Below are 55,780 nucleotides of genomic sequence, written 5' to 3'. Positions count from 1 at the left end.
GATCGTCCTGATCTTCAAGCCCGGGACCGATCTGATGGCGGCCCGCCTGCTGATCCAGGAGCGCCTCACCGCCATCACTCCCAGACTGCCGCGCTGGGCCAACTCCCCATTCATGATCCAACCGCTGTCGTCGACCAGCCGGGTCATGAAGATCGGGATATCCCAGGCGGACAAGTCCGACGCCGCACACGTCGACATGGCGCTGCAGGCGTACTGGACGGTCCGGCCGCGCCTGATGCGGGTACCCGGGGTGGCGAATGTGGCCATCTGGGGCGATCGGTGGCACGTCAAGCAGGCCCTCGTCGATCCCGAGCTCATGAGGAAGCACAACGTCACGCTGGCCCAGGTCATGGAGGCCGCCGGAGACGCGGTGGACGTGGGTCAGCTGAAGTTCAGCGGTGGGTTCGAGATTGGCACCGGCGGATGGGTCGACACCCCCAACCAACGTCTCCAGGTGCAGCACCAGTTGCCCGCCCTGACCGGGCAGCAACTGGCCGAGATCCCCATCGAGGTGCCGAAGGGCGCCAAGCCGGTCTATCTGAAGGACGTCGCCTACATCACGGACGACATCATGCCGCCGTCCCTGCTCACGGGCGACGCGGTCATCAACGACGGCCCCGGCCTCATGCTCATCGTCGAGAAGCTGCCGTGGGGCAACACCCTCGAGGTGACCCGTGGGGTTGAGGCCGCGCTGAAGGAGATGGCGCCCGGCATGCAGGGCCTCGACGTCGATACCGAGATCTTCCGGCCGGCGACCTTCATCGAGACCTCGGTAGAGAACCTCGGTCGGGCGATGGTCATCGGATTCATCCTGGTGGTCCTGATCCTGGTGCTCTTCCTCTTCGAGTGGCGGGTCGCGCTGATCAGCGCCATTTCGATCCCGCTCTCCCTCGTCGCGGCGGGACTCGTCCTGCACTGGACCGGGGCCACCATAAATACCATGATCCTGGCCGGGCTCGTGATCGCGCTCGGCGTGCTCGTCGACGACGCCATCATCGACGTCGAGAACATCGTCCGCCGCATCCGACAGCACCGGCGAGCGGGCAGCGCGAAGTCGTCCGCCGCCATCATCCTCGACGCGTCGGTGGAGGTGCGGGGACCGATCGTCCAGGCCACGATGATCATCCTGGTCAGCACGGTCCCGATCTTCCTGCTCACCGGACTCACCGGCTCGTTCTTCCGGCCCATGGCGTTCGCCTACGGGCTGGCCATCCTGGCCTCGCTGCTGGTGGCCCTGACGGTGATTCCGGCGCTAGCCCTGCTGCTGCTGGCCCGGTCACCGATCGAGCGGCGGGAATCGCCGCTGGTGCGCTGGCTCCAGCGCGGCTACACCGCGTTGCTGGCACGCATCATCCCGCGTCCCGCCGTCGCCTACGCGACCGTCGTACTCGTCCTGGCGTGCGGCGTCATGGTGGTACCGATGCTGGGGCAGAACCTGTTCCCCGCATTCAAGGAGCGGGACTTCCTGATGCACTGGGTCACCCAGCCTGGCACCTCGCGCGAGGAGAGCGTCCGCATCACGGAACAGGTGAGCCGGGAGTTGAGAGCGATCCCGGGAGTCCGGAACTTCGGTGCCCACATCGGGCAGGGCACGTTGGCCGACGAGGTCGTCGGCATGAACTTCACCGAGAACTGGATCAGCATCGACCCGAAGGTCGACTACGACAAGACCCATGACGCCGTGCAGAAGGTGGTCGACGGCTATCCCGGCCTGCAGCGCGATGTGCAGACCTATCTGAAGGAGCGCACGAAGGAGGTCCTCACCGGCTCCAGCGACGCCATCATCGTCCGCATCGTCGGCGACGACCTCGATGTGCTTCGTAACAAGGCCAACGAGGTCAAGGACCTCATCGCCGGGATCGACGGCATCATCGACGAACACGTGACGCTGCAGACCGCCGTTCCCCAGGTGGATGTCCAGGTCGACCTGGCCAAGGCGGCACGGTACGGGATCAAGCCCGGTGACGTACGCCGAACGGCCGCCACGTTCATCGCCAGCGAGGAGGCGGGCGACATCTGGCGAAACGGCAAGAACACCGAGGTGCACGTGTGGAGTGTGCCGAGTGCCCGCTACAGCATCGAGAGCGTCCGTAACCTCCTGATGGACACGGCGGACGGGCGCAAGATCCCGGTGGGTGAGCTGGCCGAGGTCAAGATGGTGCCCACGCCGAACCAGATCCTGCGGGAGAACGGCTCGCGGTACATCAACGTGGGCGCCAACGTGGCGGCGGGGAGGGCCCTGGGTGACGTCGCGGCCGAGGTTCAACGGCGCCTGGCGACGGTCGACTTCCCGCCCGGTTACCACCCGCAACTGCTCGGGGAGTACCAGGAGGCGCGGAGCGCCCAGGGCCGGCTGCGGCTCTTCGCCGGCGTCGCGGTGATCGGGATCCTCTTCCTGCTGACCACCGCCTTCAACAGCTGGCGGCTGTCGTTCCTCGTCCTCCTCACGCTGCCCATGGCGCTGGTGGGCGGGATTCTCGCCGCATACGTCGGTGGCGGCATCCTCTCGCTCGGCTCGCTCGTGGGATTCTTCACCGTGCTGGGCATCGCCGCCCGCAACGGCATTCTGATGATCAACCACTTCCAGTATCTCGAGCGGGAGGAAGGGGAAGGCTTCGGCCGAAATCTCGTCCTCCGTGGCGCCAAGGAGCGTCTCTCGCCGATCCTCATGACCTCGTTGGCGACCGGGCTCGCCCTCGTTCCCCTGGCCATCGAGGGCAGCCTGCCCGGTCACGAGATAGAGCACCCGATGGCGGTGGTGATTCTGGGTGGCCTGGTCACCTCGACGCTGCTGAACCTGTTCGTCCTGCCCTCCCTCTACCTGCGCTTCGGCCGGCGCACGGATCCGTCCTCCCGCCAGGGACCTGCGCGTGCCGTGCGCCGGCGGCTCGCTGCCTGGCGGCTCGGTAGGTCCCCCGCCTGATGGACGGAATCTCCTCCCTGCCCTGACAAAATCGCCCTTCACGCCGGAGGCGACCTCACGTCGCGGGCCGCTCCGGCGGACGGTCGAGCGCAGGATCGCCGCGAAGTATCGCTCGTTCCAGCCGCTGCAACTCCGGTCCTGGCTCGAGTCCGAATTCGCCGACGAGCCGGCGCCGCGCCAGCCGGTAAGCCGCCAGCGCTTCGGGGGCGCGGCCGGCACGGTACAGGGCGAGCATGAGGTGTACGAGCAGTCGTTGTCGGTGCGGATGCTGCCCGACGAGATCGGCGAGGTCATCGATGACTTCCTCGTGCCGCCCGAGCCGCAGTTCCACGCTCAGCCACTCCTCCAGTGCCGTCAACCGCGCTTCCTTCAGTCCCCGGCACAGCTCTTCCACCCGTGGCGTCGTCACGTCGGCCAATGGGGGTCCTTGCCACAGGTCGAGAGCGCGCCGCAACAGTGAAGCCTGGAGCTCCGGATCGTGCGCCTCGGCACGAGCGGCGGTGAGGAGAGCGCGGAAGCGGTGGGCGTCCACGGACATCGGGTCGGCCCGCAGGGCGTACGCGCGCCCTCGGGTGGCGATCTTCACGCCGTCATGATGTGCCCCGGCCATCGCCAATATGTTGCGGAGTTGTGAGACGCGGACATGGATCGCATGGCGAGCCGTTTGCGGCGGCGACTCGGGCCACGTCAGGTCAACCAGGAGGTCCACCGAGACGAGCCGGTTCACCTGCAACGCGAGCATCGCGAGCACAAGTCGCTGTTGGCGTGGTCCGAGATCGAGCTGCCGATCCCCCGCCCATGCCTCCACTTCGCCCAAGAGCCGGAACTCCACAGCTCCCCCTCAGCTGCGCCAGGCTGTCCGCACCTTCTCCGCCGCGCCGCGCAGGTTCTCAGACCACCCCGTCTATTCCTGCGCCGAATCGGTTAATGGACTATTCTTCATGTTCTCCGCATTTCCCTGCCTCTGTCGGAAATTTGGCAAGCGGCGTCAATACGACTTAAACCACCTTAACGATCCTTAACAGACCCGAAGCTCAACTGTCAATGCCGAGCCCATCCGTGAACGCTGGAAGTCTGATTGGCAGGTCAATCAACGCCATTCCCCAGGGATCGGACATTTGCGAGGGTCGTTTCAGCGTGCGGGCAGGCCGATGACGACCCGCGCCCCACGGGGCGCGTCCTCGACGACTATCGACCCCTGGTGCGCCTCGATGATCTCCCTTGCGATGGCCAGGCCAAGACCGGTGCCGCCGCTCTGCCGACTCCGGTCGTCGTCGAGTCGCGTGAATCGCGCGAAGATGCGCTCCCGGTCTTCGCGCGGTATCCCCGGCCCGTCGTCGTGGACCACCAGGGTGACGCGGCGGTCGTCGCTGGTGAGCTCAACGCTGACCCGGGACGAGGCGTACCGCTCGGCGTTGTCGAACACGTTGCGTACTGCCCGCGTCAGGTCGTCGGGGCGGCCGTCGACGGCAGCCGCCGAGACCGCGCCGGTGTCGACGCGCAGCTTGCCGCCGCCACGGATCCGGGCCGCCTCGGACAGCACGACGTCGTCAAGGTCGACCGGACGGGCTGCGGGGCGGGGGGCGCCGGCGTCCACCCTGGCGAGGAACAGCAGGTCCCGGACCAGTCGTTCCATGCGACGGTTCGCGGCGAGCAGGTCGGCCGCGATGTCGTTCCAGTTCGTGCTGTCGGGGTGCGCGAGCGCAACCTCCAGGTCGGTGCGGGCCGCCGCGAGTGGGGTCTGCAGCTCGTGCGAGGCGTCCGCGACGAAGCGACGTTGCCGCTCGGCGGCCGCGTCCAACCGGTCGAGCATCATGTTCATGGTGTCCGCGAGCCGACTGATCTCGTCGCCCGTCGGGGGTACGGAAACGCGCCTGCCGAGTGACCGTTCGGAGATGTCGGCGACCTCGGCCCGGATGGCGTCCACCGGTCGCAGGGTGCGACCCGCGACCGTCCAGGTGGTGATCGCAACGAGTGCCAGCAGTAGTGGAGCGCCGGTGGCGAGGGCGCCCTGGATGACGTCCACGGCGTCATCGACCGGGGAGAGGCTCGCCGCCACGTAGACGGTCACCGGCCCTTCCGGCGTGCCGCTCCGCACCGCGATCAATCGGTAGCTGCCGCCCTCGCCGAAGGGGAGGGCGGCGACCGTGCGGGCTTCCGACTCCGGCCCGGACGGATGGAACCGGGCGAGAGACTGGTCGCGGCGCAGCCCGGCAGTGGCGGCCAGGACCCGGCCGGCATCGTCCACGACCTGGGTGATGCTGCCGTCGTCGTTGCCGTCGACGGCCAACTCCGCGGGAAGCGTGCCCTGCCGGGCCAGGGCCGCGACGTCGTTGGCCCGCACCGTCGCGATGTCGTCGACGCGCTCGACGAGCGAACGGCGCAGGAACACGACCAGGCTGACGGCGGTGACCAGGAGAGCGACACCCACGACGAGGGTGGCGGCCGCGGTGGTCCGGGCCCGCACTGAGGTGAGGCGTACCCGGGACCGGTCGTGATCAGCCGCCATCGGGGTCCAACCGGTAGCCGACGAGTCGGATTGTCTGGATCGCAGTACGACCGAAGGGCTCGTCGATCTTCTTGCGCAGATGCCGGACGTAGACCTCGACGATGTTGGGGTCGCCGTCGAACGCGAAGTCCCACACGTGGCCGAGGATGGTGCTCTTGGACAGCACCTCGCCGGCACGCCGCATGAAGAACTCGAGGAGGGCGAACTGGCGAGGAGTGAGTGACAGCTCGGCGTCCCCGCGCCAGGCACGGTGGGCGGCCGGGTCGAGCCGCAGGTCGCCGGCGTTCAGCGTGGCCGGGCGCTCTCGCGAGCCCCGGCGCAGCAGCGCCCGTATCCGGGCGACCAGCACCAGGTAGGAGAACGGCTTGGACAGGTAGTCGTCAGCGCCGGTGTCAAGCGCTTCCGCCTCGTCGAGTTCGCCATCCTTCGCCGTGAGCATGATTATCGGCGTCCAGTTCCCGGCGTCACGCAGTTCGGCGCAGACCTGGTAGCCGCTCTTGCCCGGAAGCATGATGTCGAGGACGACGACGTCGTAGTCGCCCTCCCTGGCCCGCCAGAGACCGTCGACGCCGTCGAAGGCGACGTCAACCGCGAACCCCTCGGCCGCCAACCCCCGCTTGATCGACCGGGCGAGGTGCTTGTCGTCCTCGACCACGAGGATGCGCATTTTCCGAGTGTGCCACCTGTCGGCTGACTGCCCGCTGAAGGCCGGCCGGCGCGGATCCCGGGCTGCGTTCACATTCAGCCGGCCTTCAGCCGGCCCGCCGTACATTCGCCGTGACGTCCTGAGGGGACGGACCGCGCGGTGGCACGTCGCCACCGCGCGTCGCGGGAACAGGGGGACGCCGATGGCCGGTGTGCAACTCGAGGCTGCGCGGCTCACCAAGCGGTTCGGGGACCGCACCGCCGTCGAGGAGCTGAGCTTCGCGGCACGGCAAGGCGAAGTCGTCGGACTGCTCGGCCCGAACGGGGCCGGCAAGACGACAACAATCCGACTGCTCACCACGGTGCTCGCCCCGACGAGCGGGAGGTTCTCGGTGGCTGGTGTGCCCTGCACCCGACCGAGCGAGATTCGGCGACGGGTGGGGGTGCTGCCCGAGAGCAGCGGTTATCCCGGGCACCAGACCGGGAGGGAGTATCTGCGTTATCACGCGCGGCTGTACGGTCGGTCCCGCCCGGACGCCGCCCGGGTCGCCGGGCGACTGTTGGCGGATGTGGGCCTGGCCGAGCGGGCCTCGTCGCGGATCTCGACGTACAGCCGAGGCATGCGGCAGCGGCTGGGTATCGCACGGGCGCTGGTCAACGATCCCGCTGTCGTGTTCCTCGACGAACCGACACTCGGGCTCGACCCCGCCGGGCAGCGCCAGGTGCTGGCGCTCGTCCGGGACATCGCGGCGGGCAGGGGAACAACTGTCATCCTCAGCACCCATGCCCTGCACGAGGTCGAGGAGGTCTGCACGAGCGTGCTGATCCTCCACAAGGGAAGGACGCTCACCTCCGGCACCGTCGGCGACGTCACGCGCGCTGTCGCCGCCCAGCGGTACGCGCAGTTGCGGGTGCCGGTCGAGCTGGTCGGCCGGGCCCGAGAAGCGCTCGCGGGCGTCGCCGGTCTGACGATGGAGCCTGCCGACGAACGTCCTGACGTCCTCAGGATTTCCCTGAACCAAGGGCCGGTCGCTCGACCCGGCAGCACGGACGCGGGGATGAACGGGCCCCTCCGGGCGGTGCTGAGCGCCGACGTGCCGGTCCTTTCCTTCGAGGTCGAGGGCGCGCGGCTCAGCGACGCGTTCCTCGCCATGACCGGGGAGGGTGTCCGATGACCACAGGTCTCATCGGGCGAGTACGGAACGCCGGAGCCGACGCGGACACCGTCCGCCGCGACAGCCCGGGGTGGTGGGTCGTCGCCGAACAGGAATGCCGCGACCTGTGGTTGAGTGGGCGCGCTCCGGGACTGGTCTTCGCGTTCAGCCTGGTCCTGAGCGTCATGACCTACCTTGCCGGAACCAGCCAGGTGCTCAACTTCCTCGAGCAGCGGGAGGCCGTGAACCTCACCCTGCAGGTTGCGATGGCGGTCGGTGTCCTCGTCACGCTCGTCGTCAGCGCCGACGCGGTCAGCGGGGAGCGGGAGCGGGGAACGCTGGAGAGCCTGCTGCTCACCCCCGTGTCGCGCCGCGCCATCATCATCGGGAAGATGGCGGCCGCGCTGTCGCTCTGGCTCGCCACCTTCGTCGTGAGCGTGCCCTATCTGTGGGTGCTCGGTCGCGGGGTGTCCGTCGTGGGGTTGGCGCTGCTGCTGGGCCTGCTCGTCGGCACACTGCTGGCGGTCGCGCTCGCCGCGCTGGGTCTGCTGATCAGCGCCGTGGCGAGCTCCAACAAGGTCAGTCTCGCGGTGAGCCTGTTCGTGCTGCTGGCGCTCTTCGCGCCGACCCAGTTGCCCGGCGGCGCGCCGAAGGGCTGGTTCGGGGATCTTCTCGTCCGGCTCAACCCGGTCGACGCGGCGCTGCACTACCTGACGGCGGTGCTCGTCACCGGGCATACCTGGACGCGGGACCTGTCCTACCTGCGGTCCCCGCTCTTCACTGCGGTCCTGGCCGGGGGCGTTCTGCTTGCCGCCAGCACCCGGATCGTCCGCCTGCGTGGAGAGGTGAGCGGAGAATGAAGACAGGGTTCGCGCTCGCCGGGTTGCTGCTGGCCCTCACAGCTCCCCTTGGCCTGACCGCTTCGGCGGCGGCTGCTCCGCCGCCACCGCCGCACGGCGTCGAGGTCGTGCTGAACCACGATCAGCTCAGCACCGTCGTGGGCGACCGGTTGACGATTGAGTCCCGGGTGGTCAACTCGAGCGGCGCACCGACCGACCGGCTCGTGGCGCACCTCAACGTCGCCAGTCTGGCCGGCGTCTACGTCGACCTCGAGGACTGGTCGGCCGACGTGACCCAGGAGGTGGCACCGGTGGCGGCGGGCGGCAGCACCTCGCTGTCCTGGCAGTTCCAGGCCGTCAACACCGGCAGTTTCGACATCTACGTGGTGCTCATGCCCAACGGAGCGTCGACAGCCGGCTCCGGCCCGTTGGTGGTGAGCCAGCCGGTGCACGTGACGGTGGCCGGAAAGCGGACCCTGACCGCCGCGGGCTCGCTGCCGGTCGCCATCGTCGTGCCGGTCGTGCTCGGCCTGGTGGCCGCAGCCGCCCGGTACCGCCTCCGGCGTACGGGCTGACGGGATCCCCGGTGGTCAGTTCACCCCGGCGTACGAGTGCAGGCCGGTGAAGAAGAAGTTGACCCCGAACAGGTTCATCAGCATGGTCAGGAAGCCCAGGATGGCGATCCAGGTGGCCACGTTCCGCTTGACGCTCGGGGTGGCCCGGGCGTGCAGGTAGCCGGCGTACACCACCCAGGAGATGAACGCCCAGGTCTCCTTCGGGTCCCAGCCCCAGGCCCGACCCCAGGCCGCCTCGGCCCAGATCGCCCCGGCGATCACCGCGAAGGTGAAGATCGGGAAGGCGAAGGCGTGCAGCGTGAAGGTCAGCCGTTCCAGGCCGGCGGCCGCCGGCAGCCGGCGGGCCAGGGTGTACGGGAAGCTCCGGCGGCCCTGCTCCCAACCGGCCCGCATCAGGTACGACGCGGCGGGCACCACGCCCAGCAGGAAGATGCCGGAGGAGAAGACGATCGTCGAGACGTGGATGATGAACCAGTACGACTGCAGCGCCGGCATCAGCGGCGTGACCTGCACGTACAGCTTCAGCTCGGCGAAGGCCAGCAGCAGCACCATGACCAGGGTCAGGAAGAGCCCGAGCCGACGCAGCGACGGGCGCTTCCAGCGCACCGCCAGCCAGGCCGCGGCCCCGATCCAGGTGACCGTCAGCACGAACTCGTACATGTTGCCCCAGGGCATCCGCTCGGCGGCTACGCCCCGGCTGACCAGCGCGCCCAGGTGCAGCGCGACGGCGAGCGCAGTGACCCAGGTGGCGATCTTCCCGGCCATCACGGCCCGGCCGGCCGAGCGGCTGGGCCGGGTCTCGGCCGGGACGGCGGGCGCCTCGACGGTCCCGCCCGCGCCGCCGACGCCCGCGCCGACCAGCTCGCGGGCCGGCGTGGCGGCCTTCGCGGGAACCGCCCGGGCGGTGCCGAGCGCGTACTCGACGGCGTGGCTGATCATCGCGACCAGGTACGCCAGGATCGCGTACGTGACCAGCTGGTCGGAGAGTGCGGACATCACTCGTCTCCTTCTCGCGCCCGCCGGTCGTCCCGCCCGTCGTCGCTGACTGCGGCGACGAGCTGTGCGAACTCGTCGGCGAACCCCGGATGCTCGGTGCGCGGCAGCCCACCGGCCTCCACCAAGCTACTACCGCTCGTCGGAGATCCGCCCTCGGGGGCCGAAACCCGGAACCAGACCCGCCGCCGCCGGGCGAAGAGCGAGCCCATCAGGCCGGCGAGCAGCGTCACGCAGGCGCCGAGCATCAGCGTCTGGCCGGGGGCGTACCGGACCGAGATGGTGATGTACGGCTTGGTGCCCACGAACTCCAGCGTGCTGCCGTCGTCCAGGGTCCACTTCTCGCCGAGGCGCAGCTTCTTGTCGCCGATCTGCTTGAGCTTGCCGTTGCTGATCTGCCGCTGGTCCAGCTTGTAGACCGACCCGGGGATGCCGGCGTCCAGCCCGAGATTGCCCCGGTAGGCGACCAGCACCACCGCCGGGTTCCGCTCCTCGGGGAACTGCGACGAGACGAACGGCGCACTGTCCGGCGCGGTGGGCAGGTAGAGCCCGTCGAAGGCGACCTGCTGGTCGGCGGCGCGCTGGCCGGTCTTCGGGTCGACGTTCGCGTCCGGGAAGGCGGCCACGCCCTCCTCGGTCGCGTTCGGGTCACCGGTGCGCAGGAAGGGCGCCGTGCTGGTCTGGGTGCGGCCGTACTTGTCGGTGTACTTCAGGATCGGGGCGTACCCGTTGCCGAGCAGGTAGACGTTGGCCGAGCCGAGCCGCAGCGGCGAGTTGACCGAGAAGCCGGCGGTCCGCTGCGCGGACCCGTCCAGGTGGTCCACGGTCACCGTGGCCCAGTAGTGCGCGGCCTGCCCGGACGGCAGGTACTGCGCCTCGAACTTGTCCAGATTGAGGCAGAACGGCGGCAGGTCGGCGCTGTCCACCCGGGGGCCGAGGGTCGCCTCGGCGTACTGCTGGCGGGTGTTGCAGAAGCCGTTCTCCTCGCCCGACACGAGGATGCGGTTGCCGTGCCAGCCGTACCAGGAACCGGCCGCGACCCCGAGCAGGACGGCGACCAGCGAGACGTGAAAGAGCAGGTTGCCGGTCTCCTTGAGGTAGCCCTTCTCGGCGGAGACCTCGCTGCCGCGGACCACGACCCGCCAGCGACGGCGGCGCAGCACCGCGGCGATCGCCTCGGGGTCGGCGGCGGCCGGGGCCTCGAGCACGGCGTGCTGGGGCAGCCGCTCCAGCCGCTTCGGCGCGGCCGGCGGCTTCATCCGCAGCGCGCGGACGTGGTCGCGGGCCCGGGGCAGGATGCAGCCGACCAGCGAGGTGAAGAGCAGCAGGTAGATCGCGGAGAACCAGACCGACCCGAAGACCTCGAACATGCCGAGCTGGTCCAGCCGGGGGGCCAGGTCGGGGTGGTCGACGAAGTACTGGTTGACCTTCTCCGGGTTGACCCCGCGCTGTGGCAGCACCGAACCGGGGATGGCGGCGACGGCGAGCAGGAAGAGCAGGATCAGCGCGGTACGCATGCTGGTGAGCTGCCGCCACGAGTTGCGCAGCAGGGCCAGCACCGGATTGGCCCGTCGCCGGGGCGCTCCGGCGGGCGGCGCCGCCGGCCGGTCGTCCACGGTCGTCATCAGATGCTCACCTCGCCCACGCCCACGTGCGTCTGCAGCCAGATCACGAAGCTCTGCCACCCGCCGGTGACCAGCGCCAGGCCGATCAGGATCAGCAGGGCGCCACCGATCCGGGTGACCCAGCGGCTGTTGCGCCGGACGGCGCGGAACACCCCGAGCAGGCGGTGGAAGCCCAGCCCGAAGACGACGAACGGTACCCCCAGCCCGAGGCAGTACGCCACGGCGAGCAGCACTGCCCGGTCGGTCCGGCCGTCGACCGTGGCCATGCCGAGCACCGCGCCGAGCGTCGGGCCGGTGCACGGCAACCAGCTCAGCGCGAAGACCGCGCCGAGGACCGGGGCGCCGAGCAGCCCGGCGGCGGGCAACCGGCGGATGCGGAACTCGCGCTGCATCCCGGGGACCACCCCGAGATAGCCGAGCCCGAGCACCACGACCAGCGCACCGATGACGATCTCCAGCGTGCGTTCGTGCTGGAAGAAGAGCTTGCCGACGCCGGAGAAGAGGATCGCGGTGGCGGTGAACACGGCGGTGAAGCCGGCGATGAAGAGCATCGTGCCGGCCAGCACCCGCCCCTTCACCGCGGCCGCCGGCCGGGCCGCCGGAGGGGCCGCGACCGCCACGCCGCCGCCGGCCGGGCCGTCGTCCCTGGCGGGCGGCGGGGTCTCGGTACGGGACCGGCCCTCCAGGTCGGCGCCGGCCAGGCCCGTCACGTACGACAGGTAGCCGGGCATCAGCGGCAGGACGCACGGGGAGAGGAAGCTGACCAGCCCGGCGAGCGCCGCCGCGCCGACGGCCAGCAGCAGCGGGCCGGACTCGGCGAGCTGGCGGAACGTCTCGCCCATCAGCGGGATCCGGACGCGGGCTGCTCGGCGGCGATCCGCTCGACGATGGGCCGCAGCCCCTCCTGGGTGACCGCGGCCCGGATCACGGTGGCGATCCGCCCCTCCCGGTCCAGCACGACGGTGGCCGGGATGGTGTTCGGCGGGATCTCCAGGGCCAGCGCCAGCCGGCTTGCCGGGTCGAAGAGGCTCGGGTAGGTGACCCGGCCCTCCTCGAAGGCGATCGCCTTGTCCTTGCTGTCCTGCACGTTGATGCCGAGGAAGGTCACCCCGGACGCCTTGGTGGCCTGGTAGGTCGCCTCGAGGTCGTCGGCCTCGGCCCGGCAGGGCGCACACCAGGAGCCCCAGAAGTTGACCACGACCACCTGGCCGCGCGCCTCGGAGACGTCGTACCGGCCGCCGGTGAGCAGGTCACCGGCGAGCGTGGGGGCCTTCGACCGCTGGTCGGGCGCGCACTCGATGATGCCGTTCTTGTCCGAGCAGCGGCTCTCCTGGCTGCCGGAGGTGCAGCCGACCAGCACCGTCCCGGCGGTGACGGCGGTGAGCAGGGCGGCGGCGAGCCTCCGGGTGAGCATCAGGCCCCCTTGGCCGTCCGGGCGGTCGGCGAGATCGCGATCAGGTGGGCCGCCGGCTCGGAGTACCCGATGCCGACGACCTTCGCGCCGTCGAAGTGGAACGAGGTGAGGCTGGCCAGGCCGCACTGCCGCCGGCGCGGGTCGTGCCAGAGCCGCTTGCGCTCGACGTACCGCCGCAGGGTCCAGATGGGGAGCTGGTGGGAGACGAGCACGGCCTCCCGCCCCTCGGCGGCCACCCGGGCGGCGTGCAGCGCGGCGAACATCCGCTCGGCGATAACCTGGTACGCCTCGCCCCAGGACGGGGTGACCGGGTCGCGCAGCACCCACCAGTTGCGCGGGTCGCGGAACGAGCCGTCGCCCGGCGACACCTTCTTGCCCTCGAACCAGTTGGCGCTCTCGATCAGCCGCTCGTCCACCCCGACCGGGAGGCCGAACTGCGCGGCGATCGGCTCCGCCGTCTGCTGGGCGCGTTCCAGCGGGCTGGCCACCACGTGCACCACGGTCCGGTCGGCGAGCGCCTGGGCGGCGGCCTTGGCCATCTGGACGCCCAGCTCGGAGAGGCGGAAACCGGGCAGCCGGCCGTAGAGGATGCCGTCCGGGTTGTGCACCTCGCCGTGCCGCAGCACGTGGACCACCGTCTCGCTCACGCCTGCGCCCCCTTCGTTCGCGACTGCGGGGCTCGCAAAACCGGCTCACTCCTCGCGCTCACCCGTTACCCCCCGTGTCCCGCCGCTGCCGCCGCCCTCGCCGCGCCCGGAAGGGCGGCGGCGATCTGCTCACCCGCGGCGTCGTCGATCGCCGCCGACACGAACCACGACTCGAACGCGCTCGGCGGCAGGTAGACGCCGGCGGCGAGCATCGCGTGGAAGAACGCCTTGAACGCGGGCACCTGCTGGGTCCGGGCGCTGTCGTAGTCGGCCACGTCGGCGTCGGTGAAGAAGATCGAGAACATGTTGCCCGCGTACGACAGGCGGTGCGGGACCCCGGCGGCGGCCAGCGCGTCGGTGGCGAGCTTGCCCACCATGGCGGCGGTCTCGTCGAGCTTCCGGTAGAGCGCGTCGTCGGCGAGCCGCAGCGTGGCCAGGCCGGCGGCGCAGGCCAGCGGGTTACCGGAGAGGGTGCCGGCCTGGTAGACCGGACCGGCCGGGGCGAGCTTCTCCATGATCTCCGCGCGACCGCCGAACGCCGCGGCGGGCAGGCCGCCACCCATGACCTTCCCGTACGTCCACAGGTCGGCGTCGGACGGGTCGAGGCCGTGCCAGCCGGCGCGGGAGACCCGGAACCCGGTCATCACCTCGTCGACGATGAGCAGCGCGCCGTACGCGTGGGCGATCCGGGCGAGCTGCTGGTTGAAGTCGTCGCGCGGGGCGATCACGCCCATGTTGCCGGCGGCAGCCTCGGTGATGACCGCGGCGATGTGCTGCCCTTCGGCGGCGAACGCCTCCTCCACCGCGCGGACGTCGTTGTACGGCAGCACGATGGTGTCGCCGGCGGCCGCCCCGGTCACGCCGGGCGAGTCGGGCAGGCCGAACGTGGCCACGCCGGAGCCGGCGGCGGCGAGCAGCGCGTCGGAGTGGCCGTGGTAGCAGCCGGAGAACTTGACGATCTTGGCCCGGCCGGTGAAGCCGCGGGCCAGCCGGATCGCCGACATGGTCGCCTCGGTCCCCGAGTTGACCAGCCGGACCTGTTCGACCGGGGTCCGCGCGATGATCTCCTCGGCCAGGTCGACCTCGCCCGGCGTCGGGGTGCCGAAGCTGGTGCCGAGCGCGGCGGCCTCGCGCAGCGCCTCGACCACCTCCGGGTGGGCGTGCCCGAGGATCAGCGGACCCCAGGAGCAGACCAGGTCGACGTAGCGGCGACCGTCGGCGTCGAAGAGCCAGGGACCCTCCCCCCGGACCATGAAGCGCGGGGTGCCGCCAACGGCACGGAAGGCGCGCACGGGGGAGTTCACCCCGCCGGGCACGATGGCCTTGGCGCGGTCGAACAGGGCCTCGGAGGCCGGCGCGTCGGCCGGGTAGCGGCCGGATCCGGCGGAAAAGGTATCGGTCACGATGCCGCCATTGTGTCAGCGCCGGACGGCCGACCGGCAACGACCCCGCATCGGGGGTTACCCGGCTCACGCCCCGCCCGGCCGGCGCGGGCCAGCGACCGGCGGCCCGCTCGACAGGCCCGGTGGTCGAGATCGCGATACGCTGACCGGGTGGATCGTGCCGAACTGTCCATCACGGTACACCGGACCGGGGATGAAGCAGTGCTTCGCCTCGCCGGTGAGATCGACATGCTCACGGCCGCCCAGCTGTCGACAGTCGTCAATGAGGTGCTGAATGATCCCCCGCCGCGGATCGTGCTCGACCTGGGCGGGGTGACCTTCTGCGACTCGCAGGGGCTCGGCACGCTGGTGGTGCTCAGCCGTAAGGCCAGCCGCGCCCAGAGCCTGCTGGTGCTCAGCAACGTCGGCGACTTCCTGCTGCGCGTCCTGGACATCACCGGCCTCCGCTCGGCCCTGATGATCCGCAACGAAACCGCCCCCTGACCCCGCCGTCGTTGATCATGACGTTGGCGGCGCCGTGGATCTCCACGGACGCCGCCAACCTCATTGATCGACAGGTCGGGGCGGCTCAGGTGACCGGGACGTCGCGGCGACGGAATCCGGCCAGGCCGAACGTCGCCAGGGCGAGGGCCACGGCGGTGAGCAGCCAGAGCGGGGTGGCGCTCCAGGTCGGCCGGAGCACCTGCGGAGTGTGCGTGAACGGGGAGAGGTCCAGCAGCCACTGGTCGAGTTCGAGCACCGCACCGAGCTGACCGAGCAGCACGCACACCGCCAGCAGGGCCCAGGCCGCCGGCGCGAGGCGCGGGGCCAGCCCGTACAACAGCACCGCCACGCCGGCGAGGACCCAGGCCGCCGGCACCTGGGCCAGCCCGGCCCCGGCCATCCGGGGCAGCTGACCCGGCACGTCGTGCACGCTGACGCCGTACGTGACGCCGATGGCGAGGCCGGTCACGACGAGCACCACCGCCGGGCCGAGCAGCGCGAACACCACGTGCGAGAACAGCCAGGTCGAGCGGTGCGTGCCGGTCGCCAGCAGCGGCTCGGCCCGTCCGGCGGTCTCCTCCGAGCGCATCCGCAGTGCGGCCTGGACACCGTACCCGGCCGCGGCCAATCCGGCCAGGCTGAGCGTGGCCCCGAGGTAGGCGTCGGCCAGGCTGGAGGCGCCGCCGAGCCGGGCCATGATCTGCTCCAGCTGCGGGTTCCCCTCGACCGAGCGGCCGGCGGCCTCGGCCGCCCCACCCAGAATCAGCCCGAGCAGGCCGAAGCCGACCGACCACCAGAGGATCTGCCCCCGGTGCAGCCGCCAGGCCAGCCCGAACGGCCCGGAGAGGGCCGAGCCGGCGGTGGCCGGACCGAGCCGCGGCGGCAGCAGCCCGGCGCCCAGGTCGCGGCGCACCGACAGCGGGTACGCGGCCGCCGCGATCAGCACCGACACCACCAGCGGCAGCGCCAGCACCCACCAGCGGTCCCCCTCGTACGCTCGCACCCGGGCCGTCCAGCCCAGCGGGGAGAGCCAGCTCGGCCAGTCGTTCGTCGCGGTGTCGCCGACGAGCCGGAGCCCGAACGCCGCCCCGAGCACCGCGATGCCGATCCCCCGTGCTCCGCCCGCCGTCTCGGTTAGCTGGGCGTTCAGCCCGCCCAGCGTGGCGAAGACGATGCCGGTCAGCGCGGCGGCGAGGCCGTACGCGTACGAACCGGCCGGCGGCAGGCCGGTGGAGACCAGCCCGGCGGCGGTGAGCAGGCCGAGCAGCAGGTCGGCCGCGTACGTCACGAGCAGCGCGGCGGTCAGCCCGGCGTACCGGCCGAGCACAGTCGCGCCCAGCAGTTCCCGCCGGCCGGCCTCCTCCTCGGTGCGGGTGTGCCGGATGACGGTGAGCAGGCTGGCCAGCGCGATGATCACGAGCAGGAAGCCGCTGCGCTGGGCGGTCAGCGCGCCGACGCTGTCGCCGTACACCGGGCCGAGCAGCGCCACGATCGACGGGTTGCGGGCGGTGCCGGCGGCGTACGCGGCCCGCTGGGCGTCCGTCGGGAAGAGCTCGAAGAAGCTGGTCGCGTACGACATCGGCAGGACCGCGAGGACCAGCACCCAGAGCGGGAGCAGGACGCGGTCCCGGCGCAGGATCAGCCGGACCAGGTGCCGAGTGCCGGTGAGCGTGCTCATCGGATCGCCTCGGGGACCGCCTCGTAGTGCCGCAGGAACAGCTCCTCCAGCGTCGGCGGCTGGCTGACCAGGCTGCGTACGCCCAGCTCGGTGAGGCGACGCAGGGCGGTGTCCAGGGCGGCGGTGTCCACGTCGAAGCGCACCCGGTTGCCGTCCACTCGCAGGTCGTGCACGCCGGGCAGGTCGGCCAGCCCGTCCAGCGGCGCGGCGAGCTCGGCGTCGATCGAGGTGCGGTGCAGGTGACGCAGCTCGCCGAGGGTGCCGGACTCCACGGCGCGGCCGTTGCGGATGATCGTCACCCGGTCGCAGAGCGCCTCCACCTCGGCCAGGATGTGGCTGGACAGCAGCACGGTGCGCCCGTCCAGTTTGGCCCGGCGTACCCAGTGCTGGAAGACCTCCTCCATCAGCGGGTCCAGGCCGGAGGTCGGCTCGTCGAGGATGAGCAGTTCGACGTCGGAGGCGAGGGCCGCCACCAGGCCGACCTTCTGCCGGTTGCCCTTGGAGTAGGCCCGGCCCTTCTTGCGCGGATCCAGCTCGAAGGACTCCAGCAGCTCGGCGCGGCGCTTCGGGTCGAGCCCGCCGCGCATCCGACCGAGCAGGTCGATCACCTCGCCGCCGCTGAGATTCGGCCAGAGGGTGACGTCGCCGGGGACGTACGCGAGGCGGCGGTGCAGGGCGACGGCGTCCCGCCAGGGATCGCCGCCGAGCAGCCGGACGGCCCCCGCGTCCGCCCGCAGCAGACCGAGCAGCACCCGGATGGTGGTCGACTTGCCGGCGCCGTTCGGCCCCAGGAAGCCGTGCACCTCGCCGGTGCGGACGGTCAGGTCGAGTCCGTCGAGCGCTCGGGTCCGGCCGAAGGTCTTCACCAGGCCGGACACCTCGATTGGGGTTTCCATGATTTGGAAGCTACGCTCGTTTCATAAACTTGTGAAGACAGTGAGAGCTGAGGCACCATCAGCTTCCCAACTTTTTGACGCGAGGAGCGACCGCCGATGTCTGACGACCACCGCCCGGCCCCGAGCGAGGAGGAGGTTCACCTCTTCGTCGAGCGCATGGCGATGGCCTTCGCGGACGTCGGTTTTCCCCGGATGGCCGGCCGGGTGCTCTTCACCGTGATGAGCGCGGACCACCCGTTGACCGCCGCGGAGATCGGCGAGCGGCTCGGGGTGAGCGCGGCGGCGGTCTCCGGCGCGGTCCGGTATCTCACCCAGTTCGGCATGCTGGTCCGCGAGCCGGTCAAGGGCTCCCGGCGGGACCGCTACCGGATGCCGGACAACCCCTGGTACGAGGCCACCATCACCAAGACCGGCCTCTACAAGAACTTCATCGACATCGCCAACGGCGGGGTGGACGCGCTGCAGGGGCGGACCACCCCGGCCGGCGAGCGGGTGGCCGAGATGCGGGACTTCTTCCTGTTCGTACAGGAGGAGATCGATGCCCTCGGCGCACGGTGGCGGGCCCGGCGTGCCGCGACCGGGCACGGCGACCGGGCCGACTGAGCGGTCAGGCCGGGTTGCCCCAGCGGGCCTGCTCCAGGATGTCCACCGCGCGCTCCCGAACCTCCGGGCTGTCGTCGGCGTGCAGCAGGGCCGTCGCCTCGTCCACCGCGTCGGTGAGCACCCGCCACTGGTGGTCCCGCTCCCGCACCAGGTCCGACTGGGCGGCGAGCTGCCGGGTCTTCACCCACAGCTCGACGAAGACCGACACCTTGGCCCGCAGCACCCACGGATCGAACGGCTTGGTCAGGTAGTCGACCGCACCCACCGCGTAGCCGCGCAGGGCGAGCTGGGCGTCCTTGTCCGCCGCGGTGAGGAAGATGATCGGTACGTGCCGGGTCCGCTCCCGCCGCTTGATGTGGGTGGCGGTCTCGAAGCCGTCCATGTCGGGCATCTGGGCATCGAGCAGGATGACCGCGAAGTCGTCCACCAGGAGCTGCTTCAGCGCCGCCTCGCCGCTCTCCACGGCGACCGACTGCACCGGGAGCCCCTGGAGGATCGCCTCCAGGGCCATCAGGTTCTCCCGCCGGTCGTCCACCAGCAGCGCCTTGGCCGTCTGGGTCACGGGGTCTCCTCGCCTCGGCTCCGGCCGATCCAGGACGCCATCATCTCGATCAGCTCGTCCAGGTCAACCGGCTTGGTGATGTAGTCGCTGCCCCCGGCCGCGATCGCCGACTCCCGGTCACCGGGCATCGCCTTCGCGGTCAGGAAGACGATCGGCAGGTCCACGAAGCGGTGGTTGCGGCGGATCTGCCGGGTCGTCTCGTACCCGTCCTGGTCCGGCATCATCGCGTCCATCAGCACGATGTCCACCTCCGGATGCTCGGCCAACTGGCGGACGCCGTCCGCCCCATTGTCCGAGTACAACACGGTCATCCCATGAAGTTCCAACGCGGACGTCAGGGCGAACACGTTACGGACGTCGTCGTCGACGATCAGGACGGTCACGCCCTCCAGCCGCCGGGCCGCCGGGGTCTCCGCCGGCTGCGGCAGCTCCATCGGCATCAGCAGGGACGACGGCAGGCCCGCGCGGCTCGGCGAGGGCGGCGCCGGCGCCACCACCGCGTCCGGCGCCAGCACGTCCGGTACGAAGAGGGTGAACGTCGACCCCTGCCCGGGCGCCGACGACACGGTGATGGTGCCGCCGAGCAGGCGGGCCAGGTCCCGGCTGATCGACAGGCCGAGCCCGGTGCCGCCGTACCGCCGGCTGGTGGTGCCGTCGGCCTGCTGGAACGCCTCGAAGATCAGCGAGAGCTTGTCGTCCGAGACGCCGATGCCGGTGTCGATCACCGTGAACGCGATGACCCGCTGGGCGTTGGTCAGCGCCGGCACGTCGAAGACCGCGTTCTCGGGGGCCGGGGCGATCCGTAGCGTCACCGCGCCGTGATCGGTGAACTTCACCGCGTTGGAGAGCAGGTTGCGCAGGATCTGCTGCAACCGCTGGGCGTCGGTGACCAGGGAGGGCGGCAGGTCCTCGCTGATCCGTACCTGGAAGTCGAGGCCCTTCTCCTCAGCCTGCGGGGCGAACACCTGCTCGACGTAGCCGCGGAGCTCGGAGAACCGCAGCTCGGTCGGCTCGACGTCCATCCGGCCCGCCTCGATCTTGGCCAGGTCCAGGATGTCGTCGATCAGGGAGAGCAGGTCCGAGCCGGCGCTGTGGATGGTGCGGGCGAACTCGATCTGCTTCGGCGTCAGGTTCTGCTCCGGGTTCTCCGCGAGCAGGCGGGACAGCAGCAGCAGCGAGTTCAACGGCGTACGCAGCTCGTGGCTCATGTTCGCCAGGAACTCCGACTTGTACGCCGAGGCCCGGGTGAGCTGCTGCGCCTTCTCCTCCAGGCCGAGCCGGGCCAGATCGATCTCCCGGTTCTGCGTCTCGATGCTCGCCTTCTGCTCGGAGAGCAGCTTCGCCTTGTCCTCCAGCTCGGCATTGGTGCGCTGGAGCTCCGCCGACTGATCCTGGAGTTCGAGCGCCAGCCGCTGCGACTGGGCCAGCAGCTCCTCCGTACGCCGGTTCGCCTGGATGGTGTTGACCGCGATGCCGATCGTGGTGACCAGCCGCTCCAGGAACGTCAGGTGCAGCTCGGAGAAGGTGGTCACCCCGGCGAACTCGATCACGCCGAGCAGCTCGCCCTCGAAGAGGACGGGCAGCACCACCAGGTCGGCGGGGGGCGTCTCGGCCAGCCCGGAGCGCAGCACCAGGCGCCCGTCGGGCTGCGTGTTGACCCGGATGGTCCGCCGGGAGAGGGCGGCCTGCCCGACCAGCCCCTCGCCAGGCCCGAAGGTCACGTCGTGCCCCCGCGCCACGTAGCCGTAGGAGGCGGTGAGCCGCAGCCGCATGCTCCCCTCGGAGCCGTCCATCAGGAAGAACGCGCCGAGCTGGGCGTCGACCAGCGGCGTCACCTCCATCATGATCATGCGACAGACCTCGCCGAGGTCCCGCTGACCCTGGAGCAGGCCACCGATCCGGGCCAGGTTGGAGTCCAGCCAGCCCTGCTCGGCGTTCTTCTTGGTCGTCTCCCGCAGGGTGACGATCATCTGGTTGATGTTGTCCTTCAGCTCGGCGACCTCGCCCTGGGCCTTGACCGCGATCCGCTGGGTCAGGTCGCCGCGGGTCACCGAGGTGGAGACCTGGGCGATGGCCCGGAGCTGGGTGGTGAGGGTCGAGGCGAGCTGGTTGACGTTCTCGGTGAGGTCGCGCCAGGTGCCGGAGACGCCCTTCACCTGGGCCTGACCGCCCAGCTTGCCCTCGGTACCCACCTCACGGGCCACCCGGGTCACCTCGTCGGCGAACGACGAGAGCTGGTCCACCATCGTGTTGACCGTGGACTTCAGCTCGAGGATCTCGCCCTGCGCGTCCACCGTGATCTTCTGCGACAGGTCACCCGTCGCCACCGCCGTGGTGACCGAGGCGATGTTCCGCACCTGCGACGTCAGGTTCGACGCCATCGAGTTCACGTTGTCGGTCAGGTCCCGCCACGTCCCCGAGACGCCCTTCACCTGGGCCTGACCGCCGAGCTTGCCCTCGGTACCCACCTCACGGGCCACCCGGGTCACCTCGTCGGCGAACGACGAGAGCTGGTCCACCATCGTGTTCACGGTGGACTTCAGTTCCAGGATCTCGCCCCGGGCGTCCACGGTGATCTTCTGCGACAGATCACCCTTCGCGACCGCGGTGGAGACCTGGGCGATGTTCCGCACCTGGGCGGTGAGGTTCGACGCCATCGAGTTCACGTTGTCGGTCAGGTCCCGCCAGGTGCCGGCGACCCCGCGTACCTGGGCCTGACCGCCGAGCTTGCCCTCGGTACCCACCTCACGGGCCACCCGGGTCACCTCGTCGGCGAACGACGAGAGCTGGTCCACCATCGTGTTCACGGTGGACTTCAGTTCCAGGATCTCGCCCCGGGCGTCCACGGTGATCTTCTGCGACAGATCACCCTTAGCGACCGCGGTGGTCACCGAGGCGATGTTGCGCACCTGCGACGTCAGGTTCGACGCCATCGAGTTCACGTTGTCGGTCAGGTCCCGCCAGGTGCCGGAGACCCCCTTCACCTGGGCCTGACCGCCCAGCTTGCCCTCGGTACCCACCTCACGGGCCACCCGGGTCACCTCGTCCGCGAACGACGAGAGCTGGTCCACCATGGTGTTCACGGTGTTCTTCAGCTCCAGGATCTCGCCCTGCGCGTCCACGGTGATCTTCTGCGACAGGTCACCCTTCGCCACCGCCGTGGAGACCTGCGAGATGTTCCGCACCTGGCTGGTCAGGTTGCCGGCGAGCTGGTTGACGTTCTCGGTGAGGTCGCGCCAGGTGCCGGAGACGCCGCGCACCTGGGCCTGGCCGCCCAGCTTGCCCTCGATGCCCACCTCACGGGCCACCCGGGTCACCTCGTCGGCGAACGACGAGAGCTGGTCCACCATCGTGTTCACGGTGTCCTTGAGCTCCAGGATCTCGCCCTGGGCGGCCACCGTGATCTTCTGCGACAGGTCGCCCCGGGCCACCGCGGTGGAGACCTGGGCGATGTTGCGCACCTGCGACGTCAGGTTCGACGCCATCGAGTTCACGCTGTCGGTCAGGTCCTTCCAGGTGCCGGCGACGTTCGGCACGTCGGCCTGGCCGCCGAGCTTGCCCTCGGTGCCCACCTCGCGGGCCACCCGGGTCACCTGCTCGGCGAAGAGCCGCAGGGTGTCGGTGAGCGAGTTCATGGTGTCGGCCAGCTCGGCGACCTCGCCGCTCGCGCCGACCGTGATCTTCTGCGACAGATCACCCTTGGCCACCGCGGTCGCCACCTGGGAGATCGACCGCACCTGGCCGGTCAGGTTCGACGCCATGGTGTTCACCGAGTCGGTGAGGTCCTTCCAGGTGCCGGCGACGCCGCGCACGTCGGCCTGGCCGCCGAGCTTGCCCTCGGTGCCCACCTCGCGGGCCACCCGGGTCACCTCGTTGGAGAAGGACGAGAGCTGGTCCACCATCGTGTTGACCGTGCGGCCGATGCGCAGGTACTCACCCCGCAGCGGGCGGCCGTCGATCTCCAGCGCCATGTGCTGGGACAGGTCGCCGTCGGCCACCGCCACGATGACCCGGGCGATCTCGGTGGTCGGGCGGCCCAGGTCGTCGATCAGCGAGTTGACCGCCCGCTGCCCCTCCGCCCACGAGCCGTCCAGGCCCTCGTCGTCGAGGCGCTCGGTGAGCCGGCCGTCCCGGCCGACGACCCGGCTGATCCGGCGCAGGTCGTGGTGCTGCCGCTCCTGGAGCGACGCCACGTCGTTGAAGGCGTCGGCCACCTGACCGGCCAGCCCGGCCCGTCTCGGCAGCCGGACCCGGAGGTCGCCGCGGCCCACCCGCCGCAGCGCCTCCACCAGCTCGCCGAGGAGCACCTCGTGGTCGTCCGCGGCTACCGACTGTTTCGCCGTGGTCATCATTCCTCGCTCAGCTCGGGGCCAACCGGCTCGTGCCGACACGCGGCCATCCCATCATTCTGCCCGCGTCGCGTCGAGGCGACGACCACTGCGACCACGCCACGCGCACGCGTCGTCACGGCCTCACCCGGGGCACACGTTTGGGTAGCGGGTTGGCACCCGAGGTGGCGGCAGTAGAGGATACGAAGGTGTCAGCGGAGGCGGAGCCGGCGATGAACGGCGGCTCGGACGAGCACGTCCGGCGGGTCCGGCTCCCCGCGGACCGACGTACGCCCGCCGCGGCCCGCGCGCTGGTCCGGTCCGTCCTCGCCGAGGCGGAACTGGACGAGCTGCTCAACGAGGCCCTGCTGCTCACCACGGAACTCACCACCAACGCCGTCGAGCACGCGCGTACTGAGCTGGACATCGAGGTCGAAGCGGACGGAACGGGTATGACCGTGACGGTCACCGACTTCGCGTCCGGGCCGGTGGAGGAGCTGGTGGTCGGCGTCCGCAACGTCGCCTCGGACATCACGGAGGTGGCCGAGCGCGGGCGCGGGCTGCTGCTGGTGGACCACTTCGCCAGCCGGTGGGGCACCACCTACCTGCCCACCGGGAAGGGCGTCTGGTTCCGGCTCGACCGGCCCGACGCGGCGCCGTCCGCCCGGCCGGTCGCGGCCGAGACCCGCACGGCGGTCGCCGCTCCGGCCAACCCCGGGGAGAGCGCCCCGAGCGCCGCCGCGATGAGCGAGCTGATGCAGATCAGCCCCGACCCGTACGGGGACGACCCGCTGCCGGAATTCGCCGCCGGGCTGCTCACCCGGCTCGCCGAGATGGTCGGCGCGGCCGGCGGGGTGATCCGGCTGGACCGGGGCGACGGGCAGGGCGCCCAGCTGCTCGCCCGGTACGGCCGGCAGCCCCGGGAGGGTCACGACCTGCTCCGGGTGCCGCTCGCCGTGCACCGCCCGTACGCCGGCGAGCTGGAGCTGGACGCGGCGCCCTCGGCGTACGCCCGGCCGCTGGCCGTGCTGGCCGCCGAGCGGCTCTCGCTGCACTTGGAGAACGACCGGCTGCGCCGGGCGGACATCCGGCGATCGGCCTGGCTGACCTTCCTCGCCGAGGCGAGCGAACTGCTCGCCCAGTCCCTCGACGTCGAGCTGACCATGGCGCTCATCCCGCAGCTCGTGGTGCCCCGGCTGGGCCAGTGGTGCGCGGTGCACACCACCGACGAGTGGGGCCGGCTCCGGCTCGCCGCGTCCAGCCACGCCGACGAGGCGGTGCTGCCGCAGCTGCACCGGGTGCTCAACGAGACCGGGCCGGACTCGGTCCAGGCCCGGCTGAGGGAGGCGTCCCGGAGCGCGTCGCAGGTGCCGCTGAGCGGGCCGATGGAGGGCTTCGCCGTACCCCTGATCGCGCGCGGGCAGCGGCTCGGCACCCTGGCGGTCGGCCGCCACCAGCGGCACCGACACGACCCGGACGAGGTCTCGGTGCTGGAGGACGTGGCCCGGCGGGCCGCCCTCGCCATCGAGAACGCCCGCATCCACGCCGAGCGCCGCCGGGTCGCGCAGACCCTCCAGCAGTCGCTGCTGCCCCCGGTCCTGCCCGTGGTGGAGGGCATGGGCTTCGGCGCCGAGTACGTCCCGACCGGCGACGACGCCGAGGTCGGCGGCGACTTCTACGACGTGGTGCCGCTGGCCGACGGCCGCTGGCTGGTGGTCATCGGCGACGTCTCCGGCAAGGGCGTGCAGGCGGCGGCGGTGACCGGCCTGGTACGGGACGTGATCCGGGTGCTGGTCGGCGACGGCAAGCCGCTGCCGGAGGTGCTGGGCCGGCTGAACGAGACGCTGGTCGAGCGGGGTGGCGGCCGGTACTGCACGCTGGCGATGGCGGCGGTCGGGCCGGGCGAGGGCCGGCAGCTCGACGTCGCCCTGCACCTGGCCGGGCACGATCGTCCGGTGCTGCTGCACTCCGGCGGCGGGGCTGCCTTCGTCGGCACCGGCGGCACGGCGCTCGGGCTGCTCGACTCGATCGCCACCCCCACGGCCGACATCACGCTCAGGCCCGGCGACACGCTGATCTTTTACACCGACGGGGTCACCGAGCGGCGGCGCGGGCGGGAACTCTTCGGCGTCGAACGGCTGCGCGAGTCGGCCGCCCCGCTCGCCGGCTACTCCGCCGACGTGATCGCGGCCCGACTCCGCGCCACGGCGATCGGCTTCTCCGTCGAACCACCCCGGGACGACATCGCCGTCCTCGTCCTCCGCAACGACGCCCTCTGACCGGCCTTCCCGCACCGCTGGCAGGGCGGGGTCAGAGGCCGCCGGGGAGACGGCCGGGAGCCAGGCGGTGGTGGGGGTCGAGGTGGGCCTTCGCCGTGCGGAGGCGGGGCAGGATGGGCAGCTCGCCCCAGAGGTCGACGGCCCGGCGGACCGGGGCGGGAGCGGAGACCACCACGCACCGGCCCTGCCGCGCCACGAGCACCCCCCGCACCGCCGCCAGGATCGACGCCACCCGCTCCGGCGGCATCGAGCCGGACAGCGCGGCGTGCACCGTGCCCACCCCGGCGGACCCCCGGACGGGCACCACGGCGCCGGCCGCGTCCCGCAACGCGTAGACCGCCGCGTGCAGGTCGTTGATGGGCACCTCGATCCGCAGCGCGGTGTCACCGGGACCGAACGGGTAGTGCCCCCACCACTCCGGCGCCGAATGGCTGGCGACCGCCTCGCCGCCGAGCACCGCGACCACTTGGTCCGCCCGTTCCGCGACGTCCGCCGGGCCGCCCTCCAGCAGCACCACCAGGCTGCCCGCCGCAGCCGGCCGGGTCGATCGCCCGGTCACGGCCGGATGGTCGGGCCGGCCGACGACCGAGGGGTGCGACGGGTGGACCCGCCGGCGCGGCAGCGACACCGGCACGGGCAGGTCAAGTTCGACGGCCGACGGGTACAGGCGGGCGGCGAGCACCGCCCGGACCAGGTCGTGCACCTCCAGCGGGGTCCAGACCGGCCGGGACACCCAGACCCGGCCGGCCGGCACGGCCTGCACCTGCATGGTGGCCGAGACCAGCACCCCCAGGCCGCCCTGCGAGCCGCAGAGCAGCCGGGCCACGTCCAGCCCCGGCAGCTCACCCCGGCCGAAGAGCGCCGCCGCACCCCCGTCCGCCGGGCCGGCGGGCGGCGCCGGGGCGGCCCGACCCAGCAACGCGGTGCCGGCGTCGCCCAGGCTGACCAGCTCGCCGTCGGCGTCCAGGTAGCGCACACCGACGAGCTGGGCGCACGGGGTGCCGTGCCGGAGCCGGAGCGGGCCGGCCTCGTCGGCGGCGAGCACCCCGCCCAGGGTCGCCCCCGGGGAGGGCGCGTCGATCGGCAGCCGCCGGCCGGTGCGTTCCAGGGTCGCCTGCACGGCCCGCAGCGGGGTCCCCGCGCCGACCTCGGCCACCGCCGAGCCCTGCGGTTCGTGCCAGATCCCGGCGAGCCGGCCGGTGTCGAGCAGGATGTCGACCTGCTCCGGGGCGGCGCCCCAGTCGATCTTGGTGCCGGCGCCGCGCGGCACCACCGTGAGGTCGTGCGCGGCGGCCAGCCGCAGCACCTCGGCGGCGGCGTGCGGACCGCCCGGCACCGCCACCCAGCGGGCCGTCCGGCCGGCCACCTCGTCGGCCGGTCCGGCGAAGCGGGCGAACGGCGGGCCGCAGATCTCCGCCAGTCGCCGGGTGATCTCGAGGGCTCCGGGTCGGTTGGTGGAACTCGCTGCAGCCGCCATGGCGGTTATCGTACACATGTTCGAAAGACCCGTCGGCGAGTCGCCGGAATCCGATGGCGCGCCCGCCCGGCGGCGGGGTCCCGGCCGGTAACGTGACGCCGTGACCACCGAGACCCCGGTACCCGTCGCCAAGCGCGTCCCGACCGAGCGCACCCACCACGGCGACACCGTCGTCGACGAGTACGCCTGGCTGGCCGCCAAGGACGACCCGGCGACGATCGCCCATCTGACCGCGGAGAACGCCTACACCGACGGGCGCACCGCGCACCTGGAGGCGCTGCGCGGCGAGCTGTTCGAGGAGACCCGCCGGCGCACCCAGGAGACCGACCTGTCGGTGCCCACCCGCAAGGACGGGTACTGGTACTACACCCGCACCGTCGAGGGCCAGCAGTACGGCGTGCAGTGCCGCCGGGCCGTCCGGGACGGCGAGACCGCGCCCCCGATCAGCGCCGACGGCGCCCCGCTGGACGGCGAGGAGGTGCTGCTCGACGGAAACCTGCTCGCCGAGGGGCACGACTTCTTCGCCCTCGGCGCGTTCGACGTCAGCCCCGACGGGCGCTGGCTGGCGTACTCGACGGACTTCGCCGGGGACGAGCGGTTCACCCTGCGGGTCAAGGACCTGAGCACCGGCGAGGTGCTGCCCGACGAGATCCCGGACACCTTCTACGGCACCGCCTGGTCCAGCGACGCCTCGACACTGTTCTACGTCACCGTCGACGACGCGTGGCGACCCAACCGGGTGTGGCGGCACACCGTGGGCACCCCGTCGAGCGAGGACGTGGTGGTCCACCAGGAGGACGACGAGCGGTTCTGGGTGGGCGTCGAGCTGACCCGGTCCGAACGCTTCGTGGTCATCGACATCCACAGCAAGATCACCAGCGAGGTACGGGTCATCCCGGCGGCCAACCCCACCGGCGAACCGGCGATCGTGGCGCCCCGCCGGCAGGGCGTCGAGTACGCGGTGGAGCACCACGGGCACCGGTTCCTGATCCTGCACAACGACGGGGCCGAGGACTTCGCGCTGGCGTTCACCTCGGCGGACACGCCGGGCGACTGGACGCCGCTGATCCCGCACACCCCCGGCACCCGGCTGGAGGCCGTCGACGCGTTCCAGAACCACCTGGTCGTCTCGCTGCGCAGCAACGGGCTGACCGGGCTGCGGGTGCTGCCGGTCGGCGGCGGCGACGCGTACGACATCGACTTCCCCGAGCCGCTCTACAGCGTCGGGCTGGACGCCAACCCGGAGTACCGCACCACCGAGGTGCGGCTCCGCTACACCTCGCTGGTCACCCCCGACTCGGTCTACGACTACGACCTGGTCACTCGGCAGATGGTGCTGCGCAAGCAGAAGCCGGTCCGCCCCGGGCCGGACGGGCGGCCGTACGACCCGGCCGACTACGAGCAGCACCGGGACTGGGCGCTCGCCGACGACGGCACCCGGGTGCCGATCTCGCTGGTCTGCCGCACGGGCACCCCGCGCGACGGCTCCGCCCCCGCCGTCGTCTACGGCTACGGGTCGTACGAGGCGAGCATGGACCCGTGGTTCTCCATCGCCCGGCTCAGCCTGCTCGACCGGGGCGTCATCTTCACCGTCGCGCACATCCGCGGCGGCGGTGAACTGGGCCGGCGCTGGTACGACGAGGGCAAGTTGCTGGCCAAGAAGAACACCTTCACCGACTTCGTGGCCTGCGCCCGGCACCTGGTCAAGGCCGGCTGGACGGCCGGCGACCGGCTCGTCGCCCGGGGCGCGTCGGCCGGCGGCCTGCTGATGGGCGCGGTGGCCAACCTGGCCCCGGACGCCTTCACCGGGATCGTCGCGCAGGTGCCCTTCGTGGACGCGCTCACCTCGATCCTCGACCCGTCCCTGCCGCTCACCGTCACCGAGTGGGAGGAGTGGGGCAACCCGCTCGACGACCCCGAGGTGTACGCGTACATGAAGTCGTACACCCCGTACGAGAACGTGGCGGCCGTCGACTACCCGGCCATCCTCGCGGTGACCAGCCTGAACGACACCCGGGTGCTCTACCACGAGCCGGCCAAGTGGATCGCCCGGCTGCGGGCCGTCTCGCCCGCCGGCGACTACCTGCTCAAGACCGAGATGGGCGCCGGGCACGGCGGCCCCAGCGGCCGGTACGACGCCTGGCGCGAGGAGGCGTTCATCAACGCCTGGATCCTGGACCGCCTCGGCCGCGCCTGAGCTGCAAGGAGGGGCCCCCTGTTAACGCCTTCGCGCGTTAGGAGGGGTCCCCTCCTAACGCGCGGAGCCGAGCGCAACCGACAGCACCGCGGGGTCGACGTTGCCGCCGGTGACCACGGCCACCGTGCGTCCCGCCGGCAGCTCGTCGCGGTGGAACAACCGGGCCGCCAGCGCGACCGCGCCGCTCGGCTCGACCACCAGCCGAGCCTCCCGGACCAGCCGGCCCAGTGCCGCACCGATCTCCTCCTCGGTGACCGTGACGATGCCGTCGAGCCGCTCCCGCAGGTGGGCGAGGGTCAGCGCGGACAGGTTGGTGCGCAGCCCGTCCGCGCTGGTCCGGTAGGTCTGCTCCACGTCCCACACCACCACCTCACCGGCGGCCAGGGAGTCACGCGCGTCGGCGGCCAGCTCCGGCTCCACCCCGATCACGGCGGCCGACGGGCGCAGCGCCTTCACCGCCGTGGCCACGCCCGAGGAGAGCCCGCCGCCGCCCACCGGCACCAGCACCACGTCCACCTCGGGCAGGTCGGCGACGATCTCCAGCCCGATGGTGCCCTGCCCGGCGATGATCCGCGGATGGTCGAAGGGCGGTACCAGGGCGGCTCCGGTGTCGGCCACGATCCGCTCCGCCTCGATCAGCCGGCGGGCCGGCGGGACGAGCCGCACCTCGGCGCCGAGCGCCCGGATCCGGTCCACCTTGACCTGCGGTGCGCCTGCAGGAACGACCACCGTGCACGGCACGCCGAACGCCCGGGCCGCGTACGCCAGCGCCTGCCCGTGGTTGCCCGAGGAGTGGGTCACCACGCCCCGGGACCGGGCGGCCGGGTCGAGCCGGGCCACCGCGTGGGTCGCCCCGCGCAGCTTGAACGACCCCACCGGTTGCAGGCACTCCGGCTTGAGGCACAGCTCGTCGTCCCAAAGCGTCGGCAGCAACGGGGTACGCACCACCGTCCCGGCCACGTCGTCGGCGGCGACCCGGATGTCGGCGATCGAAACCAGCTCCATCGCCCCATCCTGCCCCGCGACGGGAACACCGGCCGTCCCGGGCCGAGGCACCTAGACTGCCCCGGGTGAGCGCGGACGACGAGCAGCCGACCGGGGCGGACGTACCCGGGACGGAATCGGGACCGGCCGCGGCCCGGCGCGGGCCGACCTGGGTGATCCTCGCGGTGGTCGCCGCCGCCCTGCTGGTCTGCTGCTGCTCGGCGGTGATCGGCCTGGCCGTCGCGTGGTCCGCCGGCCTCTTCGGCGGCCGCTGACCGAATGTGCGATGTCAAGAGGGGGCCCTGCCGCTACCCGCAGAGTTAAGAGGGGGCCCCGCCGTGCACCAGGGCGGCCGCGTCGCCGGTCCGGACCATCCGCTGCCAGCGCAGCCGGCTGCCGACCACGGCGGTGACCACCGACTGCACCACCACCAGATACATCACCTGCCGGTAGACGAGCTGCTGGAACGGCAGCGCCCACAACGGGCCGAACCGTTCCCGGTCCAGCCGCAGCGCGTACGCGGCGGTGCAGCCCTGCAGCAGGAGCAACGCCGCCCAGGCCAGCGCCAGCTTGGACCAGGGCAGGAAGAGCAGCCCGTAGAGGGCGAAGACGTCGACCGCCGGCGCGACCAGCGGCAGCACGATCTGGAAGACGGTCAGGTACGGCAGGCCCCGCCGGCCGAGCTTCCCGCCGGCCCCCCGCTCGTGCAGTGCGTGCCGGTGCTTCCACATCGCCTGCATGGTGCCGTAGCACCAGCGGTAGCGCTGCCGCCAGAGCTGACGCAGCGACGACGGCGCCTCGGTCCAGGCGATCGCGCCCTCCTCGTACACCACCCGCCAGCCGGCCCGGAGCACCTGCATGGTCAGGTCGGTGTCCTCGGCGAGGGTGTCGGCGGGGACCCCGCCGACGGCGAGCAGCACCTCCCGGCGGAACGCCCCGATCGCGCCGGGGATGGTCGGCATGCACTCCAGCACGTCGTACATCCGGCGGTCGAGGTTGAAGCCGATCACGTACTCCAGGTGCTGCCAGCGGCCGAGCAGCCGACGCCGGTTGGCGACCTTGGTGTTGCCGCTGATCGCGCCGACGGTCCGATCGGCGAAGCCCTGGACCAGCCGGTGGACGGTGTCCGGCTGGAAGACGGTGTCCCCGTCGACCAGCACCAGCAGGTCAGCGCGGGCGGCCCGGATGCCGGTGTTCAGCGCGGCGGGCTTGCCGGCGTTGGCCTGCCGGATGACGCGTACCCCGCGCAGCCGCATCCGCTCGACGATGTCGGCGGTCCCGTCGGTCGAACCGTCGTCCACCACGATCACTTCCAGCGTCGGGTACGCGCTGGCGACCAGAGACCGAACGGTGGCGGCGATGTTCGCGGCCTCGTTGTACGCCGGCACGATCACCGAGACCGGCGCGGTCACCTCGGGCAGGCGACGTCGGGGCCGGCGGACCCGGCGAAGGTGCAGCCGGGCGCAGAGCACCTGCACCGCGAGCCGGGCCACGCCGAGCACCAGGGCCACCGCGAGCAGCAGGTTCATCGCCGAGGTCAGCCAGCCGGCACCGGTCTGCGCCCAGCGCAGCGCGGTCCCGCTCAGCCGGGCTCCGGCGCCGGCGGGCAGCATCGACGCGGGCGCGCCGATCCCCTCCGACACGGTGGTGAACCGGTAACCCTGCCCAGCCAGCCGGGGCAGCAGTTGGTCCAGGGCGGCCACGGTCTGGCTGCGGTCCCCGCCGCCGTCGTGCATGAGCACCACCGCGCCGGCGCCGCCCTGCGGCGTGGCGGCCCGGACGATGGCCGGCACCCCGGGCCGCTGCCAGTCTCTGGCGTCCCGGTCGGCCAGCACCGCCACGTGGCCGCTGCCGGCGGCGTCCCGCATCGCCCGGTACTCCGGCTGGCTCAGGGAGGTCGTGATCGACGAGAAGGGGAGCCGGAGCAGCGTCACCTCGCGCCCGGTCGCTCCGGCGATCGCGTTCCGCGTCCAGGAGAGCTCGGCCCCGGCCCGCCAGGCCGGCGCCGCGCCGAGGTCCACGTGGGTGAAGGTGTGCGAGCCGATCTCGTGCCCCTCGGCCAGGATCCGCCGGACCAGCTCGGGATGCTCGTCCACCCGGGCGCCGACCACGAAGAACGTGGCGTGGGCGTGGTGCCGGCGCAGCACGTCGAGGATCTGCGGGGTCCAGCGCGGGTCCGGCCCGTCGTCGAAGGTCAGCGCCAGGGTGCGCGCCGGCAGCCGCCGGGTGACCGGCGTCGGGCCGTCCAGCCGCAGCACCGGGCCGCCGGTGGTGACCTGCCGGGGGGCGGGCGCGGCGGGCGCGTCGGACGGGCCGGAGCCGCCGCCGACGTTGGTGACCAGGCCGTTGAAACTCAACGCCGCGAGCAGGACGAACAGGCCCAGCAGCAGGAGGAACCAGTGGGCCCGGGGGTCGCGACGGGCGACGTGTCTCGCCATCGTCAGGGCTTGCCCGGGGTCCGGCTCGGCTTGGCGGTGCTGCGGTGCTCGTCGCCCTGGCCCGGCCTGCTGCTGGCCGGCTGCGGAGCCGACGTGGTGGTGGTCGCGCCGCCGGGGCTGGGGGCGGACGACCGCCCGGGCGCGGTGGTGCCGGTCGCCGGCACGGGCCGGGGGCTCGGGCTGGTCCCCCCCTGCGGGTTCGTCGGAGCGTCGACCCCGGCCTCGATCGGCGGCCGGGCCTTCGTCTCCGACCAGCCGGGGATCGGCACCGAGGAGTCGAAGAAGAGCCCGGCGAGGATCAGGCCGAGGCTGGTCAGCAGGCCGAGGCCCATCGCCGTACCGACGATCACGGTGAGCCGGCGACGCCGCCCGGTCCGGTCGACGAACACCGGCGACGCACCACCGGGCTGGTTCTGCATGCTGCTGCTCTTTCGCTGTTCCGCTCCGCGCCGGCCGGTGCGGCCGGGCCCGGGAGGCCCGCAGGTGGACCTTCCGGACCCTACAGCGTCCGTGACGGAGGCCGCGTCACATCAGGTCGTCCGCAGCTCCTCGACCGTCGTGCTGGCGTGCAGGAAGAGCAGGCCGACGCCGACCGTCACCAGCACCGCGGCCAGGCCACCGGCCGCGAACCAGGCGAGCTGCTCCCACGGTACGTGCGGGGTCACGGTCACGTTCGGCACCGACTCGATCCGGACGTACTGAACCCGGGTGGCCGGGTCTCCGCAGAGCTGCTCCCCCGCGTCGCAGATCTCCTGCGTATAGCCACCGCCGCTGGGCGGGCGGAGCACGCCTCGGACCAGCAGGTAGCCGACGGTCAGCGCGAGGGCGATCGCGGGCATCGCCGGGGCGAGGGACTGCCAGAGCAGGGAACGGCCGATCGTCCCCCGGGGCACCCCGGTCGCCACCAGCGCCGCGTACGCCCGCCGGCGCGCGGTGATCCCCTCCACGACCGCGACCAGCAGCCCGCCCGCCGCGATCGCCATCGCCACCGAGACGGCCAGGTCGACGAGGTCCATCGCACCGAGGTAGAAGGAGTCCGGGGCGGCCATCCCGGCGCCGATGCGGCGGTTCAACTCCATGGTGGCCAGGAAGTCGGCTCGGATGCCCGCGGCGCCCGCGCCGAAGATGAGCGCGGCGAGCAGCGCGGCGAACGTGCGGCTGCCCGCCCACGGGTCGGCCGTCAGCCGGCGCGCGGCGAGGAGCGCGGCGGGGCGGCGGGCGTACCGGTGCAGCAGGCGGCCGGTGGTGTGCGAGATCCAGCCGGTGCCGGCAACCACCCCGATCACGGCGGCCAGGCTCCCGACGATCAGCAGCGTAGGCAGCAGCCACAGCGGGGGCTCTTCGTGTCGCTGGTCGTACCAGAGGGCCACCGGTCGGTAGGCGGCGTACAGGGCGAGCCCGACCAGGATCAGCAGGCCCGGCCACGGCCAGGGGGCCCGGGTGCGGACTCGGCGGACCATGCCGAACGGGGTGGTGGTGACCCGGCGCAGCAGCAGCGCGCTGACCAGGCTGGCCACCAGGGGTAGCCCGGCCACCACTGCGGCGACGGCGGGCCACGCAACGTGCACGTCAGTGGGCAGCGGCAGCCGTCCGTCGGCGTCCGGCCGGTGCAGCAACCGGTGGCCAGCCTGGTAGAGGGCGAGGCCGGTCAGGGTACCGAGCAAGCTGGCCAGCCCGGTCTCGGCGGCGGCGATCCGGGTGACCTCGCCCGGGGTGGCCCCGGCCAATCGCAGCGCGGCCAGCCGGCGGTCCCGGCTCGGCGCGCCGAGCCGGGCACACTGCCCGGCCAGCCCGAGCACCGGGACGCAGAGCAGCAGCAGCGCGAACGCGACCCCGGGGCGCAGGCCCGGCTCGCGCAGCAGGGCGTTGGTGTACTGGGCGGACTCGGTCCAGGCGTCCCCGGGCGGCTTGACGACGGCCAGCACGGTCAGCGCGGCCAACCCGGCGAGCGTGGCCAGGGCCACGCTCAGCCCGGTCAGCACGACCCGGGCGGTGTCGGTCCGGGTGCCGGCCACGGCGAGCCGGAGCAAGGTGCCCGGCCTCACCGGTGGCCGCCCGGCACCGGCGCGTCGAGACCGAGGCCCGAGTGGTCCACCATCCCGTCGCGGAGCGTCACCTCGCGGTCGGCGTACCCGGCGATCCGGGGCTCGTGGGTGACCAGCACGACGGTGGTGCGCTGCTCGCGGGCGAGCCGGACCAGTTGGGTGAGCACCTGCTCGCCGCTGAGCGTGTCCAGCGCGCCGGTCGGCTCGTCGGCGAAGAGCACCCGGGGCTCGGTGACCAAAGCACGGGCGGTGGCACAGCGCTGCTGCTGCCCACCGGACATCTCGCCCGGCCGGACGCCGGCGACCTCGGCCACGCCCAGCCGCTCCAGCCAGGTCAGCGCGGCCGTCCGGGCCTCCCGCCGCCCGGCCCCGCCGAGCAGCAGCGGCAGGGCGACGTTCTCCGCCGCGGTCAGCTCGGCGACCAACTGGCCGAACTGGAAGAGCACTCCGAACTCGGTGCGGCGCAGCCGGGACCGGGCCGCCTCCGACCACAGGTCGATCCGCTCGCCGCGCCAGGTGACCTGGCCGGCGTCGGGGCGCAGGATGCCGGCGAGGCAGTGCAGCAGGGTGGACTTGCCACAGCCGCTCGGCCCGGTGACGGCGACGATCTCCCCCTCCGCCACGTCGAGCGTCACGCCCCGCAGGGCGGGGGTCCTGCCGTACGCGCGGACCACGCCGCGGGCCTCCAGATACGTCACGCGTGCACCTCCCGGTGCCAGTCGGCGACGCGGTCCAGGGTGGTGTGCAGCCACCGGAGGTCGGCGTCGAGATGGGCGATGGCGAAGTCGGCCGCGATCACGTCGTCCAGGCCGGCCGAGGGGGCGGTCTTCACGGCGGTGAGCTCGCGCAGCCGCTCGGTGTGCGCCCGGCGCTGGGCGATCAGGTAGGCGCGGGCCCGGTCGACGTCGGCGACCAGCAGCGCGACCACCACCTTCGCGAAGAGGGTGCTCGCCACGTACGGCATCGGCGGCTCGACGGTGGCGAGCCACCGGTCGAGTGCGGCCCGTCCGCCCTCGGTGAGCGCGTACGCGGTGCGGTCCGGGCCGCCCTCGCGCTCCTGCCCGGCCGGGACCACCAGGCCGTCCCGCTGGAGCCGGGCGAGGGTGGCGTAGACCTGCCCGAAGGCGAGCGGCCGGGCCCGGGGCAGGCGCTCGTCGTGGGCGCGCTTCAGTTCGTAGCCGTGCCGGGCACCGTTCGCGAGCAGCCCGAGCAGGACGTGCTGAGTGGACACCCCGCCACTATTCGCTCAGCGAATAGCGGTGTCAAGAGTGGCCCGCGCGGCGTGGTGCGCGCGGGCCGGGACGGTTCAGGGGGTCCAGCCGGGATCGCGCCCGGTCCGGCCGAGCAACCGGTCCAGCGGGGTGGCGTCCGGCGTGGTGGGGACGGGCGCGCCGAAGGCACCCATCTGCTGGCCGGTCTCGCCCATCTTCTCCATGAAGCCGTGGCCCGCCTCGAGCACCGCCGAGTCCACCTCCAGCCGCTGGCCGGTGGCCCGGGCCAGGTCCCAGCCGTGCACGGTGAGGTCGATCAACGCCATCTCGCCGACCGTCTCCTGCGGCAGCCCCATCCCGGGCGAGACGCCGTCCAGCGCCGCCGGGTCGGACCACGCCTCGACCAGGCGTACGGTCTCGGCCGCGAAGCGGTCGCGCCAGCCCTCGGTGAGGTGGTCGGTCTTGCCCGACCAGTCCACCTCCTGCCGCCGGGCCAGCGTCTGGAAGTTGACCACCACCGCGTAGACGTGGTTCAGCAGGTCGCGCACCGAGTACTCGGGGCACGGAGTGGGCAGGTCGAGCTGGTCGTCGGAGACGCCGCGGACCACCGCCACCGTCCGGGGCGCCGCGACGGCCATCAGCTCACTAGTCTTCGTGGTCATAGGGCCAGCGTATGAAGGTGGTCTTGAAGAAATGCGACACGAACCGCGGCGGGACAGCCGGGGCATCCTCGACCCCGGCCGACTGCTGCGGCAGGTCCGATTCCGCCGCCGGCTGCCCGCCCCCGCGCTGGGCCCGTACGTCGAGCACTACTGGCTGATCGACTGGGAGCTGACCGAGCCCTTCGAGCAGCGGGTGGTGCCGCACCCGGCGGTCAACGTGGTGTTCCAGGCGCAGCACGGCAGCCCGGAGACCGGCGAGATCGCCGGCGTCGGCACCGGCCTGTTCACCGTCACGCTGCACGGCGTCGGCCGGGTCACCGGGGTGCAGTTCCGCCCGGGCGGCTTCCGCCCCTTCTGGCGCCGGTCGGTGGCCGAGCTGACCGGGCGGCGCCACCCGCTGGCCGCCGGACCGCCGCCCACCGGCACGACGCCCGCCGAGCCGTTCGCCGCCGGCCGGATCTGCCCGGGCACCGACGACGACCGGTGCCGCCGGATGGACGAGCTGCTCACCGCCTGGGCACCGGAACCCGACCCGCTCTCCGCCGAGGCCACCACGCTGGTCGAGGAGATCCGCGCCGACCGGAGCATCCGGCGGGTGGACGACTTCGCCCGGCGGCACGCCGTCTCCACCCGGCGGCTCCAACGGCTCTTCCTGGACCACGTCGGGGTCGGCCCGAAGTGGGTGATCCGGCGGTACCGGCTCCAGGAGGCGATCGAACAGGCCGCCGCCGGGCCGCTGGACTGGGCGCGGGTCGCCGCCGACCTGGGGTACGCCGACCAGGCCCACCTGGTCCGCGAGTTCACCTCGGTGACCGGTGTCTCGCCCGCCGCGTACGCCCGCTCGCTGGTCCCGTCCCGCGACGAGTGACCGGCGGGTTCAGCGACGGCGGACGGCGACCACCGCGACGTCGTCCTGGATCTCCGGCGGCGCCAACTCGACCAGCAGCCGCTGGCAGAACTGGTCCAGGTTGTCGTCCACCCGGGTGGCGACCCGGCCCAGCGCGGCCAGCCCGTCGTCGATGGTGGCGTCCCGGCGCTCGATCAGCCCGTCGGTGTAGAGCACCAGGGTGGCCCCGGCCGGCAGCACGAACTCCAGGTCGGGCGGGCGGGGCGCGCGGACCCCGAGCAGCGGGGCGGAGTGCTGCACGAACTCCACCCGACCGTCCCGGCTGATCAGGGCCGGCAGGTGCCCGGCGCTGGCCAGCCGGACCAGCCCGCTGCCGGGGTGCAGCAGCAGCAGGCAGAGGGTGGCCTGCTCGTTGGGGAGCAGGGTGCGCATCAGCTCGTTGACCCGGTCCAGGATCACCCCCGGCTGGTGCCCCTCCACCGCGTACGCCCGGACCGCGTGCCGCAGCTCGGCCATCACGGTGGCGGCGTGCAGCGAGTGGCCGGCCACGTCGCCGACCGCGACGAGGAGGTGCCCGTCGAGCATCACCAGCTCGTAGAAGTCGCCGCCCACCTCGGTCTGGGCGCTGGCCGGCTCGTACCGCACGGCCAGGTCGAGGCCGGCGATCTCGGGCAGCCGGCGGGTCAACAGACTGCGCTGGAGGGTCACCGCGATCCGGTGCTCCTCGTCGAAGGAGCGCTGCGCCTCCACGGCCGAGGCGATGGCCTGGGCGAGCTGCACCAGCACCGGCGTACGGACGGTCTGGGTCGCGGTCGGCACCACCACGTAGAGCGGGGCCCGGTCCTCGCGCAGCCGGGCGGCGGCGACGGTGACCGTGTCGCCGGCCGGCCAGTCGGCCAGCGTCCAGTTGCCCGGTTCGTCGATCCGGACGGTGGTCCCGATCGGCACCCCGGTGTCGTCCACCGCCCACGGCACGACCGTCGGCGTCGCGTCCGGCCCGGCGGCCACCCCGGCCAGGCAGTCCCCGTCGAAGGTCTCGGCGACCACCGCCGCCGGGCTCCGGAAGATCCGCGCGGCGCCGGCCGCCGCCGCCTCCAGCAGCCGGACGAAGTTCGACGCGGCGTGCATCTGCACCGTGGCGTCGGCCAGCGCGGCCAGCCGCTCGGCGAGCAACTCGGCCCGGCGCCGGGCCTGGTAGTAGCGGAGCACGGCGTGGGTCGTGGCGACCAGTTCCTCCGGCTCGATCGGCTCGGCCAGGTACGCGTCCGCACCCCGGGTCAGCCCCTGGGCCCGGTCCCCCACGTCGACCGCGTGCGCCGAGACGTGGATGACCGGCGTCGCCGGGTAGTCCTCCTTGATCCGCTCGCAGACCTCGAAGCCGCTCATGTCGGGCAGCCGGACGTCGAGCACCACCACGTCGACCCGGTCGGCCGCCATCCGGGCGAGCGCCTCGGTGCCGTTCTCCGCCTCGATGATCACGAAGCCGGCCCGGGTCAACCAGCTCACCAGCAGGTACCGCTTGGTACGACTGTCGTCGACCACGAGTACGGTCGCCGTGCCGCCCTCCACCGTCACGCTCCGCCCACCGGGAGGGCGACCGTGAAGGTGCTGCCCCGGCCCGGCTCGCTGGACAGCTCCAGCGTCCCGCCGAGCAGCGCCACCAGCCGCCGCGCGTACGGCAGGCCGAGGCCCGTGCCACCGGCCCGGGTCACCCCGGGCACCTGGTAGAACTCCTCGAAGATCCGTTCGTGCAGCTCGGGTGGGATGCCGACGCCGGTGTCGGTGACCGACAGCAACCACCTGTCGTCGCGGCGTTCCGCCCGCAGCCGGACCTCGCCCCGCTCGGTGAACTTCAGGCCGTTGTGCAGCAGGTTGCGCAGCACCTGGGCCAGCAGCACCTCGTCGGAGCGGACCGTGGCCGGGGCCGGCGGCTCCTCCACCACCAGCTCCACCTCGGACCGGGTGGCCAGCGCCCGCAGGGTGCCGCGCAGCTGCCCGAAGAGCCCCCGCAGGTCGACCTCGGCCCAGTCCGGCTCGATCCGGCCCGACTCGGCCTTGGCCAGGTCGAGCAGCTCGTTGACCAGGGTGAGCAGGTCGGTCGCGGAGGACCGGATCAGTCCCACCTGCCGGGCCTGCTCGGCGGTGAGCGGGTCGGAGGCGGAGTCGGCGAGCAGCCGACCCAGCCCGATGATCGCGGTGACCGGGGCCCGCAGCTCGTGGCTGACGTTGGCCAGGAACCGGCTCTTCGACTCGCTGGCCACCCGGAGCTGGACGGACTTCTCGTCCAGTTCTGCGTAGAGGGCCACCACGCCACGGTTGGTCGCCTCGAGCTCCTCGGTGAGCTGGTTGTAGAGCGCCATCACGCCCCGGTTGGTCTCCTGGAGCTCCGAGTTGAGCACCTCCAGCTCGTCGCGGTGGCTGCGTACCTCGTCCAGGGCGGCGATGAGCTGGGCGTTCTGCGCAGCCAACTCGTCCAGGGCGGTGCCGGGAGCGCTGCTGGCCAGCTCCGCGCGGAGTTCGGCGAGGCGCTCCGGGGTCAGCGCCTGGGCATGGGCCGGGACACGTCGGGACATCCTCACGACCGTATCGCCCTGGTCCGGCACCACGCCCAGCATGTCCACCAGCCGCGCCACGGCGCCGGACTGCGGCTCGTACCGGCCGTCGGGCAGCGGGTGCACCGGAGCGAGGTCCACCCGGAGCACGGGCCGGCCGGTCGGGGCGTCGACGTCGAGCGCGAAGGTGACGTCGGCGCCGTCGACCGTGCGCAGCAGGTCCCGGGCCACCTCGCTGAGCGCGGTGGCGAGGCGTACCTGGTCCTGGTGCTCCAGCCCGACGCCGGCGGCGACCTCCCGCCCGCGCTGCCGGACCAGGAAGATGTCCTGCTCCACCCGCAGTGCCATCTGCAGCAGCGGTTCCGGCGGGCGGGGGCCGGTCATGGCTCCGCCCGCGCGACCAGGACGCAGGCGTCGTCGCGGCGGGTCCCGGCGTCCCGGAGCAGGGTCCCCGCAGCCACCAGAGGCGAGCGCCCGGCGAGGCCGGGGTAGTCGGCGAGGTCCCAGCGGTCGACCACACCGTCACTGTGCATGACCAGCGCCGCTCCCGGTGGGAACGGGTAGTCGTACTCCCGCACGGCGGGGCGCTGGTGGCCGGCGATGCCGGGGAGCGAGACCAGGCCCCGCCGCCGTTCGCCCGTCGCCACGACCATGGCTGCGATGTTGCCCAGGCCGGCGTACCGGAGCAAGCCCGACGCGGCGTCCAGTTCGGCGACGGCCAGGGCGGCCCCTCTGGTGTGCGAGATGCTGCGGTGCAGGTGCTGCACCACGCCGGCCGGCGGCCCGGCCGGCGCGGCCCGGAACGCGGCGATCGCCGCGCCGCTGGCGGCGGCGGCCAGCGGCCCGTGCCCGAGACCGTCGCAGACCAGCACCTGCCGCCGGCCGTCGACGACCCGGACCGCGTACCCGTCGCCGCTGACCTGCTCCCCGGTGATCGGCCGGGTCAGCCCGGCGGCCCAGTCCGGCCCCGGCGGCGGCCCGTCCCAGACCTGGACGGCCAGCACGGTGCCCCGCCCGGGCAGTGAGTACCCGTCGAACCAGCTCGCCTGCCGGACGATCGCGCCGAGGCCGATGCCGAGGGTGCCGGTGGTGGAGTGCCCGTCCACGGAGGAGAGGGCGAGGTCGGCCATGCCGGGGCCGGCGTCCAGCGCCACCAGCTCCACGCCGGCCCGCCCGGCCCGCCGTACCGGCCGGAGCAACAGCGCGCCCTCCTGGGCGTGCTTGACCAGATTGCTGATCAACTCGGCGCTGACGATGGCCAGGTCGGCGACCCGTTGCTCGCTGAGCTCCAACTGCCGCCCGAGGCGCTCGGCCGCCCGCCGTACGCCGCTGGCCCCGCCACCGCTCTCGACCCGGAACCAGAGGCCGTGGTCCGCAACCACGTCGGCGTTCATCGGGACCACTTGGTGACGGTGATCCGGGTGCCCGCACCGACAGCGGTCCAGATGTCGAACTCGTCGACCAGCCGGCGCGCGCCGCTCAGCCCGAGGCCGAGCCCGCCGCCGGTGGTGTAGCCGTCGGTGAGCGCCAGGTCGATGTCGGGGATGCCGGGGCCCTGGTCGACGAAGACGATCCGCACCCCACGCCGGCGACCGTCCTCCACCGTGGTCACCTCGGCGGTGCCCCCGCCGCCGTAGATCAGCGTGTTCCGGGCCAGCTCGCTGGCGGCGGTGACCAGCTTGGTCTGATCGACCAGCGAGAGCTTGGCCGCGACCGCCGTGGTCCGCACCAGCTGTCGCACCCGGACCACGTCCTCGTCGCTGCGGATCGCCCGGGTCGCCGGCACACCCAGGTCGACACCCGCGGTCATGACGTGGCCGTCGTCTCGGTGTCCTCGGCGCCGTCCGCCTCGTCCCACTCGTCGGCCCGGGCCGTCGCGATCAGCTCCATGCCGCGTTCCACGTTCAGTGCGGTACGGATGCCGTTGAGCGACAGGCCCAGCTCGACCAGGGTGATGGCGACGGCGGGACGCATCCCGACCACCACGGTCTCGGCGTCCAGCACCTTGGAGATGGACGCGATGGTGGAGAGCATCCGGCCGACGAAGGAGTCGACGATGTCCAGCGCCGTGATGTCGATGATCACGCCGTGGGAGCCGGTGTCGACAATCCGCTCGGCCAGGTCCTCCTGGAGTTGGATCGCCGTCTGGTCGGACATGTCGACCTGGATGGAGACCAGCAGGATGTCGCCGATCTTGAGGATCGGGACCCGCTCCATCAGGCCTCCCGGCGCGGGCGGCGGGAGGTGGTCTCGACGCCGGTCAGCCGTAGCACGTGGCGCAGCGCGTCGGCGAGGCTCGCCTTGGTGGCGATGTCACCGAACTCGATGCCGAGGGCGACGATCGTCTGAGCGATCTGCGGCCGGATGCCGGAGATGATGCAGTCGGCACCCATCAGCCGGGCGGCCACCACGGTCTTGAGGATGTGCTGGGCGACCTGGGTGTCCACCGCCGGTACGCCGGTGATGTCGATGATCGCGTACGGCGAGCCGGTGTCGACCAGGCTCTGCAGCAGCCGCTCCATGACCACCTGGGCGCGGGCCGAGTCGAGGGTGCCGACCAGCGGGACGGCGACCACGCCCTCCCACAGCTTCACCACCGGGGTGGAGAGCTCCAGGAGCTGCTCCGCCTGGTCGGCGATCAGGCTCTCCCGGGTGCGGACGTAGCTCTCGAAGGTGAACAGGCCCATCTGGTCGAGCAGCGAGGTGAAGGCCAGGAAGTCGCGGAGGGTCTGCGCGTCCTGGGTCTCCTCCATCAGTTCCAGCAGCGCGTCCTTGAGGGCGAAGACGCTGATCGCGGTCTCGGTGGCGGTGAAGCTCTGCTGGGCCCGGGCCCGGGACAGCTCGGCCAGGACGGCGCGCAACTCGCCGCCGCGCTCGCCGGCCAGGTCGGTGAGCCCGCTCTCCAAGGCGTCGATCATGGTACGGTGCATCTCGCGCACCTGCCGGGCCAGTTCCGCCTGGCTGAGCCGGCCGCGTAGCGTGGCGGCGACGATCTCCGTCCAGCGCTCGGTCAACCGGTCGGCGTTCTCATTCAGCAGGCGGGCGAGCCGACCACTCGATTCGGCGTTCAACGCCATTGGTGACCTCCCTGAACTCTGGACGGGCGGACTCTATCACCGGAGGTCACCGAACTACTTGCCGCGCGGCAACGGCATGATCGACGGCACCCGGGGCCGCTCCCGTTCTGCGTACTACCCGCTTCGTGGGTTACCGTTCCACCGAACACAGGAGGTCGGCGAATGTCCCTGACGGTGCACACGGAACAGCGCGGCGACGTGGTCGTCGTGTCGGTCGCAGGCGAGCTGGACATGGCGACGGCACCGCAGCTGCAGGACCAGATCACGGATCTGCTGGACAAGGGCCGCAACCGCCTCGTCTTCGACCTGGCCGAGGTGTCGTTCTGCGACTCCACCGGGCTGTCGGTCTTCGTCCGGGCCAAGAACAGCTGCGACGAGGCCGGCGGGGTGGTCCGGCTGGCCGCTCCGCAGCGCGGCGTGCTCCGCATCCTCGAGGTCAGCGGCCTGGTCGAGGTGCTGCACACCTACCCGACGGTGGAGCAGGCAGTCGCGGGCGACCCGACGCCGACCTCCTCTTGACCTCCTCCCTCAGCGCTCGTCCTCGATGTAGCGAGGGCGGGCGATCACCATGCCTGCCATCGTCTGCATGGCGAGCGCCGCCAGCAGGAAGCCGATCGGCGCGGTCCAGCCCCCGGTCGCCTCGTAGAGGATGCCGACCAGCAGCGGGCCGAGCGCCGCGATGACGTACCCCGTGCTCTGCGCGAAGGCCGACAGCGCCACCGTGCCCTCGGCGGTCCGGGCGCGCAGCCCGATGGTGGTCAGGATCAGCGGGAACGCGCCCTGGCCGACGGCGAGCAGCAGCACCCAGAGCGGCGCCGGGCCGTGCGGCGCGAGGGCCAGGCCGACGTAGGAGGCCGCGGAGAAGGCGGTCAGCGCGAGCACCAGCGGCCGCAGAGTGCGCAGCCGGCCGGCCAGGGTCGGCATGATCAGCGCCACCGGCACGCCGAGCGCGGTCACCCCGGCGAGCAGCAGCCCGGCGGTCTCGGGCGCGTAGCCGGCGTCCCGGAAGAGCTGAGCCAGCCAGCCCATGATCGCGTACCCGCTGAGCGACTGCGCTCCGAAGTACACCGCCATGGCCCAGCCGAGCCGGGTCCGCCCGGGGCGGACCCGCGCCGGGATCCCGGCCGCCGTCGGGGTCGCCGTCCGCCGGGCCGCGCGCGCCCGCAGCGCCAGCGGCACCCACGGGAGTACGGCCAGCGCGGCCATCCCGGCCCAGACGCCGAGCCCGGCACGCCAGGACCCGAAGGCGTGCGCCACCGGCACCGCCGAGGCGGCGGCTACCGTCGTGCCCGTGGTCAGGACCATCGTGTACGCCCCGGTCACCAGCCCGGTGCGGTGCGGGAAGTGCTGCTTGACCAGCATCGGCAGCAGGATGTTCGCCACCGCGATGCCGGCGAGGGCGAGCGCGCTGGTGAGCACGAAGACCGCCGCCGAGTCGGTGACCACCCGGAGCACCTGCCCGACGGTGAGGGCCAGCATGGCCAGCACCAGCACCCGGGCCGCCGGCCAGCGGCGGACCAGCCACGGGGTGAGCGCGCCGAGCCCGGCGAAGGCGATAGTGGGCAGCGTGGTGACCAGGCCGGCCATGGTTCCGGACAGGCCCAGGCCGCCGCGCACCTCGTCGAGCAGCGCGCCGAGGCTGGTCACCGCGGCCCGGAGGTTGAGCGCGACCAGCAACATCCCGACCAGCACGAGCAGGCCGCCCCGGGCCGGGGTGACCGGGTGCGGGGGCGCGACCGCCTCCGGCGCCGGTCCGGGCGTCACGTCGGTGGTCGGCGCGTCGGTGACGGTGGTCCGCTCGGCGGCGGGGGCCTCGGTGCAGGCGGCTGGCGGGGTCATGACCTCCAACCTACAATCATGGGATGAATTTTGGCAGGAGTTGTAACCGGTGACACGCACCCCTGATGAGATCGCCGTGCCCCCGCGCGGCCACCGGGTACGCCAGACGACCGAGCAGCTCCGGGCCCGGATCCTGGGCGGCGAGTGGCCGGTGGGCACCCGGATCCCGACCGAGCCGCAACTGGTCGCCGCGCTCGGTGTAGGGCGGAACACGGTCCGCGAGGCGGTCCGCGCGCTGGTGCACGCCGGGGTGCTGGAACCCCGTCAGGGCTCCGGGACGTACGTGGTGTCCACCGACGAGTTGGCCCCGGTGGTGGCCCGCCGGCTCACCGACGACCGGATGACCGAGGTGATCGAGGTCCGGCGCGCCTTCGAGGTGGAGGCGGCCCGACTCGCCGCGCTGCGGCGTACCCCGGCCGACCTGGCGGCGCTCGACGGCGCGCTCGCCGCCCGGGAGGCCGCCTGGCGCTCCGGCCGGGTGGACGAGTTCGTCGAGGCGGACGCCGCCCTGCACACCGCCGTGGTGGCCGCCGCGCACAACGCCATGCTGGCCGAGCTGTACGCCTCCGTCGGCGCCGCCATGCGCAGCACCGTCGCCCAGTCCATGGGCGAAGCCCTGGTGCCCGAGCGGTACGTCGACCACGGCCGGCTCGTGGCCGCGATCCGGGACGGCGATCCGGCGCGCGCCGCGACGGAGGCTGGTGCGTTTCTGGAGCCGCACTCCAAGGCATAGGTTGTCCCGGACGCAGAATCGGACAGCACGGGAGTGCGGGATGCTCAAGGGCTTCAAAGACTTCATCATGCGCGGAAACGTCGTCGACCTGGCGGTCGGTGTCGTCATCGGTGCCGCGTTCACCGGCGTGGTCACCCAGCTGACCAAGTCGTTCCTGGAACCGCTGGTCCGGGTATTCATCCTGCTGATCACCGGCAGCGACAAGGGCATCAGCGGGACCACGCCGATGTTCCGCGGCACGATTCCGTTCGACTGGGTGGCCTTCGTCAACGCGGTGATCACCTTCCTGCTCACCGCGGCGGCGCTCTACTTCCTGGTCGTCTACCCGATGAACCGGCTCGCCGAGCGGCGGCGGCGCGGTGAGGAGCCGCCGCCGAAGGCCCCGAGCGAGGAGATCAAGCTGCTCACCGACATCCGGGACGCCCTGCTCGCGGGCAGCCAGTCGATCCCGGCGCGGCAGCGGGGCGCGCTGGACGACGTGCTGGGCCGCCACCAGGAGCCGCCGGCCGGGCGCTGACCCACCCGCCGCACACCGGCCCCCACGGAATTTCCGTGGGGGCCGACTTGTGTCGTACACATGTTCGATAGAGTCCGGCCATGGAACAGCGCAGGCACTGGTGGAACGGGAAATGGGGGCGGCTCGCCCGGCGGGACGTCTTCCTCCGGGTGGACGGCGACCGCTGGCACGTCGAGCAGCGCGCCGGCGGCGCCGAGGGGGTCTCCCAGTTCTACGAGTACGCCAGCGTTGACGAGGCGGAGGAGACGGTTCGGGCGCTGCTGGAGGGGACGGACAGCTGGCGCGAGCTCTCGCCCCGCCCGCCGAGCGGCTGGACCCCACCCGTTTAGCGCGGGGGCGGTCCGGGAACCGCGCCTGCATGAGCCAGCGCGGTACGCAGCAGGAGGCCGTCTCCCGGGTCACCACCGGCATGCGGGTGATCGACTCGACCGGGGTCGAGGTGGGCACGGTGGATCTCGTCCAGCGCGGCGACCCGACCGCGGTGACCGTGCAGGCGCCCGCCCCGGTGGACCCGGGGAGCAGCCTGGACGAGCTGATCGAGTCGGCGGCGGTCGAGGAGCCGGACGTCCCCGCCGACCTGGCGGCCCGGCTGCTGCGCAGCGGCTACCTGAAGGTCTCCACCCAGCTGGCCCGGAGTGGTGCCGTCTACGTGCTGGCCGACCGGATCGCCGCCGTCACCGACGAGGGGGTACGCCTCGACGTCCCCGCCGCGGAGCTGCCCGAGGAGGAGTGACCGCAGTGCGGCTCCGCTTCCGGCTCGGCCGCCACGGGCGGGGTCGGGCGGCGACGCCGGAAGAGCAGGAGCATCAGCCAGCCGGCGACGAGGCCCCAGAACGCGCCGCCCACGCCGAGCAGGCTCACCCCGGAGGCGGTGACCACGAAGGTGACGACCGCCGCCTCGCGGGCGTCCGGCTCGGCGACGGCCGCCGAGACCGCGCCGGCCAGCGCGCCGAGCAGCGCGAGCCCGGCCACCGCCTCGACCAGGATCGGCGGGGAGAGCAGCACCAGGGTGGTCGCCACGCCGGCCCCGAGCCCGAGCAGCGCCATGCCGATCCCGGCGGTGACCGAGGCGATCCAGCGCCGGTCCGGGTCGGGGTGGGCGTCCGGGCCGGCGGCCAGGGCGGCGGTGATCGCGGCCAGGTTCACCGCGTGCCCGCCGGCCGGCGCGCCGAGCACGGTGGCGAGCCCGGTGACCCGGAGGGCGGAGCCGAGCGGGGCCCGGTAGCCGTAGCCGGCGAGGACGGCCGTGCCGGGCACGTTCTGCGCGGCCATCGTGACCAGGAAGAGCGGCAACGCCAGGCCGACCACCGCGGGCACGGTCCAGGTCGGCGTGGTCAGCGCGACGCTCGGGGCGAGGTGGGTCAGGACCGGCCCGGACGCGGTCAGCGCGATGGCCACCGCGGCCACGGCCAGCGCGCCGGGCACGGCCCAGCGGCGGGCGAACCGGTGCAGCAACAGCCAGGCGAGCACCACCGGCCCGGCCAGCCGGGGCACCTCGACCAGCGCCCGGACGGGCGCGGTGCAGAGCGGCAGCAGCACCCCGGCGAGCATGGCGCTGGCGACCGGACCGGGGATCGCGGCGACCGCGCGGCCGAGCGCCGGGACCAGTCCGGCAGCGGCGATCAGCACCCCGGTGAGCAGGAACGCGCCGACGGCCGCCGGCCAGCCGCCGGGCACCGGACCGGTGGCCACCAGGAGCGCGGCGCCCGGGGTGGACCAGGCGATGGCCAGCGGCATCCGGTGCCGCAGCCCGAGCCAGACGGCGCAGCATCCGGTGGCGACGCAGAGCGCGAGCAGGCCGGAGGCGGCCTGCGCCTCGCCGGCGCCGACCGCGCGCAGCCCGGCGAGGACGACCGTGAACGAGCTGGCGAAGCCGACCAGCGCGGTGACCACGCCGGCCAGCACGGGTTGCAGTCGCCCCGCCATGTCACCCTCCATCCGCCGTTCCGTTTACGGAACAGCACGGTGTAGGACGATAGCCCGCATGGCAGCTGCCCCACCAGCCGGCGACCACACTGCGGAAGAGGTCGGCCGGCGGATCCGCGCCCTCCGCGAGCAGCGGGGGATGTCCCTCTCCACGCTGGCCCGGCTGGCCGGCGTCGGGAAGGCCACCCTGTCCGGGCTGGAGAACGGCACCCGCAACCCGACCCTGGAGACCCTGTACGCGGTCACCGCGCAGCTCGGCGTACCGCTCACCGCCGTGCTCTCCGGGCCGGCCGAGACGCCGACCGTACGCGGGGCCGCGGTGGGCGCCACCCTGCTGGAGGTCTTCTCCGACACCGACGCGACGTACGAGCTGTACCGGATGCGGGTCAGCCCCGGCCCGCCGCAGCTCTCCCCCGCGCACCAGGCCGGGGTCACCGAGCACGTCACCGTCTTCTCCGGCGTGCTGCGCGCCGGGCCGGTGGACGCCCTGCTGACCGCCGGCCCCGGAGAGTACCTGCGCTGGACCTCCGACGTGCCGCACAGCTACGCCGCCGTCAGCGACGAACCGGTCCGGGCGAGCCTGCTCCTGCGCTACCCGCGCGGCTGAGCACGATGGACGGCGGGTGACGGAAACGTGCGGATCTTTCCTCGGGCATACCCGGTGTGTAGAGACGGGACCGGGGTCTTCTTGGCAAGCTTGACCCCATGACGCTCATCCTCCGCTCGGCCATCCTCAACGACGTCGGCCTCGTCCGGACCAACAACGAGGACTCCGCCCTCGCCGGTGACCGCCTGGTGGCGGTGGCCGACGGCATGGGCGGCCTCCCCGCCGGCGAGGTGGCCAGCGAGATCGTCATCCGGATCCTGGACGAGCTGACCCCGCCGACCGTCCCCGACGAGGCCGCCGACGCGCTGCGCGCCGTGGTGAGCACCGCCAACCAGCGCATCCGGGCCGCCGTCACCGTCGACCCCGCCCGCGACGGCATGGGTACGACGCTGACCGCCGGCCTGCTCGCCGGTGAGACCCTGGTCCTGGCCCAGGTCGGCGACTCCCGCGGCTACCTGCTGCGCGACCACGAACTGACCCAGCTCACCCGGGACGACACCTTCGTCCAGGCGCTGGTCGACCAGGGGGCGCTCTCCCCCGACCAGGCCCGGCACCACCCGCAGCGCTCCCTGGTCACCCGGGCCGTGCAGGGCTCGGACGCGCCGCCGGCGATCGGGGCGCTCACCGTGCTCCCCGGCGACCGGCTGCTGCTGTGCAGCGACGGCCTCTCCGACTACGTGGAGGACCCCGCCATCGCCGCCGCGCTGGCCACCTACCCCGACCGGCAGCAGTGCGGCGAGCAGCTGGTGAAGCTCGCCCACCAGGCCGGCGCGCCGGACAACGTCACCGTCGTCGTCTCCGACGTCGCCGAGGCCTGAGCCGGCCGATTCCGGTTGCGCGGTCGGGCGCGCCGGGTTGGGATGGACGGATGCGCATTCGCCGGCTGGCCGCCGAGGAACGCCTGACCACCAGCTTCCCGCTTCAGGCGTACGCGTTCGAGGCGTCGCCGATGGCCGCGTCCCGGATCGAGGAGTTCCGCGAGTACCTGCCGTACAACGCGGGCAACCGGACGCTGGTCGTCGAGGAGGGCGGCACCACCACGGCCACCGCCTCGGCGATCCCGATGCGGCAGAACCTGCGTGGCGCGGTGCTGCCGATGGCCGGCGTGGCGGGGGTGGCGACCCACCCGCTGGCCCGCCGGCGCGGCCACGTCCGGAACCTGCTCCACCAGCTCCTCGACGAGATGCGGGAGGACGGGCACGCGCTGACCGCCCTCTACCCGTTCCGCGCCTCGTTCTACGAGCGCTTCGGATACGTCGGGCTGCCCCGGCGGCGCACCGCCGCCTTCTCCCCGGCGGACCTGGCCCCGCTGCTCCGGGCCGAGCTGCCCGGCGAGGTGGTCTGGGAGCGGGTCGGCGTCGGTTACGACACGTGGCGCGGGTACATCGAGCGCTGCCTGCACGAGCGGCACGGGTTCGCGCTCTTCCCGGACTTCCGGGCGATCGGGCAGCGCGACCGGGACGACCGCTGGTTGCTCACCGCCGTCCGCGACGGGGAGACGGTCGGCGCGGTCACCTACCGGATCGACGACCACGGCGGCGAGCTGATCGCCGACGACCTGCTGGTCTCCGATCCGTACGCCCGGGCGTCGCTGCTCCAGTTCTTCGCCCGGCACGTCGACCAGGTGGACCGGATCAGCGTCCGGCTCCCCGCCGACGAGCTGCCCGAGCTGTGGCTCACCGACCTGGCCGTGCACGTGGAGGCGCGGGTGTCCCGGCCCGGATCGCCCGCCCCGATGGCCCGGCTGCTGAGCCTGGACTCGCTCGCCGGCCTGCCGGCCGGGGCCGGCCGGGTCCGCGTCGAACTCGTCGGCGACCGGTGGCTCGCGGGCAGTCACCTGCTCGACGGCGCCACCGGCAAGCTGGAACTGCTGCCGGGTGACAGCGCCGCCGCGGGCAGCGTGCCGACCGCGACGCTCACCGCCGCCGGGCTCTCCGCCCTGGCGTACGGGGTGCTCGACCCGGCCGAGGTCGCCGTCCGGGGGTTCGGGGAGGTGCCAGCGGACGCGGTCGCCGAGCTGCGCCAGATCTTCCCGCGCGAGCTGCCGTACCTTTTCGCCGATTTCTGATCTCGATTCCGGTCGCGGTGCGGGGGTAGGGTCTCGCGCGTGCCGGAGTGGTTGGAAGCGGGTCTCTGGGGTCTGCTGGCCGGGTCCGCCCTGTTGATCGGGGCGGTCGCCGGATTCTTCGCGCGGGTGCCGCGCCGGGTCATCGCGTCGGTGATGGCGTTCGGTGCGGGCGTGCTGCTCTCCGCCGTCTCGTTCGAGCTGATCGCCGAGGCGCACGAGCAGGGCGGCCTGGCGCCGGTGACGATCGGGGCTGCGGTCGGGGCGCTCGCCTACACCGGGGCGAACGTCCTGCTGGCCCGGCGCGGTGCCCGGCATCGCAAGCGCTCCGGCGACGAGCAGCCGTCCGAACAGGAGCTGCCCGGCTCGGGTTCGGCCATCGCGGTCGGCGCGCTGCTGGACGGCGTACCGGAGTCGGTGGTGATCGGCGCGAGCCTGCTGGCCGGCGGCCCGGTCAGCCTGGTCACGGTGATCGCGGTCTTCCTCAGCAACGTGCCGGAGGGCCTGTCCAGCGCCGCCGGCATGCGCCAGGCCGGCCGCACCAGGCGCTACGTCTTCCTGCTGTGGACGGCGATCGCCCTGGTCAGCGGCGTTGCGGCGCTGGCCGGGTACGCGCTGCTCGGCGGGGCCCCGCCGGAGGTGCTGGCGACGATCACCGCGCTGGCCGCCGGCGCGATCCTCGCGATGATCACCGACACCATGGTCCCGGAGGCGTTCGAGGACGCCCACCTGCTGGTCGGCCTGATCACCGTCCTCGGCTTCCTGACCGCCTTCGCCCTCTCCCACGCCTAACCCCCGCCGGACATGAGGGCGATCCAACCGGGCGCGGCGCGGGCTTAGCGGAGGGTTAAGGATTCGGTGGCTGGTCGTGCGGAGTCGGGCGGGCTCCTAGCATCGGCGGGTGCGCCTGCAGCCTTCCGCCGCCCTGTGCGTCCTCGGTCTCGCCGTCGCCGCCCTGCCCGCCTGCGGTTCCGGCGAGTCCAGCGGCTCAGGTACCGCCGCACCGGTCGCGGCGACCGGCACCGCCGCCGGGCCCACCGCCAGCCCGACGGCCGACCCGACCGCGCGGACCGGTCTCGGCACGGCCCGGCCGAGCCCGTCGACGCCCGCTTTCCGGGCCGGCAATCCGGCCGGTCGCGCCGCCGTGCCGGCCGAGGCGCGCGCGGTGGACACCTCGCACCCGACCCGTACCGTCGGCACCGGCACCCCCGCGAGCTGCACCTCGGCGGCGGTGGTGAAGGCCGTGGCGGCCGGCGGGATCATCACCTTCGACTGCGGCCCGGCGCCGGTGACCATCCGGATGACGGCCACCGCGAAGGTGGTCAACTCGCACGGGCCGCGGATCGTGCTGGACGGCGGTGGCAAGGTCACCCTGAGCGGCGGCGGCGAACGCCGGATCCTCTACCCGGGCCCAGGGCTGGACCACCTCGCACTGCCAGAACCAGGACCATCCGCAGCTCACCGTGCAGAACCTGACGTTCGCCGACGGCGACTCCACCGGCGACCGGACCGAGGGCGGCGGGGGCGGTGCGATCTTCGTGCGGGGCGGCCGGTTCAAGGTGGTCAACTCCCGCTTCGTCGGCAACCGCTGCGATCGGACCGGGCCGGACCTGGGTGGCGCGGCGCTGCGCGTGCTCAGCCAGTACGAGAACAAGCCGGTGTACGTGGTCAACAGCACCTTCACCGGCGGGAACTGCGCCAACGGCGGGGCGACGAGCAGCATCGGGGTCTCCTGGACGGTGCTGAACAGCGTCTTCCGCGACAACCGGGCGGTCGGCAGCGGCGCGAACCCGGCCCGGTCCGGCACCCCCGGCGGGGGCAGCGGCGGCGCTATCTACTGCGACGGCAATGAATTCACCGTGCGGATCGCCGGCACGATCATCGAGGGGAACCGCGCCACCGAAGGCGGCGGCGCGATCTTCTTCGTCAGCAACAACCGCACCGGCACCCTGCGGATCGAGTCCTCCACCCTGCGCCGCAACCCCAGCCAGTCCTTCGAGACCAAGGGCTTCCCCGGCATCTTCTTCCTGGGCGCCCGCCCACCCACGGTCTCCTCCTCCACCCTGACCCGCTGACTGTCAGTAGGGGTTGGGGTGGCCGGGGAGGCGGGCCCTGAGAAGTGCGGCCGGGCGGCCGGGGAGGGTGGGGTCCGGGGACAGCGGCGGGGACAGGGTGCCCGCGCGGTGGGAGATGCCGGCGAAGAGGTCCCTCAGGGCGGAGACCGCGTCGACCTGCGGCGTCCAGCCGAGATCGGACTCGGCGCGGTCGCTGGACATCAGCGGGGCGTTCAGCGCCAGGTCGACCCAGCCGACGTCGACCGGTTGCAGCCGCGCGCGCCAGGTCAACGCCGCCGCCGCGCGCAGCACCGGCGTCGCCACCGGCACCGTCCAGCCGTGGAAGTGCCGGGCCACCAGCTCCGGGGTCAGCACCGGGTCCGCGGCGACGTTGAAAGCACCGCGCGCCTCGCCCAGAACCGCCCTCGCGTACGCGTCGGCCACGTCGTCGGCGTGCACCGCCTGCAGGCGCAGGCGACGGTTGGTGGGTACCAGCGGGATCCGGCCGTACCGGAGCAGCCGGACCGGGACCAGCGGCCCGAGGAAGTAGCGGCTGATCTCGGTGCCGGCGTCCCGCTGGAAGATCAGCCCCGGCCGCAGCCGGACCACCCGCAGCTCGGGGTGCTCCCGCTCGACCGTGTCGAGCAGCCCTTCCACCTCCGCCTTGTCCTGGCTGTACGACGATCCGGGCACCCCGGTCGCCGGCCACCACTCGCTGACCGGATGGTCCTTCGGCCCGGGTGCGTACGCCCCGACCGACGACGCGTACACCAGGGTCGGCACGCCGGCCCGGACGGCCGCGTCGAACACCGCACGGCTGCCCCCGACGTTGGTCCGGTACCGGGTCCGCCGGTCGTGGCTGGGCTGGATCTGCCAGGCCAGGTGCACCACCGCCCGCGCCCCGGCGAAGATCGCGGCCAGCCGCTCGGCCGTGTCCGGCGCCCCGACGTCGCAGGAGTGCCACTCCACCCCGTCGTACGGCTCACCCGCCCCCGGACCGGGCAGCCGCCGCGCCACCCCGACCAGCTCTGGCCCGGACTCCCGCCGCAGCCGGCGCAGCACCGCCGTACCCACGTTGCCGGTGGCCCCCACGATGACGATGCGCATGTCGCTGCGGTACCCGCTGAAGCGGACACCAACCCCCGGACCGGTCAGGGGCGGGGGTTGGTGCGTACCCAGCTCCTCTCCCCCTGCCGACGGCCCTGGGTGGCGGCCAGGCAGCGCGGGCAGACCCAACCCTCCGGGTCCGCCTCGGTGAGCACATCGGTGGCCGAGTAGTCGAACGGCACGTGCGGGAAGCGCCGCAGCCGGGTACGGCTCAGCGGCAGCCCGCAGACCGTCTGGTTCTGCCCCGGCAGCCAGGCGTGCACCTCACCACCGGGCCGGCGTGCCCCGTCGGCACCCGGCACCTCGCTCGACGCGGCCACTGCGGGCGTGCTGCTCAACCTCATGCCGGATCCGGTTCCCCGCCCTGGCGGTCCCATGCCGGGGCTTGTCGGAAGATCGACGGCGGGGGAAGCCGGAAGGCCCACACGGACGGGTTCCGGTAGCCTGGGCGGGCGGGCCGCTAGCTCAATGGCAGAGCTGTGGACTTTTAATCCATAGGTTCAGGGTTCGAGTCCCTGGCGGCCCACTCGTACGCCCAGGTCGAGTGCGCACCCACGCGCCGCGGTCAACGTGGCACCCTGCGCAATTCCGTGGAGCCTAACTGGGTGGCCCGATCGGGATGGGTCGGCGACCATAGCCGACATGGCAGGGGACCGGGCATGAGGTTGCCGCTTCAGGGCGGGCTGCCGCCGGTGGATGCGGTGACCGGCACAGTCGTCGAGATCGCCTGTGACGAGTCAGGGTTCTCCGGCACCAATCTGCTCGATCCGGCCACTCCGGTGATCACACACGCGAGTGTCGACCTGCGCGGCGCGGAGGCGGCCGGGCTGATCGCGACACTGCGGTCCGGTTTCCGGTTCTCGCCGAACGAGTTCAAGTCCCGGCAGTTCCTCCGCCGGCCCGAGGCGGGTGAGGTGCTGGAGTGGTTCCTGGCGGCGCTGCGCGGCCGGGCACACGTCCACCTGGTCGACAAGCAGTACTTCCTCGTCACCCGCATCGTCGACCTGCTGCTGACCGAGCCGTCGTACGCGGCCGGTACCCGCCTGACCCAGGAACACCGTTCGGCCGCCCTCGCCTTGTATCGGGCCAGACGCTCGGCCGGTTCCGATTGGGGGGTCTTCCTCGCGGCCTTCGTCGAGATGCTCCGGAGCAAGCGGCGAAACCGGCCGGATCACCGGACCGTGGAGCGGTTCTTCCAGGCACGGGATGCGCTGGTACGACACCGGCTGGGCGCGCAGGCCGAGGCTGTCCTCCACGGACTCAGCCGGACCCGGGTGGGCATCATCCTGGCCAGGCTGAGCGACGACGACCGGTCGATCCCGCCACCGCTGGAGCCGATGCTGCCGGCACTGGCCGAGACCGTCCTGTTCTGGAGCGGCGGGGGGCGGCGGGTGCTGGTGATCCACGACGAGCAGAGCGCCCTCACGGCCGACCGGTTGCGCCGCCTCCAGCAGGTACTGGCCGACAGCGCCGGACTGTCGCCGGCCGGGGGGTCGCCGCTGGCCGGGCTGGTGATGGTCGACTCCCGGGACGATCCGCGCGTCCAGGTCGCCGACCTGCTCGCCGGGGTGGCCCGGCGGTTGCCGGAGATCGTCGACGACGGCCCACTCCGGCCGTTGCTCTCCCCGACCTCACTGCGCGATCCGATCAGTGACGCCCTACCGACCTGACGGCCAAGCGGGGACAGGGCTACCGGAGCTCACCGAGTGGGCGGTGGATGGATCCGACTCCCACGCCGTACGCCCGGCCCGCCAGCGTCCGTTCGACGGCGACGGGCCGGGCGATCGACGCTAGCTTGATCTTTAACCTGTGCGGCGTGGCCTCGGGTTATTCGAAGTCTTCGTTTTCTTCGTGCCGCCTTTCGGCTTTGTGCTGGTGGTGGCGGT

Annotated in this window: 51 protein-coding genes, 1 tRNA gene and 1 pseudogene (1 of these 53 cut by a window edge); 22 read left to right on the top strand and 31 right to left on the bottom strand. The window is 72.7% G+C overall.

The window, feature by feature from the left end:
• Nucleotides 1-2,923 carry the 3' portion of an efflux RND transporter permease subunit gene (locus ACFYOS_RS17730; RefSeq protein WP_387142184.1) on the top strand. The gene continues 275 nt to the left of window position 1, outside the view, so only the last 2,923 of its 3,198 coding nucleotides appear in the window; its start codon lies beyond the left edge, outside the window; it ends in the stop codon at nt 2,921-2,923.
• Nucleotides 2,924-2,978: 55 nt separating this feature from the next.
• Here the strand turns inward: ACFYOS_RS17730 and ACFYOS_RS17725 are convergent, their stop codons facing one another.
• From ACFYOS_RS17725 to ACFYOS_RS17715, 3 genes are all read right to left on the bottom strand, one after another.
• Nucleotides 2,979-3,755, bottom strand: coding sequence for a BTAD domain-containing putative transcriptional regulator (locus ACFYOS_RS17725; protein ID WP_387142181.1), 777 nt, complete (start codon nt 3,753-3,755; stop codon nt 2,979-2,981).
• A 300-nt stretch (nt 3,756-4,055) separates the two neighbouring features.
• Nucleotides 4,056-5,432: a sensor histidine kinase gene (locus tag ACFYOS_RS17720; RefSeq protein ID WP_387142179.1), complete on the bottom strand. Its 1,377-nt coding sequence runs from the start codon at nt 5,430-5,432 to the stop codon at nt 4,056-4,058.
• Entirely contained in the window at nt 5,422-6,099 is a 678-nt protein-coding gene (locus ACFYOS_RS17715) for a response regulator transcription factor (RefSeq protein WP_387142176.1), read from the bottom strand. Before ACFYOS_RS17715 ends, ACFYOS_RS17720 begins: the two co-directional genes overlap by 11 nt.
• 181 nt (nt 6,100-6,280) lie before the next feature.
• Here ACFYOS_RS17715 and ACFYOS_RS17710 point away from each other — a divergent pair, with 181 nt between their 5' ends.
• Genes ACFYOS_RS17710 through ACFYOS_RS17700 form a run of 3 tightly spaced genes read left to right on the top strand, consistent with a single transcriptional unit; the run spans nt 6,281 to nt 8,645 of the window.
• Complete coding sequence (locus ACFYOS_RS17710; RefSeq protein ID WP_387142173.1) at nt 6,281-7,252, top strand: ABC transporter ATP-binding protein; 972 nt, start codon at nt 6,281-6,283, stop codon at nt 7,250-7,252.
• Nucleotides 7,249-8,091, top strand: a complete 843-nt coding sequence (locus ACFYOS_RS17705; RefSeq protein WP_387142171.1) for an ABC transporter permease — start codon at nt 7,249-7,251, stop codon at nt 8,089-8,091. Before ACFYOS_RS17710 ends, ACFYOS_RS17705 begins: the two co-directional genes overlap by 4 nt.
• Nucleotides 8,088-8,645, top strand: a complete 558-nt coding sequence (locus ACFYOS_RS17700; RefSeq protein ID WP_387142168.1) for a hypothetical protein — start codon at nt 8,088-8,090, stop codon at nt 8,643-8,645. Before ACFYOS_RS17705 ends, ACFYOS_RS17700 begins: the two co-directional genes overlap by 4 nt.
• Before the next feature lie 15 nt (nt 8,646-8,660).
• Here ACFYOS_RS17700 and ccsB read toward each other — a convergent pair whose 3' ends face one another.
• The 6 genes from ccsB to hemL all read right to left on the bottom strand — a co-directional run bounded on the left by ccsB (nt 8,661) and on the right by hemL (nt 14,727).
• Nucleotides 8,661-9,641 (bottom strand): c-type cytochrome biogenesis protein CcsB, encoded by a 981-nt coding sequence (gene ccsB, locus ACFYOS_RS17695; protein WP_387142165.1) that lies wholly within the window; start codon nt 9,639-9,641, stop codon nt 8,661-8,663.
• A complete protein-coding gene (locus ACFYOS_RS17690) occupies nt 9,641-11,263 on the bottom strand; it encodes a cytochrome c biogenesis protein ResB (protein WP_387142162.1) in 1,623 nt (540 codons plus the stop codon). The genes ccsB and ACFYOS_RS17690 overlap by 1 nt, the downstream gene beginning before the upstream one ends.
• Entirely contained in the window at nt 11,263-12,105 is an 843-nt protein-coding gene (locus ACFYOS_RS17685; protein ID WP_387142160.1) for a cytochrome c biogenesis CcdA family protein, read from the bottom strand. The genes ACFYOS_RS17690 and ACFYOS_RS17685 overlap by 1 nt, the downstream gene beginning before the upstream one ends.
• Nucleotides 12,105-12,677: a TlpA family protein disulfide reductase gene (locus tag ACFYOS_RS17680; RefSeq protein WP_387142158.1), complete on the bottom strand. Its 573-nt coding sequence runs from the start codon at nt 12,675-12,677 to the stop codon at nt 12,105-12,107. Before ACFYOS_RS17680 ends, ACFYOS_RS17685 begins: the two co-directional genes overlap by 1 nt.
• Nucleotides 12,677-13,324 carry a histidine phosphatase family protein gene (locus ACFYOS_RS17675; protein WP_387142155.1) on the bottom strand — a complete coding sequence of 216 codons (648 nt, stop codon included), beginning with the start codon at nt 13,322-13,324 and terminating at the stop codon, nt 12,677-12,679. Before ACFYOS_RS17675 ends, ACFYOS_RS17680 begins: the two co-directional genes overlap by 1 nt.
• A 65-nt stretch (nt 13,325-13,389) precedes the next feature.
• A complete protein-coding gene (gene hemL, locus ACFYOS_RS17670) occupies nt 13,390-14,727 on the bottom strand; it encodes a glutamate-1-semialdehyde 2,1-aminomutase (protein ID WP_387142152.1) in 1,338 nt (445 codons plus the stop codon).
• 150 nt (nt 14,728-14,877) lie between these two features.
• Here hemL and ACFYOS_RS17665 point away from each other — a divergent pair, with 150 nt between their 5' ends.
• Nucleotides 14,878-15,210 (top strand): STAS domain-containing protein, encoded by a 333-nt coding sequence (locus ACFYOS_RS17665; RefSeq protein ID WP_387142150.1) that lies wholly within the window; start codon nt 14,878-14,880, stop codon nt 15,208-15,210.
• Between the two features lie 85 nt (nt 15,211-15,295).
• Here the strand turns inward: ACFYOS_RS17665 and ACFYOS_RS17660 are convergent, their stop codons facing one another.
• Both ACFYOS_RS17660 and ACFYOS_RS17655 read right to left on the bottom strand, forming a co-directional pair.
• A complete protein-coding gene (locus ACFYOS_RS17660; RefSeq protein ID WP_387142147.1) occupies nt 15,296-16,888 on the bottom strand; it encodes an ABC transporter permease in 1,593 nt (530 codons plus the stop codon).
• Entirely contained in the window at nt 16,885-17,784 is a 900-nt protein-coding gene (locus ACFYOS_RS17655; protein ID WP_387142144.1) for an ATP-binding cassette domain-containing protein, read from the bottom strand. Before ACFYOS_RS17655 ends, ACFYOS_RS17660 begins: the two co-directional genes overlap by 4 nt.
• 96 nt (nt 17,785-17,880) lie before the next feature.
• On the opposite strand from ACFYOS_RS17655, the gene ACFYOS_RS17650 reads away from it, so the two are divergent.
• Complete coding sequence (locus ACFYOS_RS17650) at nt 17,881-18,387, top strand: GbsR/MarR family transcriptional regulator (RefSeq protein ID WP_387142141.1); 507 nt, start codon at nt 17,881-17,883, stop codon at nt 18,385-18,387.
• Between the two features lie 4 nt (nt 18,388-18,391).
• Here the strand turns inward: ACFYOS_RS17650 and ACFYOS_RS17645 are convergent, their stop codons facing one another.
• Together ACFYOS_RS17645 and ACFYOS_RS17640 are read right to left on the bottom strand one after the other, a co-directional pair.
• Nucleotides 18,392-18,949 (bottom strand): two-component system response regulator, encoded by a 558-nt coding sequence (locus tag ACFYOS_RS17645; RefSeq protein WP_387142138.1) that lies wholly within the window; start codon nt 18,947-18,949, stop codon nt 18,392-18,394.
• The gene (locus tag ACFYOS_RS17640) at nt 18,946-23,298 is read right to left on the bottom strand and encodes a HAMP domain-containing protein (protein WP_387142135.1); all 4,353 of its coding nucleotides are present in this window, start codon (nt 23,296-23,298) and stop codon (nt 18,946-18,948) included. The genes ACFYOS_RS17645 and ACFYOS_RS17640 overlap by 4 nt, the downstream gene beginning before the upstream one ends.
• Nucleotides 23,299-23,486: 188 nt before the next feature.
• On the opposite strand from ACFYOS_RS17640, the gene ACFYOS_RS17635 reads away from it, so the two are divergent.
• Complete coding sequence (locus ACFYOS_RS17635) at nt 23,487-25,556, top strand: SpoIIE family protein phosphatase (RefSeq protein WP_387142132.1); 2,070 nt, start codon at nt 23,487-23,489, stop codon at nt 25,554-25,556.
• A 31-nt stretch (nt 25,557-25,587) separates the two neighbouring features.
• On the opposite strand, the gene ACFYOS_RS17630 is transcribed toward ACFYOS_RS17635, so the two are convergent.
• Nucleotides 25,588-27,033 (bottom strand): FAD-binding oxidoreductase, encoded by a 1,446-nt coding sequence (locus tag ACFYOS_RS17630; protein WP_387142130.1) that lies wholly within the window; start codon nt 27,031-27,033, stop codon nt 25,588-25,590.
• 100 nt (nt 27,034-27,133) lie between these two features.
• On the opposite strand from ACFYOS_RS17630, the gene ACFYOS_RS17625 reads away from it, so the two are divergent.
• Nucleotides 27,134-29,230, top strand: a complete 2,097-nt coding sequence (locus ACFYOS_RS17625; protein ID WP_387142127.1) for a S9 family peptidase — start codon at nt 27,134-27,136, stop codon at nt 29,228-29,230.
• Between the two features lie 54 nt (nt 29,231-29,284).
• Here ACFYOS_RS17625 and ACFYOS_RS17620 read toward each other — a convergent pair whose 3' ends face one another.
• On the bottom strand, nt 29,285-30,235 hold the full coding sequence (locus tag ACFYOS_RS17620; RefSeq protein WP_387142124.1) for a threonine/serine dehydratase: 951 nt from the start codon (nt 30,233-30,235) through the stop codon (nt 29,285-29,287).
• Between the two features lie 65 nt (nt 30,236-30,300).
• On the opposite strand from ACFYOS_RS17620, the gene ACFYOS_RS17615 reads away from it, so the two are divergent.
• A complete protein-coding gene (locus ACFYOS_RS17615; RefSeq protein WP_387142121.1) occupies nt 30,301-30,489 on the top strand; it encodes a hypothetical protein in 189 nt (62 codons plus the stop codon).
• Between the two features lie 45 nt (nt 30,490-30,534).
• Here ACFYOS_RS17615 and ACFYOS_RS17610 read toward each other — a convergent pair whose 3' ends face one another.
• The 6 genes from ACFYOS_RS17610 to ACFYOS_RS17585 form a co-directional block, all read right to left on the bottom strand.
• Nucleotides 30,535-32,652, bottom strand: coding sequence for a bifunctional polysaccharide deacetylase/glycosyltransferase family 2 protein (locus ACFYOS_RS17610; protein WP_387142118.1), 2,118 nt, complete (start codon nt 32,650-32,652; stop codon nt 30,535-30,537).
• A 2-nt stretch (nt 32,653-32,654) separates the two neighbouring features.
• A complete protein-coding gene (locus ACFYOS_RS17605; RefSeq protein ID WP_387142115.1) occupies nt 32,655-33,071 on the bottom strand; it encodes a hypothetical protein in 417 nt (138 codons plus the stop codon).
• A gap of 111 nt (nt 33,072-33,182) precedes the next feature.
• A complete protein-coding gene (locus tag ACFYOS_RS17600) occupies nt 33,183-34,697 on the bottom strand; it encodes an FtsX-like permease family protein (RefSeq protein ID WP_387142112.1) in 1,515 nt (504 codons plus the stop codon).
• The gene (locus ACFYOS_RS17595) at nt 34,694-35,395 is read right to left on the bottom strand and encodes an ABC transporter ATP-binding protein (protein WP_387142109.1); all 702 of its coding nucleotides are present in this window, start codon (nt 35,393-35,395) and stop codon (nt 34,694-34,696) included. The genes ACFYOS_RS17600 and ACFYOS_RS17595 overlap by 4 nt, the downstream gene beginning before the upstream one ends.
• On the bottom strand, nt 35,392-35,928 hold the full coding sequence (locus tag ACFYOS_RS17590; RefSeq protein WP_387142106.1) for a PadR family transcriptional regulator: 537 nt from the start codon (nt 35,926-35,928) through the stop codon (nt 35,392-35,394). Before ACFYOS_RS17590 ends, ACFYOS_RS17595 begins: the two co-directional genes overlap by 4 nt.
• Nucleotides 35,929-36,003: 75 nt before the next feature.
• Nucleotides 36,004-36,570: a TIGR03086 family metal-binding protein gene (locus tag ACFYOS_RS17585; protein WP_387142103.1), complete on the bottom strand. Its 567-nt coding sequence runs from the start codon at nt 36,568-36,570 to the stop codon at nt 36,004-36,006.
• Between the two features lie 31 nt (nt 36,571-36,601).
• On the opposite strand from ACFYOS_RS17585, the gene ACFYOS_RS17580 reads away from it, so the two are divergent.
• Nucleotides 36,602-37,438, top strand: a complete 837-nt coding sequence (locus ACFYOS_RS17580) for a DUF6597 domain-containing transcriptional factor (protein ID WP_387142100.1) — start codon at nt 36,602-36,604, stop codon at nt 37,436-37,438.
• Between the two features lie 9 nt (nt 37,439-37,447).
• Here the strand turns inward: ACFYOS_RS17580 and ACFYOS_RS17575 are convergent, their stop codons facing one another.
• The 6 genes from ACFYOS_RS17575 to ACFYOS_RS17550 are packed head-to-tail and all read right to left on the bottom strand — an operon-like array spanning nt 37,448 to nt 43,046.
• A complete protein-coding gene (locus ACFYOS_RS17575) occupies nt 37,448-38,986 on the bottom strand; it encodes a SpoIIE family protein phosphatase (RefSeq protein WP_387142446.1) in 1,539 nt (512 codons plus the stop codon).
• A 2-nt stretch (nt 38,987-38,988) separates the two neighbouring features.
• Nucleotides 38,989-40,353 carry a sensor histidine kinase gene (locus ACFYOS_RS17570; protein WP_387142097.1) on the bottom strand — a complete coding sequence of 455 codons (1,365 nt, stop codon included), beginning with the start codon at nt 40,351-40,353 and terminating at the stop codon, nt 38,989-38,991.
• Nucleotides 40,350-41,363, bottom strand: a complete 1,014-nt coding sequence (locus ACFYOS_RS17565; protein ID WP_387142094.1) for a SpoIIE family protein phosphatase — start codon at nt 41,361-41,363, stop codon at nt 40,350-40,352. The genes ACFYOS_RS17570 and ACFYOS_RS17565 overlap by 4 nt, the downstream gene beginning before the upstream one ends.
• A complete protein-coding gene (locus ACFYOS_RS17560) occupies nt 41,360-41,779 on the bottom strand; it encodes an ATP-binding protein (RefSeq protein WP_387142092.1) in 420 nt (139 codons plus the stop codon). Before ACFYOS_RS17560 ends, ACFYOS_RS17565 begins: the two co-directional genes overlap by 4 nt.
• Entirely contained in the window at nt 41,776-42,186 is a 411-nt protein-coding gene (locus ACFYOS_RS17555; protein ID WP_387142089.1) for an STAS domain-containing protein, read from the bottom strand. Before ACFYOS_RS17555 ends, ACFYOS_RS17560 begins: the two co-directional genes overlap by 4 nt.
• Entirely contained in the window at nt 42,186-43,046 is an 861-nt protein-coding gene (locus ACFYOS_RS17550; protein ID WP_387142086.1) for an STAS domain-containing protein, read from the bottom strand. Before ACFYOS_RS17550 ends, ACFYOS_RS17555 begins: the two co-directional genes overlap by 1 nt.
• 162 nt (nt 43,047-43,208) lie before the next feature.
• Here ACFYOS_RS17550 and ACFYOS_RS17545 point away from each other — a divergent pair, with 162 nt between their 5' ends.
• Nucleotides 43,209-43,565 carry an STAS domain-containing protein gene (locus ACFYOS_RS17545; RefSeq protein WP_387142083.1) on the top strand — a complete coding sequence of 119 codons (357 nt, stop codon included), beginning with the start codon at nt 43,209-43,211 and terminating at the stop codon, nt 43,563-43,565.
• Between the two features lie 9 nt (nt 43,566-43,574).
• Here the strand turns inward: ACFYOS_RS17545 and ACFYOS_RS17540 are convergent, their stop codons facing one another.
• Complete coding sequence (locus ACFYOS_RS17540) at nt 43,575-44,810, bottom strand: MFS transporter (protein ID WP_387142444.1); 1,236 nt, start codon at nt 44,808-44,810, stop codon at nt 43,575-43,577.
• 124 nt (nt 44,811-44,934) lie between these two features.
• Between ACFYOS_RS17540 and ACFYOS_RS17535 the strand changes: the two genes are divergently transcribed.
• From ACFYOS_RS17535 to ACFYOS_RS17520, 4 genes are all read left to right on the top strand, one after another.
• A complete protein-coding gene (locus ACFYOS_RS17535) occupies nt 44,935-45,618 on the top strand; it encodes a FadR/GntR family transcriptional regulator (RefSeq protein ID WP_387142080.1) in 684 nt (227 codons plus the stop codon).
• Between the two features lie 40 nt (nt 45,619-45,658).
• Entirely contained in the window at nt 45,659-46,135 is a 477-nt protein-coding gene (mscL, locus tag ACFYOS_RS17530) for a large conductance mechanosensitive channel protein MscL (RefSeq protein WP_387142077.1), read from the top strand.
• 80 nt (nt 46,136-46,215) lie between these two features.
• The gene (locus ACFYOS_RS17525; RefSeq protein WP_302769705.1) at nt 46,216-46,464 is read left to right on the top strand and encodes a hypothetical protein; all 249 of its coding nucleotides are present in this window, start codon (nt 46,216-46,218) and stop codon (nt 46,462-46,464) included.
• A gap of 29 nt (nt 46,465-46,493) precedes the next feature.
• The gene (locus ACFYOS_RS17520) at nt 46,494-46,868 is read left to right on the top strand and encodes a hypothetical protein (protein ID WP_387142074.1); all 375 of its coding nucleotides are present in this window, start codon (nt 46,494-46,496) and stop codon (nt 46,866-46,868) included.
• Here ACFYOS_RS17520 and ACFYOS_RS17515 read toward each other — a convergent pair.
• Entirely contained in the window at nt 46,781-48,061 is a 1,281-nt protein-coding gene (locus ACFYOS_RS17515) for a benzoate/H(+) symporter BenE family transporter (protein ID WP_387142071.1), read from the bottom strand. The genes ACFYOS_RS17520 and ACFYOS_RS17515 overlap by 88 nt on opposite strands.
• Before the next feature lie 58 nt (nt 48,062-48,119).
• On the opposite strand from ACFYOS_RS17515, the gene ACFYOS_RS17510 reads away from it, so the two are divergent.
• The 5 genes and pseudogenes from ACFYOS_RS17510 to ACFYOS_RS17490 all read left to right on the top strand — a co-directional run bounded on the left by ACFYOS_RS17510 (nt 48,120) and on the right by ACFYOS_RS17490 (nt 52,808).
• Nucleotides 48,120-48,668, top strand: coding sequence for a helix-turn-helix domain-containing protein (locus ACFYOS_RS17510; RefSeq protein WP_387142068.1), 549 nt, complete (start codon nt 48,120-48,122; stop codon nt 48,666-48,668).
• Nucleotides 48,669-48,766: 98 nt separating this feature from the next.
• Nucleotides 48,767-49,486: a PP2C family protein-serine/threonine phosphatase gene (locus tag ACFYOS_RS17505; protein WP_387142065.1), complete on the top strand. Its 720-nt coding sequence runs from the start codon at nt 48,767-48,769 to the stop codon at nt 49,484-49,486.
• Nucleotides 49,487-49,536: 50 nt separating this feature from the next.
• Nucleotides 49,537-50,736, top strand: a complete 1,200-nt coding sequence (eis, locus tag ACFYOS_RS17500) for an enhanced intracellular survival protein Eis (RefSeq protein WP_387142062.1) — start codon at nt 49,537-49,539, stop codon at nt 50,734-50,736.
• 39 nt (nt 50,737-50,775) lie between these two features.
• Complete coding sequence (locus tag ACFYOS_RS17495) at nt 50,776-51,525, top strand: ZIP family metal transporter (protein WP_387142059.1); 750 nt, start codon at nt 50,776-50,778, stop codon at nt 51,523-51,525.
• A 109-nt stretch (nt 51,526-51,634) separates the two neighbouring features.
• Nucleotides 51,635-52,808 (top strand): annotated as a pseudogene (locus ACFYOS_RS17490) (hypothetical protein).
• A gap of 3 nt (nt 52,809-52,811) precedes the next feature.
• On the opposite strand, the gene ACFYOS_RS17485 reads toward ACFYOS_RS17490, so the two are convergent.
• Nucleotides 52,812-53,894 carry an NAD-dependent epimerase/dehydratase family protein gene (locus ACFYOS_RS17485; RefSeq protein ID WP_387142056.1) on the bottom strand — a complete coding sequence of 361 codons (1,083 nt, stop codon included), beginning with the start codon at nt 53,892-53,894 and terminating at the stop codon, nt 52,812-52,814.
• A gap of 44 nt (nt 53,895-53,938) precedes the next feature.
• Complete coding sequence (locus tag ACFYOS_RS17480) at nt 53,939-54,238, bottom strand: hypothetical protein (RefSeq protein ID WP_387142053.1); 300 nt, start codon at nt 54,236-54,238, stop codon at nt 53,939-53,941.
• Between the two features lie 110 nt (nt 54,239-54,348).
• Here ACFYOS_RS17480 and ACFYOS_RS17475 point away from each other — a divergent pair.
• Together ACFYOS_RS17475 and ACFYOS_RS17470 are read left to right on the top strand one after the other, a co-directional pair.
• Nucleotides 54,349-54,420: transfer RNA gene (locus ACFYOS_RS17475), tRNA-Lys, on the top strand.
• A 133-nt stretch (nt 54,421-54,553) separates the two neighbouring features.
• Nucleotides 54,554-55,564: a hypothetical protein gene (locus ACFYOS_RS17470; RefSeq protein WP_387142050.1), complete on the top strand. Its 1,011-nt coding sequence runs from the start codon at nt 54,554-54,556 to the stop codon at nt 55,562-55,564.
• The last annotated feature ends 216 nt before the right edge of the window (nt 55,565-55,780 follow it).

Source organism: Micromonospora sp. NPDC005806, from assembly GCF_042871425.1.
Lineage (GTDB): Bacteria > Actinomycetota > Actinomycetes > Mycobacteriales > Micromonosporaceae > Micromonospora.
This window is presented reverse-complemented; position numbering and strand designations above follow the sequence as displayed.

Bases quoted from the DNA above. Each gene is read 5' to 3' on its own strand.
- ACFYOS_RS17605 (WP_387142115.1), bottom strand. From the start codon at position 33,071: ATGCAGAACCAGCCCGGTGGTGCGTCGCCGGTGTTCGTCGACCGGACC.
- ACFYOS_RS17685 (WP_387142160.1), bottom strand. From the start codon at position 12,105: ATGGGCGAGACGTTCCGCCAGCTCGCCGAGTCCGGCCCGCTGCTGCTG.
- ACFYOS_RS17560 (WP_387142092.1), bottom strand. From the start codon at position 41,779: ATGACCGCGGGTGTCGACCTGGGTGTGCCGGCGACCCGGGCGATCCGC.
- ACFYOS_RS17720 (WP_387142179.1), bottom strand. From the start codon at position 5,432: ATGGCGGCTGATCACGACCGGTCCCGGGTACGCCTCACCTCAGTGCGG.
- ACFYOS_RS17545 (WP_387142083.1), top strand. From the start codon at position 43,209: ATGTCCCTGACGGTGCACACGGAACAGCGCGGCGACGTGGTCGTCGTG.
- ACFYOS_RS17650 (WP_387142141.1), top strand. From the start codon at position 17,881: ATGTCTGACGACCACCGCCCGGCCCCGAGCGAGGAGGAGGTTCACCTC.
- ACFYOS_RS17585 (WP_387142103.1), bottom strand. From the start codon at position 36,570: ATGACCACGAAGACTAGTGAGCTGATGGCCGTCGCGGCGCCCCGGACG.
- ACFYOS_RS17580 (WP_387142100.1), top strand. From the start codon at position 36,602: ATGCGACACGAACCGCGGCGGGACAGCCGGGGCATCCTCGACCCCGGC.
- ACFYOS_RS17485 (WP_387142056.1), bottom strand. From the start codon at position 53,894: ATGCGCATCGTCATCGTGGGGGCCACCGGCAACGTGGGTACGGCGGTG.
- ACFYOS_RS17555 (WP_387142089.1), bottom strand. From the start codon at position 42,186: ATGGAGCGGGTCCCGATCCTCAAGATCGGCGACATCCTGCTGGTCTCC.
- ACFYOS_RS17690 (WP_387142162.1), bottom strand. From the start codon at position 11,263: ATGACGACCGTGGACGACCGGCCGGCGGCGCCGCCCGCCGGAGCGCCC.
- ACFYOS_RS17520 (WP_387142074.1), top strand. From the start codon at position 46,494: ATGAGCCAGCGCGGTACGCAGCAGGAGGCCGTCTCCCGGGTCACCACC.
- eis (WP_387142062.1), top strand. From the start codon at position 49,537: ATGCGCATTCGCCGGCTGGCCGCCGAGGAACGCCTGACCACCAGCTTC.
- ACFYOS_RS17470 (WP_387142050.1), top strand. From the start codon at position 54,554: ATGAGGTTGCCGCTTCAGGGCGGGCTGCCGCCGGTGGATGCGGTGACC.
- ACFYOS_RS17660 (WP_387142147.1), bottom strand. From the start codon at position 16,888: ATGAGCACGCTCACCGGCACTCGGCACCTGGTCCGGCTGATCCTGCGC.
- ACFYOS_RS17570 (WP_387142097.1), bottom strand. From the start codon at position 40,353: ATGACCGGCCCCCGCCCGCCGGAACCGCTGCTGCAGATGGCACTGCGG.
- ACFYOS_RS17510 (WP_387142068.1), top strand. From the start codon at position 48,120: ATGGCAGCTGCCCCACCAGCCGGCGACCACACTGCGGAAGAGGTCGGC.
- ACFYOS_RS17655 (WP_387142144.1), bottom strand. From the start codon at position 17,784: ATGGAAACCCCAATCGAGGTGTCCGGCCTGGTGAAGACCTTCGGCCGG.
- ACFYOS_RS17565 (WP_387142094.1), bottom strand. From the start codon at position 41,363: ATGAACGCCGACGTGGTTGCGGACCACGGCCTCTGGTTCCGGGTCGAG.
- ACFYOS_RS17640 (WP_387142135.1), bottom strand. From the start codon at position 23,298: ATGACCACGGCGAAACAGTCGGTAGCCGCGGACGACCACGAGGTGCTC.
- ACFYOS_RS17505 (WP_387142065.1), top strand. From the start codon at position 48,767: ATGACGCTCATCCTCCGCTCGGCCATCCTCAACGACGTCGGCCTCGTC.
- ACFYOS_RS17715 (WP_387142176.1), bottom strand. From the start codon at position 6,099: ATGCGCATCCTCGTGGTCGAGGACGACAAGCACCTCGCCCGGTCGATC.
- ACFYOS_RS17480 (WP_387142053.1), bottom strand. From the start codon at position 54,238: ATGAGGTTGAGCAGCACGCCCGCAGTGGCCGCGTCGAGCGAGGTGCCG.
- ACFYOS_RS17610 (WP_387142118.1), bottom strand. From the start codon at position 32,652: ATGGCGAGACACGTCGCCCGTCGCGACCCCCGGGCCCACTGGTTCCTC.
- ACFYOS_RS17710 (WP_387142173.1), top strand. From the start codon at position 6,281: ATGGCCGGTGTGCAACTCGAGGCTGCGCGGCTCACCAAGCGGTTCGGG.
- ACFYOS_RS17630 (WP_387142130.1), bottom strand. From the start codon at position 27,033: ATGGCGGCTGCAGCGAGTTCCACCAACCGACCCGGAGCCCTCGAGATC.
- mscL (WP_387142077.1), top strand. From the start codon at position 45,659: ATGCTCAAGGGCTTCAAAGACTTCATCATGCGCGGAAACGTCGTCGAC.
- ACFYOS_RS17515 (WP_387142071.1), bottom strand. From the start codon at position 48,061: ATGGCGGGGCGACTGCAACCCGTGCTGGCCGGCGTGGTCACCGCGCTG.
- ACFYOS_RS17550 (WP_387142086.1), bottom strand. From the start codon at position 43,046: ATGGCGTTGAACGCCGAATCGAGTGGTCGGCTCGCCCGCCTGCTGAAT.
- ACFYOS_RS17680 (WP_387142158.1), bottom strand. From the start codon at position 12,677: ATGCTCACCCGGAGGCTCGCCGCCGCCCTGCTCACCGCCGTCACCGCC.
- ACFYOS_RS17525 (WP_302769705.1), top strand. From the start codon at position 46,216: ATGGAACAGCGCAGGCACTGGTGGAACGGGAAATGGGGGCGGCTCGCC.
- ACFYOS_RS17700 (WP_387142168.1), top strand. From the start codon at position 8,088: ATGAAGACAGGGTTCGCGCTCGCCGGGTTGCTGCTGGCCCTCACAGCT.
- ACFYOS_RS17705 (WP_387142171.1), top strand. From the start codon at position 7,249: ATGACCACAGGTCTCATCGGGCGAGTACGGAACGCCGGAGCCGACGCG.
- ACFYOS_RS17620 (WP_387142124.1), bottom strand. From the start codon at position 30,235: ATGGAGCTGGTTTCGATCGCCGACATCCGGGTCGCCGCCGACGACGTG.
- ccsB (WP_387142165.1), bottom strand. From the start codon at position 9,641: ATGTCCGCACTCTCCGACCAGCTGGTCACGTACGCGATCCTGGCGTAC.